Source organism: Thermostichus sp. MS-CIW-34, from assembly GCF_054060435.1.
In genome coordinates this window covers 1-57045 of sequence record NZ_JBSSDE010000019.1, presented here as the reverse complement: position 1 = coordinate 57045, position 57045 = coordinate 1, and the positions used below count along the sequence as shown (strand labels likewise).

Genomic DNA, 57045 nt, shown 5'->3' with positions numbered 1-57045 from the left:
TCTTTGTCTCCGGTGAGCAAGCGGGAGCAGCGCACCCTGGAGGCGATCACCACCTGCAAGCCCAACTCCCGCCTGGCCTGCCAAGCGCGCGTGCTGGGGGAAGGGGTGGTGGTGGAATTGCCTGCCGGGATGTACATCAATGCTTTTCAGGATATCGAGGCGTTGATCGGTCGGCGGGCCGAACAGCCGCTTTTGCACCCTGTAACCGGCGCCATTTTGGTGCAGGAGGGTAAACTGATCACCCGCTCGGTGCTGGAATCGGTGAAAGGGCTGGATCTGGATATCCAAGAAGCGTTGGCTCGGAGCAGCCAGGAGTTTTGAAATTGTGATCGCGACAGCGGGCCGGAGTCCTTTCCCATCCTTTAGGCCAGTTTGAGCCACTTGGCCACCCCATCTATACAGAGAGCATTCTTGGGCCTTGGGCACTCCATCATGACAAGGCATTTTCCTTCCTAATGATGAGCTGATGATGAGATGAGTACCCCTATGCCCCCTGTGTTTCTTGGGATCGATCTGGGCACTTCTGGGATGCGGGTGGTGGCCCTCTCAGAGCAGGGGGAGGTGGTGGCCAAAAGCGAGCGCCAGTGGGATCCCCCAGAGACCAATCCGGGCCGCTGGTTGCGAACCCTGAAAGCCCTTTTGGGACAACTGACCGCGCAACTGGGGGAGCAGTATTCCATTGCAGCTCTGAGTGCTTGCAGCACTTCCGGCACCATTCTGCCGGTGGATGGTCGAGGCATGCCGTTGGAACAGGCGTGGCTGTATTCCGACCCGCGGGGCCAGGCTCAGGCCAAGCAATTGGGGATCCCTGCCAGTTGGGGTCTCAGCCGTTGGCTGTGGTGGGCGGAAGCCTATCCTGATCAGTATCGAGACAGCTACTTGGCCCATCCGGCGGACTTTTTGCTGAGCCAACTGGGGGGGCGCAGGCAGGTGACCGATCACACCCATGCCCTCAAGAGCGGTTTCGACCTGGAGGCCTACACCTGGCCTCAGGAGTGGTTGGCGCGGCAGGGCCTAAACCCCAAGCATTTCCCCGAGGTGGTACCGCCGGGAACGGTTTTAGGAACGGTGCGAGCAGACTGGGGGTTGGGGCCGGAAGTGCTGATCGCGGCAGGGATCACCGATGGCTGTGCCGGGCAACTGGCGGCAGGGGCTATTCGCTTGGGGCAGGTTTCCACCAGCTTGGGCACAACCCTTATTTTTAAGGCCAACAGTCCGGATCCCATACAAACCCCAAGCATCTATTCCCATTTGCACCCGGACAGTGCTCCGCACCGCTGTCACGAACGAATGGTTTGGTGGCCGGGGGCCGCCTCTTTTTGTGGAGGCGGAGTTTTGCCTCATTACTTCCCCGACGGCAACCTGCAAATGCTGGATCAGCAAGCTCAGGCTTATCTGCCCACCGGGCTGGTCAGCTATCCCCTTTGTCAGCCGGGAGAGCGTTTTCCCATTGTCGATCCCCAGTTTGCCGGGTTCTTGCCGGAGGCAGAAGAGGGATCCCCCCGTTTTTACGCTGCTTTGTTGGAGGGGGTAGCGATGGTGGAGCGGCTGGGGCTGGAAACGTTGGCCGCTCAAGGGATCCCAGTGCCAGAGCAGAGCCCGATTTTCACCACCGGTGGAGGCAGCAAAAGCCCTCTCTGGTTGCGCCTACGCGCCAGCATCCTTGCTCGTCCCTTGGCTGTGGTGAAACACCCGGAGCCGGCTGTGGGGGCAGCCATCTTGGCCGCTTCTGCCTATTGGTGCTGCTCTGTCCAACAGGCTGCCGATCGATTGGTACAGGTAGAACGCTATGTTCAACCGGATCCAGAGTGGGTGAAGTCTTACGCAGAGATCTACTCGGTCTTTCACAGCCGCCTGAGCAACCTGCTTTGACATGTTCCCTGCTCTACTGGCTTGCTTCCCCGTAGCGGTAGGGTGAGGATTCTTGTTACTGGTTCCACAACAGCCCTTGCCGCAAAGGATCCCGTCCCGCTTTCGCCAGTAGGTTTCCCCTCTAAAACAGCGATGATGGTTTCCCAGTTGTTCAGGCTACAGACTTATGACTATGTAAGTATTAAGCGGTCACGGGATACAGCTGCCTACCTACGTTTTTTGAGCTTCGTGAATGCTCAGCCGTGGAAACGAGATTCTTTTTAAACGGAAATGAAATATTTTCGTTGCATTGCTTCCTAACTTTCCTTCTCTCCTAACTAAAGAGAAGCTAGGGGTGAGGGTCGGCAGCGAGGTGTCTCAATCTTGTTTGAAGCGACTGTAAAAGCATTCTGACATCGAAAAGCAGGGATCCCCGCTTGGGGATCCCCGATTGGTATGGCCGGAGCCGCAAGCCAAGCTAGGGCTGCCGCTGGAAGCTCTTGACTTCTAAAACCGGCCCTACCTGAGCCACCGTCACCATGTCTTCTCTGATCTGTCCCTGGATGGTGACCTCTAGTCCCTCTTGCAAGAGCTCTTTGGGGGCACGGAAAAGGGCATAGTGCTCGCCGGAAGGCAGCGTCAGCACCCACACTCCCCCTTCGATATCCAGGAACTGGATGGTACCGCTGTACTCTTGCATCACTGCCTCAGCGCCAGCCCGGTTGCCGTGGATTGAGATTCCGTAGCCGCTTGCGCTCCCAAGTAGGCCAGGCCCAGGCAGAGCAAGCCATTGAAGAGCAAGAAGGAGCGACCCAACCAAGCAGAGGATCCAAGCCATAGCACCCCCTCATAAAACAGGGATCCGGACAAGAGCAGATGCGAGGCCATGCCAATGCACAAGCCAATCACCGCCCAGCGCCAGCGCCGATGGCCCAGGAGCAGCAACATCAACAGGCCTGGGATCAACACGCTGGCAAATAGGGGGTTCAAGGCATTGGTCTGGGCAAAGGCGGTGCCCAACTCCGGCAGGGAGCTACCCGCCAATTGGAAGGGCCAACGGGGGCCACCGACAATCGCCAACCCCTGCAAGGGGAAAAGACCGGCACTGCCCAAAAGCATCCCAGCCAGCAAAGGCACCGTCTGCAGCAGCCGCTTGGGAGCCAGCCACCAGCGGATCAGCACCAGGATAATGTAGCCGCCCACCACCATCAGCAGCTTCGGCACCAGAGCAATCGGGCCACCATCGAACCAGAAGCGTGGGTTGAGGTAGCCATTGTTGTTCAGGTACTGCAGGAAGTCCTTCAACCAGAGCACCAAGGGGTTTTCCTCCTGTTGTCCTGTGGCCCTGGCCAGCGCCTTGGCCGCATCCAAACGACCAGCCCCGTAGAAGTTCTGTTTGTCGCCGGGCACTGGGGTAGCCGACATTTTCAGCACTTCCTCCACCTTGTCCGGGTCTTTGATGCCCTGAGCCTGGATCAGAGCTGCCACACCGGCTACGTGGGGAGTGGCCATGCTGGTGCCTTGGAAGTAGGCAAAGACCGGCTCGTTGGGGTTACGACGATTGATGGTTTGCTGCAGAATGCCGTACTCGGGGTGATCAGGCGTTTTGGCTCCGCCGGGAGCAGAGATGTCCACCCCCACCCCATAGTTGGAGTAGGGGGCTTTCTCCCCGTTGGGCCCCGTGGCCGAGACAGCGATCACATGCGGGTAGCGGGCCGGGTAGCTCACCTGGTTGGAGTTTTCGTTGCCAGCGGCTGCGATCACCGTCACCCCCTTACTGTGGGCATAGGCCACCGCCTCCTCCATCAGTTGGGCAGAAGCGCGGCTACCCAGGCTGAGGTTGATGATCGTAGCCCCGTGGTCGGCAGCATAGCGGATCCCTTCCACCACATCCGACAGGGATCCAAAGCCATTGGCATCCAACACCCGTACCGGCATGATCTTGGCCTTGAAGGCAATGCCGGCTACACCCAAGACATTGTTGGTGGATTGGGCGATGGTTCCCGCCACATGGGTGCCGTGGCCGTTGAGGTCTTCCGGATCCTCATCGTCATCCACAAAGTCGTAGCCCTTCACAAATTGGGTTTGGGCTAGATCCGGCACTCGTGTTACTCCCGTGTCCACCACGGCTACCGTCACCCCTTCCCCTTGGGAGATGTCCCAGGCTTCCGGCATGCGGATGGCCCTGAGGTTCCATTGCTGGGGATAGAGGCGGTCGTTGGGCACGAAAGCCGCCTGGAATTGATAGTTGGGGTGAGCATACTCGATCAATGCTTCGTTGGTGAGCCGCTTAACCAGCCGCCGCGTGGATCCCAGGTGGTCGGCATCCACGTCAAACAGATAGATCGCTTCCTGGCGGGCAAAAGCGCTGTCGCTGCTGGGGCGGAGCGTCAAGTGATACTCTTTAGCGATAGCAGCAATCTGACTGGGGGTGGCCGTGTTTACAAAATTGACCACGATGCTGTCGTAGGGGGCGGATCCCTTGCCGCAAGCCGTCAACAGCAAGGCCATCAAGCCGGCGCAGCAAAGACCCAACCAGCGTCTGAATTTCATAATTCACGCCCTCGGGATCCAAAATTGTTGCAACCAGTATGCCCTCTGGATTGACAATTGACGAGATGAGATCCGGCATGGGGGCAAAATTGCCAAAAGGTGCAATCTTCGCCGCGCAAGAAGGGATCCCAGCCCTGCCGAGAAAGTGCTATGACAAGATGAGCGTAAATTGCCGCTTGGAGGGGGGAATCAGGATCGATGGATAGAGTCTTGCAGCTCATGATCCAGGGTTGGTATTACTCCATCCCCCTGTTGACGTTCTCGGTCTTCTCGGTGGCCTGTTGCATTGAGCGGGTGCTGTTTTGGTGGAAGATCACCCATCGGCAGGAGGAGGTGGTGCAGCAAGCCCTGAGCCAGTACCGCCGCAACCCGCGCGCTGCCCAGTATTTGCTGGAGCAAAATGCCGATCTGCCGATTGCCCGCATCTTTTTGGCCGGGTTGGAGCTGAACGAGGCCAGCCCGGAAGATTTTAAGTTGGCCCTGGAAACCGCCTTGGCGGCAGAGGTGCCTCTGCTGAAGCGCTTCAACACTGTCTTCGACACCGTAATCACCGTTGCCCCCTTCTTGGGCTTGTTGGGCACCGTCACCGGCATCATCCAGATCCTCAGCTCCATTCAACTGGGGGATATCGGCGGCACCGATACCCAGGGGGTAGGTCGGGGGATCGCCGAAGCCTTGTACTCGACGGCCTTTGGACTGATTGTGGCTATTCCCACCCTGTTGATTTCCAACGTCTTCCGCTCTTTGTACCTGCGGCAACTCTCTAAAATCCAAGAGTACGGCGGCATGCTGGAGCTGCTGCATCGGCAGCGGCAAGAGATGCAGGCTCAACAGCTTTCCCAGTATTCCTACACCCAATCTAGCCCCAGTGGCAGCTCCACCCTTCCCCCCTACTCCTCGCTTGAGCCCTCCTAACCTATGCGCATCCCCGAAGAGAACTTCCGAGCTGGCGAGATCAACATCGTGCCCCTGATCGATGTCATCTTCTCGATCCTGGTGTTTTTCGTGATTGCCAGCCTGGTGCTCACCCGCTCCGAGGCTCTGGATGTCAACCTGCCGGATGCCACTACAGCTGAAGTTCGTCTGCAGCCGGATGTAACGGTGAGCCTGACGGCGGAAGGACAGATTGCCGTCAATCAGGAGAAAATTGCCGATATTTCTGCCCTGATCCCGGCAGTGGAACGCATCCTGGCCGAGAAGCCGGCTGAAGGGCGGCGCTTGGTGGTGATCAACGCTGATTTGGCCCTCTCCCACGGCAAGGTGGTGGAGGTGATGGATACTCTGCAGCGGGTGCCCAATGTCAGCCTGGCAATTGCCGCCCGCCGCCCCAGCAGTAATCGGTAGCCAGCTTAGGATTTGGGCCAGTTTTGTCAAATATAGTCATTTCAGGTTAGGGTGAGACGCCTAGGCTACTGGTCGCGCCAGCGGGACGGAGTCCTTGAAAAACCTTCTGGCCCTCTGCATTATCGCTCCGCAACGCTATTGCTCTGCAACGCCGACGCGACCAACGTTTGGGGTGTGGGTGCAGTGTCCTGGTTTAAATCGAAATGACCATAGACCCAGTTTTCCGGTAAGCTCATTTGCTAACCCGCTCTCTAGCCTGGGGGTGAGGGGTCATCCTGCGCCCAGCACCTGAATCAGGAGTGCCTTTTGCACATGTAGGCGATTTTCCGCCTGATCCCACACGCGGGACTGGGATCCCTCCAGTACTTCAGTGGTGATTTCCTCTTCCCGGTGGGCCGGCAGGCAGTGCAGCACAATGGCTTGCGGATCTGCCTGTTGCATCAGCTCGGCATTGACCTGGTAGGGCAGAAAGGTGGCCTTGCGGGCCTCGGCCTCAGCTTCTTGACCCATGCTGGCCCACACGTCGGTATAGACCACCTGAGCTCCAGAGACGGCTTCCTGGGGATCCTGCAGCACCAACACCTGGGATCCCTGGGCCAGGGCGCAGGCTTGCTCCACCACTGCCGCATTCGGTTCGTAACCGGGGGGGGTGGCGACGCGGATGTGGATCCCGCTCATGGCACAGCCCAGCAGCAGGGAGTGGGCAACGTTGTTGCCATCGCCGCAATAGGCCAGGGTCAGTCCCGCCAGTTGGCCAAAGTTCTCCTGAATGGTGAGCAGATCGGCCAACACCTGACAGGGGTGAAACTGATCGGTGAGGGCGTTGATCACCGGAACATCGGCATACTCGGCAAAGGTTTCCAGCTCCTTCTGGTCGTAGGTGCGAATGGCGATCACATCCAGGTAGCGGGAGAGGACGCGGGCCGTATCCTGCAGGGGTTCGCCGCGGCTCACCTGCATCACTGTCGGCACCAGATCCAGGGTGCTGCCCCCGCACTGGGCCATGGCTGCCGTAAAACTGGCGCGGGTGCGGGTAGAAGCCTTCTGAAACAACAGCCCCAACACCCGACCCCGCAGCTCCACCCGATAGGGATCCCGCTTTAACTCAGCCGCCTGGGCTAGCAGGGCCGACAGCTCCGCCGGGGTTAGGTCGCTGAGCTTGAGCAGATCCCGTCCGGCCAAGTTTATGGATCCCGCGATCTTCGACCCCGCCATTGTGCTACGCGCCACCTACAGAAACAATAAAAGCATCCCCAGCCCAGCGCTGGTCAACACTCCTCGAATAACTCGAATGAGAAGAGTCTTAATAGTCTTAAATAGCTTGGGCCTCGGCTTAACCCCAGTCTCAGGAGTGCCAGATCTGAGACCCATCAAAACCGCCCCCAACACCGGCTAACGTGAAGAGGAACGAATGACCTCCTGGGCCTGTTGCCGACGGGCAGAGATCTGAGCCTGCAGAGCCTGGATGGCAGCAGCGTACTGTGGGTCGGCTGGGGTGGCCACCAGCTCTCGGTTCTGGCTGAGCCGCTTCAGATCTTCCTCGGACAATTCCACCAAAATGTCGGGGGTAATGCCCTTGTGGTCGATGTCGTTACCGTTGGGAGTGCGATAGCGGGCAATGGTTACCGCCAGCCCAGATCCATCGGACAGGGGATGCACCGACTGCACCAGGCCCTTGCCGAAAGTTTGCGTGCCGACAATCACGGCGCGACGGTTATCCTGCAGAGCCCCCGACAGAATCTCGCTGGCGCTGGCCGAGCCACCATCCACCAAAACGGCCAAAGGTTTATCGGTAAGGGCCGTGTTGTTGGCCGTCAGGCGATCCTGCTCCCCTTGGCGGTTCACCGTCGAGACAATGCTGCCCCGGTTAATCCACATGCGGGCAATCTCGGCGCTGGAGTAGAGCAGGCCCCCTGGGTTGGCGCGCAGATCCAGAACATAGGCGGCTACCCCTTGTTTTTCCAGCTCGCGAATGGCTTGGCGCATCTTCTCGGCGGCGTTGCCGGAAAACTGGGTAATCCGGATATAGCCAATGGGCAGGCCGTTTTCCTCGTGAACCTCGTAGCGCACGGTGGCCAGCTCAATTCTTTCCCGCACCAAATCGAACACCTTTAGCCCTTCCCCCTCGCGGCGAATGGTCAGCCGCACCCGCGTACCCGGCTCGCCCCGAATGAGGTTGACTGCAGCGTTGGTGTCCATGCCTTCGGTGGACTTGTCGTCGATGCGCACGATCACGTCTTTGGATTTGATCCCGGCCCGGTCGGCAGGAGACCCTTCAATGGGGGAGATCACCACCAGCTCGTTTGTCTCCTGATCCATGCCCAGCGTGATCCCCACCCCGGTCAGCTCACCGGATGTATCGATTTGCATGCTGGCAAACTGATCCGGATCCAGAAATCGGGTGTAGGGATCGTTCAGTTTCTTCAGGGCTTCCCGGATGGCCGCGTAGGCATCTTCTCGGGTGGCATACTCTCGGCTGAGCAGATCTCGCCGCACCGCTTCCCAATCCAGGGAATTAAAAGACGGATCCACGTATTCCCGGTTAACAATTTGCCAAACCTCGTCCACCACTTCCTTGGGATCCCGGCGAAACCCCGCCCAACCCGGCATAGATAGCTGCACGCCGACCAGCGATACCGCTGTCATCACTGCAGCCGTTGCACTAACCACAAACCCACGCTTTCTCATTGGCTCTCCTGGAAGGCGCTAAAAGTCAAGGTTGACGAGGTGGATCTCCAGAGGTGGATCTCTAATTGTCAGGGAACCGGGTTTCGAGCAAGGGTCTTCCCCTATGCGAACTTCAGCTTAGAAGCATCGAGAGCGATGAAGGGCTCCCCTGCGGCAGCAAGTGGGATCCGGATTTTGGTAGGCTACAGATACCCCCAAGCGACTGTGCCCAACCTAGCATAGGGATCCCTTCCGGGGGTGCTTCTAGGATCACAGTTCAACACAACTTTGTTACAACCTATCATCGCAACCCTTTTCTTCCAGATGGGCACTTTGCCCCCTTTCTGACCCTATGTCCCTCGCCACCGATTGCCCCAGCTCGCTTGCATCTGCCTCAGAGCGCCCGCTGCTGTCCCAAGTGCAGTTGGCCCGCGCTGCTGCCCAACACACGGCCACCTTGCCCACGGCTATTAAGAATGCCGCTCTGGAGGCCATGGCCACTGCCTTGGTGGAGCACCAAGAGTCTATCTTGGCCGCCAACCGGGCGGATTTGGAGCGGGCAGCAGAGATGGTGAAAGCCGGGGAGTTGTCGGCATCTGCCTATGCTCGCCTGAAGCTGGACGCCCACAAACTGGCAGATATGGTGGCCGGAGTGCGGCAGGTGATCCGGCTGGGGGATCCGGTGGGCCGAGCTTTGCTGATCCGGGAACTGGACGAGGGGCTGATCTTGGAACGGCGCACCTACCCTTTGGGGGTGCTGGGGGTAATCTTCGAGTCGCGGCCCGATGCTTTGGTGCAAATTGCCGCCCTGGCGGTGAAAACCGGCAATAGCGTCTTGCTCAAGGGGGGATCCGAAGCTTTGCTCTCCTGTCAGGCGTTGATGGCGGCCATTCAGGCGGGCCTGCAACAGATCCCGGAGTTCCCCCAGGGATCCCTGCAGTTGCTCACCAGCCGCGCCGAGGTCAAGGCCCTACTGCAACTGGAGGGGCTGGTAGACCTGATCATCCCCCGCGGCTCCAGCAGCTTTGTCCGCTACATCCTGGAGAATACCCGCATCCCGGTATTGGGCCATGCCGATGGCCTGTGTCACCTGTACGTGGATCGGGCAGCGAACGTGGACATGGCAATCAAGCTGACGGTGGACAGCAAAACCCAGTACCCCGCTGCCTGCAATGCCATCGAGACTCTGCTGGTTCACGAGGCCATAGCCCCCCACTTTTTGCCTCTGGCGGTCAAGGCCCTGCGGGAGAGGGGGGTGGAATTGCGGGGGGATCCCCTCTGCCGCGAGCTGGTGCCCGATCTGATCCCGGCCACCGAGGACGACTGGAGCACCGAGTATGCCGATTTGATCCTCTCTATTAAAGTGGTGGGCTCCCTTGACGAGGCCATTGCCCACATCCAGCAGTACGGATCCCGCCATACCGAAGCGATTGTAACCGAGGATGCCGCTGCTGCCCGGCGATTTCTGGATGAAGTAGATGCAGCGGGGGTCTTTCACAACGCTTCCACCCGCTTTGCCGACGGGTTTCGCTACGGCTTTGGGGCAGAAGTGGGCATCAGCACCCAAAAACTGCCGCCGCGCGGGCCGGTGGGCTTAGAAGGCTTGGTGACCTACCGCTACCAACTGCGAGGGCAAGGACATCTTGTAGCCGACTACACAGGCCCCCAGGCGCGACCTTTTCAACATCGGGATCGCCTGAACAACACCGGCTTAGCTTAGCTGCAAAAGCCGGCTGTACAAACCGGCTGTACAAAGCAGTCGTTCACAAAAACCGTTCTCCTCGTCTTCGCGGCTCCAGGTTGAGGTAAATTAAAAAATAGCTTCGTGATTGCCAAGGGTTGCGCTTTGCGGCGCGCTATGGTGTGACAATGGACTACCGGGTTCCGGGTTTGATGTTATGGGCTTGAGCGCCCTAGATGTAGCGCTTTGCATTTTGGCCTTTTGTTATTTCGATTAGGAGCTTCGCTGGATCATGCCTGTGCGTCTGTATGTTGGAAATCTGCCGGAAGAGGTGGATCGTCAGGCACTGGAGAAGCTCTTTCGCTCTGCCGGTGAGGTCATTTCCACCAAGGTGATCCGGGATCGGAAGACAGGCAAATGCCGCGGCTTCGGCTTTGTAACGGTGAACACCGAAGAGCAGGCGCAGCAGTACATTGAAAAGTTCAACGGCCACAGCTTTGGGGATGTCAACTTGCGCATTGAGCTCGCCCAGCCGCGCGACCGAGGGGAAGAAGGCGAATCCAAAACAGCGACCTCTGAGCCTTCATCCAAAGAGTCCAGAGGTTCCAAAGATTCCAGAGCGTCCAGAGATTCTGAGGCCAAGGGCTCTAAAGAGTCGGCAGAAAACCCTGCCCCCAGCAAAAAGCAACGCCAGCGGGGCAATAAGGGTGGGCGCTCCACCGTCGTCGCCGAAAGTGAGGCAGCCTCTGAGCCGGATCCCCGCTGGGCCAGCCAGTTGCAGCGGATCAAGGAGCAGCTTCTGCAGGTCACCAATTCCTAACCCCCCCGAACGAGTGATAGACACTGTTGGGATCTGACGGTAGGCTGGGTGAGTTGCGACGGCTCTAGGCATGTTTGAGAGGGGGGTTGGGATGCATAGGCTGGTGAGGATTTTTCGCGCTTGGGGGCGGAGCTTGGCCCGGGCTGGACTTTTGTTCGGGCTGACGGTTCTGCTGGGAGTGGGAAGTGGAGCTCCGGTTTTCCTACCAGCGGCGGCGGCTGCCCCGGCAGATTTGGAAGAGCAGGTGCTGCAGATCATTCGAAAGAACCCCCAGGTGATTCTGGAGGCCGTACAGGAATACCAGCAGCGACAGTACCAAGAGCAGCAGCAACAACAGCAGCGGCTGGCAGAAGAATTTGGCCGTCAACTGCGGGAGAACCCACGCGCCGTCATCGGAGATTCCCCTCGACTGGGATCCGACGCTCTGCGGTTAGTGTTGGTGGAGTTCTCCGATTTTCAATGCCCCTTCTGCGCCCGCGCCCACAGCACCCTCAAGCAGTTCATGGCCGACCACGGGGATGAGGTGACCTTGGTGTACAAGCACCTGCCCCTGACCAGCATCCACCCAGAAGCGATGTCGGCTGCCCGGGCTGCTTGGGCCGCCCAACGTCAAGGTAAGTTCTGGGAGTTTCACGACGAGCTGTTTGCCAACCAATCCCAGCTTGGGGATGGGTTTTATGTGGCCACTGCTGAGAAGCTGGGCTTGAATGTAGAAAAATTCAATCGGGATCGGCGCAGTCGGGCGGCAGAGCGCGCCATTCAGCGAGATATCGACCTGGCCTCTCAACTGGGCATCGGTGGCACTCCCCATTTCATCTTGAACGGCATTGCCTTCTCCGGTGCGCAGCCGCTGGAGGTGTTTGAGCAGACGCTGCAGCAGGCTAAGCAAGCCCTCTAGGAAAAATGCTCCGCACTGCTATTGAAACAGGTGGTGTATTGCAAACAGGTGGTGCAACGGCTGGCCTCTCCTTCTTACCAGCCTCGCCCAGTTGCCCAAACGCTCCGTCCTTGAGGAGGGCTTTACGGTAGGCTCAGGGCAGTGGCAGGGTAGTCAACCGCTCTATTCGCCCAAGCGGGCTGTAGGCTTTGACAAGCCAGTAGGGTGGGGAGTATGTCAAAAGCAGAAACTCACCCAAGTCGCCATTTGGGCCGAATGGGGATCCCCAACGGCAGGGAAGGAGGAGAGCGTTTATGGCGGAAGTGGCTCTTGGCTACTCCACGGGCAGGATGCGGGCATCGAACCCTGCTTCGGCCAGAGAGCGCCGCGCCTGTTCGGCGTTGGCCCGTTGCCGGTAGGTGCCCACCTGAATCACTGAGCCCCGCAGGAAGGCATCAGGGGCAAACTGTTGCAGCTTGGGTAGGGCCTCTTCCCCAGCCGGCACCACCACCCAAAATCCGCTGCCACCTTCTTCCCCAGGAGGAACAGCCTGGGCAGGCGAGGAGGAGACGGGATCCGCTTGCAAAAGAGGCTGAGAGCGGCGCAGATCGGCGGGGAAGATCCCCGCTTCATAGCCTTGGCCGGCCAAGTAACGCACCTGCTCGGCGGCAGCAGCAGGGTCGGCAAACCCACCCGTGCGCACCACCCGCAGGTCATCGTAGATCAAGGGCAGGGATCCCTCTAGGAGTTGTTTTAGCGCAGGCCATTTCTCCCCGGTGGGATCGGCCACCAACACCCAATAGCGCTCTCCTTGTGCTGGGTTGGAGATGGGATCCTGGCCCGCATTTTCTCCTACCAGCGACACCGCCACTGCCGGTAACCCCTGAGCGGTTAGCCAGCGGGCTTGATCCTGGGCCAACGACAGGCGGGAGAAGGTTCCCGTTTGCAAAGCAACCTGGCCGCGGTACTGCACCACAGTGGCTCCTGGAAAGAAGCGGCGCACCCGTTCTTCCAAACGGGGATCACCGGTGGGGTTGGGCACGTGGGTGGCAAAGGGACGCTGGGGATCCAAGGGCGGAGCGGTTGGCGTCGGCGGCACAGAGGCTTTTGAGCTGGCAGCAGGGCGGCTGGGTGCTGCTTGGGCAGGAAAAGCAGGGGGCAGAGGGGGATCCGTCTCTTGGCGGCTCACCACCCGCACCGATAACCCCAGCCGTTCCAAGTCGGCCTGACGGCGTTGAGCATGGCTACGGTTGATGAACGTCCCCGCCAGAATGAAAACCTGCCCATCCCCTTGCACAAAATAGGCATCCGGCACCTGGGTGCGCACCTGAGCCAACTCCGCCGCCCCATCCGCCAGTACATGCACTTGGTAACGGGTCAGGGCCAAAGCAGCCGGCAGGACGTTCCCATTAACGGCGTGGAGCACAAGGGCAAAGGCCGCCAGGGATCCGGCAAAGAGGGCCGGTTGCGCTGGCAACAGGAGTGCGGAGCACTTTGGCCAGCCGTAGTCCTTACGGGCGTTGCACATGGGATCCATCTCCTCTGGCGGGATTGGCGGCAACTCAAACCTCTGCATCCGGGATGGAGTCTTTGCCTGGGCCTGCGGGGATCCCCCACAGTGCCAGAGCTCGCAGTTCACCCCCTTGCGGGAAGGACAACTCAAAGCTAGCGTAAGCCGAAGTTTGGGCAAGGCTGTGCCAGGGATGGGCTTGCAGATGCCGCCCACCACCGATAGAATGCTCCGCACTGCCACCGCAAAGATGCAGCCCAGTTGGGTTCACGGGAGAAACACAGATCTAGTGCATCTCCAGTATAGACAGGCTGGCAAGACTCTATCGCTATGGCTTGTCGGGGAGTTTGTTTCAGAGGCGACGGCGGCGGGATGGAGTCCTCGCCACAAGGGTGCGGGATCCCCCCAGGGCAAAGCGGATGATCTCCGTCTTGTACTGCTGCGAGCCCTCTGTGTAGCGGGCAAGCTGAATGGCAGATCCCTGGCCGGAAGGAAGCAAGAACCGTTCGCGACAGTGGTGGGCAGCACTCTCTGGAGTTTCCGCTTCGAGGGCAATGAAAAACCGCAGACGCAGCAGCACTTCCAACTTGGACAAGTGCTCGGTTTGCTCTGGCACCAAGCGGCCTAACGAGATTTGTAGGCGCGGCCTGCGTCGCCGAGATCCGGGGCGGCCCCAAAGCTGCTGGGCCAGTGTCCACAGAGAGGTCTGCTCAGAGGACTTGACCAACAGCTTTAAGCCTGTCAGCGGGTTAAGACCATAGGTAAGCAGCAGAGAATACATCGGCGGCAGGAAAGATTCAGAGGAGCGTTTTGAGCTAACGTCAAAAGGATACCCTATAGGCCAACTGTAGCACTGCCTACCCTCTATCCCCATCCAAGCCCCGCCCTTCCCTATGGCCGGGATCCCTGCTCAACGCTGGCTGTTTCATCCTGTGGACAAGTTGGCTGCCCAGAGCTTGGCCGAGGCAGTGGGGATCTCGCCCATATTGGCTCAGATCTTACTCAATCGCGGGCTCTCCAGCCCTGCTGCCGTGCGGCAGTACCTGCAGCCGGATCCCGCCCACCTGCCTCCACCCAGCCAGGATTTTGCCGATTTGCCCCTGGCGGTGGACTTGCTGGACGAGGCGATTCGCCGACAAGAGCCCATCGCCATTTGCGGCGACTACGATGCCGACGGCATGACCAGCACGGCCCTGCTGTTGAGGGCTTTGCGGGGCACTCCTTCCGGTTGCGGAGCACCCGTGCATTACCGCATCCCCAGCCGCATGACCGAGGGCTATGGCCTCAACAGCCGCATGGTACAAGAGCTGCACCGAGAGGGGGTGCGCCTCATTCTCACGGTGGACAACGGCATCTCCGCCCACGAGCCCATCCAACTGGCCAAAGCTCTAGGCTTGACAGTGATCGTGACGGATCACCACGACTTGCCGCCCCAGTTGCCCCCTGCCGATGCCATCCTCAATCCCAAGCAGCTCCCCGTTTCTTCTCCCTATCGGGGGATGGCCGGGGTGGGAGTTGCCTACCTCCTGGCCCAAGCGCTGGCCGAGCGCCGTGGTGATGGCCATCTGCAGCGGGTGGCCCTGGAACTGTTTACTGTGGGCACCATTGCCGATCTGGCGCCGCTGACGGGGGTTAACCGCCTTTGGGTGCGGCAGGGGCTGCACCTCTTGCCCACCTCCCAGGTGGCAGGGATCCGCGCCCTTCTGCAGGTGATGGGCATGCAGGGATCCCTGGAGGGGTTGCGGCCTGAGTGGATTGGGTTTGGCCTGGGGCCGCGCATCAATGCCGTTGGGCGAATTGGCCGGGCGAGAATGGGGATCCAGTTGCTGACCACCGACGATCCCCAGCAGGCAGAGAAACTGGCCCGCCGCTGCGAACGGCTCAACCAGGTACGACAGCAGATGTGCGGGCGCATCGAGGCAGAAGCCCTCGAGCAAATTGCCCAGCAAGGCCGAGATCTGCAACAGGAGCGGGTGTTAACAATTTTGGGATCCCCTCAGCAGAAATGGCATAAAGGGGTGATCGGCATTGTGGCCTCGCGGTTGGCAGAGCGTTTTGGCTGTCCGGTGTTCATCGGCAGCCAGTCGCGGCAAGGGGAGATCAGTGGCTCGGCGCGGCAGGGGATCCCCGAGTTTGACGTGTTTCAGGCGTTGGAGTTTTGCAAGGATCTGTTCACCAAGCACGGCGGCCACCCGGCTGCCGGGGGATTTAGCCTGAGAGCAGAAGACTGGCCTTTTTTTGAAGAACGATTGCGGCAGTTTGCCCAACAGCAGTTGCAGCCGGAGCAGATCCAGCCGCTGGTGCAAATCGATGCCGAAGTGTCGCTGTCAGATCTCACCCTTGACCTTTATCGAGAGCTGCAGCATCTGCAGCCCTGTGGTATCGGCAACCCTGAGCCGGTCTTCTACAGCCGCAACCTGCAGGTTCTGCAACAGCAGCGATTTGGCCCAGTTCCCGGCCACCTGAAGCTGCTGCTCCGGGATCCTGCTCTCCCTACGCAACGCTCCCATGGGTTACGTGCTACTCGGACGGAGTCCTCTTGTCCGGGCAGGAGCGACTCAGCTGTCAAAACCTCCAGTTACGACACTGATGGGTTATCGCTGGGCAACGCTTTGGGCAACACTTTGGCGAACGGGTCAGCAGTGGGGAGCACAAACCCGAGGCCACAGCGCCCCCTCTGGGCCATCCGTTGGCGGGGAGCGGAAACCCATCCGCTGCCAGAGCGAGTTGATGTAGCCTACACCCTCAAGGCCAAAACATGGCAGGGAGAAACCCAACTGGAGCTGGAAATTCTCGGGATCCAACCTGCCCAAGAGGCTGCCACTGCCGGCAACCCCCCTCTCGAGAAAACAGCGCCCCGCACCCCTGATGGGAGCAAGTCTCCCATCTCCCCCGCCTCTCTGGATGCCACTCCTCCCATGCCCAACTCCAAGCCCTCGACTGGCTCCCAGAGGGGGACAGAGCCCTCACCTCTGTTGATCTGGCGCCCCACCCCCCAGCCCACCCAGCTTTTGCGTTGGCAAGCTGTAGACCGATTTTCTGTCCTCTGGCCTCAGGCGCAGGGAACCATCCTGTTCTACGGCTTCCGCCGCCCTTGGCTTGACTTGTCTTCAAGGCCTACGGCCCGCTATCGCGAACGGCGGTACCTGACTCTCCACTATGACCGTCCCCAAGCCGGCCACCGCTATGATCAACTCTGGTTGTGGAGCTGGCCCCCTTCTCTGGATCACCTCAAGTGGCTGCTCTGTTGCACCCCCAGCAGCGAGCTGTTGATTGCCGTCCATCAGCAAGCGGTGCCCCTGCCCTCCGCTGCCAGCTTGCAACGCCAGCTCCGCCAATACCTGCAAACCCACAGCCAGGTGGATCTGCTGCGCTTGGCCCAGCAGTGGTGGCTGTCTCCGGCAGTGTTGGTGGCAGGATTACGCTCTCTGGGGTATGCCTGCCCGGATTTTGGCCCCACGGGATCCCTCGACGAAGAACTGGAAGCCCAGCAAGCTTGGTACAGCAGCTCCTGGCAGCAGGTTGCCGCCCTGCTTCAGGGATCCCACCTGGATTCTTCTGCGGCTGATTCTCATGGGGATTAAGCTGCTGCTCGGCTCCGACTACCACGGCAGCCCTCGGCTGATCCGGCAGGCCCTTGCCCATCTGCCGGAGGTGGATGCTTACATCAACTGCGGGGATTTCTGTTCCAAGGCCGGCAAACCTTCCCGCAAGGCCACCCAGGGCTTTCATCCGGCAGCCCAAGCAGAGGTGGTTCATCTGCGATCTTTCTTGGCGGCGGTGGAGAGCCTGGGCAAGCCCTGGCTCTTTTTACCTGGCAACCACGATCCAGCAGCTTCGGTTTTGAATTCGCTGGTTGGCTGTTGGGGGCGGGCCATCACCCAGTCCTGCTGCTTTGAGTGGCTGGGGTTACAGGTTTTGGCTGTACCCTGGACTCCCCCCTGTGGTTGGAGCTGGTCTCTGACCTCTGCCCATTTGCAGGAGCTGCTCACCCTCTACAGTCAACCCCCCCGGCCCATTGACCTGCTGCTGACCCATGCTCCGCCGCGAGGCTTTTTGGATGAAGGCGGGAAGTGGTATCACCGTCGCACACCCACCTTGCGCCCCCTTTTGGAACAGGTGCAGCCCCGCTACTACATCTGCGGACACATGCACTGGGATGGGGGCAAGGTAGAGCGATGGGGATCCACCCTGGTGATCAACACAGCCCTGCACAACATGGTTCTCGAGATCCATTAGGCAGGAAGCCCTTGGACAGCCTTCCGCCTCCTCAGATTTCCACTCGTAGGAACCTTCCATGACCCGTCCTTTGATCTTGGCCAGCAGTAGCCCCGGCAAATGGCGCGAGTTCAATGCCTTTTTCCAGGCCCATGCCCCTGCTTGGGAGCTGCGCCGCATGCCCTCAGAAATTGAGGTGGAAGAAACCGGCACCACCTTTGCCGAAAATGCCCTTCTCAAAGCCAGAGCCGTGGCCAAGTCTCTGGGGGAGTGGGCCATTGCCGACGATTCCGGCTTAGCGGTAGAAGCCCTTGGCGGTGCCCCTGGGATCCGCTCGGCTCGCTATGCCCCCAACGATGCTGCCCGCATCGAGCGGTTGCTCAGGGAAATGGAAGGGATCCCAAATCGCCGGGCCACCTTTCACTGCGCCATCGCCCTGGTGGATCCCCAAGGTGTAGTGCATGCCCTGGTGGAAGGGGTATGCTCAGGAGAGATCTTGACCCAGCCGCGGGGAGAGGGGGGGTTTGGCTATGACCCCCTGTTTTGGGTGCCCGAAGTGGGGCTAACCTTTGCCGAGATGAGCCCAGCTCAAAAAGAGGCCATCGGCCACCGAGGGCGAGCCTTGCGCGCCTTGAAAGCGCAGCTGCCTCTCCTGGAGAAGCGTATGGGCTGGCTTGGATCCCAGGAATAGCATCCGATGTCCTGGCTGGGGAGCTGCTAGGATACAGTAGTTGCTTCCCTTCGGGGGAGTGAAATTGAAAGCCGTCTTGCCTTGGCAGCTGAGGGGAGCGCTCGAAGAACTATGGGTTTTTCTGAGTTTGAGGATCAAGATCCCATTGCAGCAGCGGAACGGACTGCTGCCCCCGATCCCAGCCGCCATTCCCCGGATTCTGCCGGTGAGGAAGCCGCGGTCTCCTCGGTTGCAAACTCTGGTGAAGGAAGGGAGCGGCAAAGTCGTCGTTCCCCACCCCCTTTGCCGGAAGAGGGCTCAACCTTTGCAGGCGCAGAAGATTGGCTGGACGATCGCGGTAGCGGGACGGAGTCCTTGGAGAATGGGCGGGATAGCTACAGGGAGTCCGCGCAAGGGGCCACTTCTCGCCCTTCCAACCGCTCCCCCCAGACTGGCCGAGACGAGGGGTCTCGTGTTGACAGCGAAAAGGGGGGGCAGAAAGCCGCTGCAGGATCCCCTGGAGCCGGTGAGCGTCCTGGGCAAGCCCTGGTTTCCCGCCGTTCTGTCTCCAGCAACCGCGGCTACGACGGATCCGCCCGTTCCTCTGCCTTTCGCGGTAGCGGGACGGAGTCCTTTGCTGGCCGCTCGCGTAAGCGGGACGGAGTCCTTGGGGAATCCGGCTACCGCAGTGACTACAGCCGTTCCGCGGCTTACGGCTACACCTCCAGCTATGTTGGCGGTGGGGGATATGGCGGTGGTGGGCGAGGCGGCAGCTCCAGCGGGGGGGTCTCCTCCTCCGATCTGACGATCCTGCTGGTGGTGGCCCTGCTGGCCTTCTTCGGGGGATTCGCTATCCGCAACATCTTCGCCGAGTCGGGCGGCTTTGACGATGAGCGCCCCATCCGCGCTGCCAATGTGCCCGCAGCCTTTCGCGATTTTTGCTTTGCCTATAACGGCACTGCCTCCTTTACTGTGGTGCAACTGACCAGCGTTTCTGCTCTGACCATGGCTTCGGTGCCCATCTACAAGATGGATACTTGCACCATCCCCGTCAGCCAAACGGCCAATGCCCTCCAAGCTTTGGGCATCCGCGGCCGGGCCAACACCTTGGGCCCCCAGCTGGGGGGATCCAACCTCACCCTGATCCAGCTCCCCTTGGCCAGCAGCTTGGCGCGCGCCGTGTACAGCCAGTTTCCTGGTTTGGCCGCTCAGGGCAACGAGGCGCAGGTTTTGTCCCAACTGGAAGCCACCATCAACAACGCCCTGCGCTCCAACATCGAAGGGTTAGCCCTGCAAAGCCTGGAGCCCACCAACATCCCCGACGTCTACGTGATGGTGCCGGGGCACTCCTTTAATTTGCAGCCCCAACTCAACCTGCGCTAACCCTCTTGCAGAGGACGACGGTGTGTTCATCACCCTAGAAGGCGGGGAAGGGGTGGGCAAAACCACCCAACAGGCCCTCTTGGTTGAGCGGCTGCGCCAAGAAGGCTACGCTTGCCTGTGTACCCGCGAGCCGGGGGGCACGGCGCTGGGCAAAACGCTGCGGGAGCTGTTGCTGCACGGGGATCCCTTTAGCCCTCTGGCGGAGTTGCTCCTATACGCGGCGGATCGGGCTGAACACGTGAGCAAAGTCATCGCGCCGGCTCTGGCGGCAGGGCAGGTGGTCGTTTGTGACCGCTTTACCGATTCCACCTTGGCCTATCAAGGCTATGGCCGGGGCATAGATCTGGATCTGATCCGGCAGCTCAACCGATGGGTCACCGACGGGCTACAGCCGGATCTCACCCTGTGGCTGGATCTGCCCCCCGAGGTGGGGCTAGAACGAGCTCGCTCTCGTTCTTCTGGCGCAGTTGAGCTAGCGGTGCAGAGCACTAACGAGCAAGAAGGCCTAGAGTTCCACCGGCGGGTTTACTGCGGATTCGAAACCCTGGCCGCCGCAGAACCCCAGCGGATTGTCCGCGTTTCGGCCCAGGGATCCCCGGCAGAGGTGGCTGCCCGCCTCTGGTCAGTGGTCGAACCCCGCCTACCACTTGCGACAGCAGGCCGGGAGCCCTAGACTGATACATTTACGCTGAACATTGCTGAACATCACTGTTCAACTATGCAGCGATAGCATTCTGTTTGTTTCCAACCAGAATGGCGGTATCCCGCAAAGCTTTGAGTAGAATACCCAAAGCGCAGTTTCCGTGTCGTCTTACTACCAATTTTCTGCTTTGCTTTGGCTACCATGTTGGCAGACTCGAAAGTAAACAGAAAGATCAACTGGTAGTAATCCGTACTGAACATATTATACATTATTTTCAGTATAGTTGAGCTTATTATTGACTAGAGTCATGCTCTGTTCCGCTGACGGGAATGGCGCGACAGGCCAAAGCTCGCGACAGTTTCCCTGGCCACAGCCTGCTCGGTTTACCAAGGTTAAGATTAGGTTAAAAGGGAAGAGGCGGGGGTAACCTCAAGCTAGGCTGGATGACCTATGTGAAAAGAGCCTGCTGCCCTCTTGGTTCTCGTTTTGGGTAGAGGAGACTGGCTGTGGACGCTGTTGCTGCTGAGCTGAAAACCGATCGCGTCAGCGGGACGGAGTCCTTTCGCGTCAGCGGGACGGAGTCCTTTCGCGTCAGCGGGACGGAGTCCTTGCACTTGACCTTGCCCTCATCTGCGCCCTTGCCAACCGTGGCCGCCTGGGCCCACCAGCTGTTGAGCCAGCAATGGCAGCGGCTGCAGAAACACGTAAAGCGAGTTCTGACCCAGCATCCAGAAGCGGCAGAGTCTCTTCACCAAATCCGGGTGACCCTGCGCCGTATTGGCACTTGGGTGCAGGTGTTTCAGGGATCCGTCCGGCTGCCCAAGCCTCTCAAGCCCAAACGCCTGCAAAAGCTGGCCAGTGCTTTGGGCAAACAGCGGGATCTGGACGTGCTGCTGGAAATCCTGCAGGAACCTTGCTGGGAAGGGATCCCGGCAGCCCAGCAGGCAGAACTGGAGAAGCTAAAACAAGATCTGCAGCAACGTCGAACCCAAGCCGAGAAACGCTCCCGCCGCATTCTGGAAGATGCTGACTTCCTGGCGTTTCAAGCTGCCTGCGAGCAGTGGCTGGCTCACCCCCGCTATAAGCCCCAGGCGGAGCTGCCTTTGCCGGAAAGCTTGCCCCACTTGCTGACTCCCCTGCTGGCCCAGTGGCTGCTGCAGCCAGGCTGGCGGATCCCTGCTTTCCCCGCAACGGAAGCCCAGGCTGAGCAACTGCACGAGCTGCGCAAGGCCACCAAACGGCTGCGCTATCAGGTGGAGTTTTTTGCGCCCTTTTACGGGGAAACCATGCAAGATTGGATAGCAACCCTGAAGTGCTTGCAGGATCAACTGGGCCGCTTTAACGATTTGCAGGTTTTGCAAGGCGAGCTGCCTGCAGACTCAGACCTACAAACCCTTCTCCAGGAACAACAAAAACTAGCCCTCCAGGAGTGGCCTGAGCACCAACAGCGCTGCCTGGCCTCTGCCGAGCAGCACCGGCTTTACTCTAATCTTTTCTCTGTTTCCAATTTCTTTCCAACTGGGGATCCCTAGGTTTCCAATTCTATAGATCCCCCCGAAGGAAAAACCCCGCCTTATTGGCGGGGGATTTTTTGTGGCTATAGGGTTTCCAATTTCTAGGGATCCCCCCGAAGGGGGAACCAGAAGACCACGCAAGTGGCCCTGGCCATTGTCCTCGACGTTTCCAATTTCTAGGGATCCCCCCGAAGGGGGAACGTGAAGCATATGCATACGACAGTGTCAAACATATGCTTTGGTAGTTTCCAATTTCTAGGGATCCCCCCGAAGGGGGAACCCTAATCTGTAACTTGATTCTGGAGGTGGAAGCCCAGTTTCCAATTTCTAGGGATCCCCCCGAAGGGGGAACACGATTACCAATCGGCAACTCTCGTCCAGGAATACGATGGTTTCCAATTTCTAGGGATCCCCCCGAAGGGGGAACTAGGTCATCTACTCCACAGAATAGCTCTTTTGTGGTGGAGGTTTCCAATTTCTAGGGATCCCCCCGAAGGGGGAACGGCCGCATCAGATCAAGAGGCCAAGGTCGCCCAGGCCGCCCAAGTTTCCAATTTCTAGGGATCCCCCCGAAGGGGGAACATTTATGGATCCCAGTACTGGGATGTTCAAAGAATGGCCCAGGAAAGTTTCCAATTTCTAGGGATCCCCCCGAAGGGGGAACAGGGGTACCTCTCAAAGGGTACCTGGCAGAAGTCCTGTTTCCAATTTCTAGGGATCCCCCCGAAGGGGGAACAAAGCCATTCGGGGGAGTAGCAAGTTCAACGGCCTGGTTGTTTCCAATTTCTAGGGATCCCCCCGAAGGGGGAACGTAAGGCACAACGTGCCGAGCGCAAACGTCGCCGCTTTAAGTTTCCAATTTCTAGGGATCCCCCCGAAGGGGGAACTCTCATTTCTCGTAGAATCCTAGATTTTAAATCCATCAAAGGTTTCCAATTTCTAGGGATCCCCCCGAAGGGGGAACGAGGAAGGCAGCGTGGAAGTCGACTTCCGGCGGATTCTCAGGTTTCCAATTTCTAGGGATCCCCCCGAAGGGGGAACTAGGTCATCTACTCCACAGAATAGCTCTTTTGTGGTGGAGGTTTCCAATTTCTAGGGATCCCCCCGAAGGGGGAACGGCCGCATCAGATCAAGAGGCCAAGGTCGCCCAGGCCGCCCAAGTTTCCAATTTCTAGGGATCCCCCCGAAGGGGGAACACGCATTAGAGCGTGGGATCATCGAGCCGACTGGTTTCCAATTTCTAGGGATCCCCCCGAAGGGGGAACAGTATAGCGAAGAGCGCTGGTACGACTACGTCGACTGCTCAGTTTCCAATTTCTAGGGATCCCCCCGAAGGGGGAACGCACTAATGTCGTCGTATCGGACGGGCATAACCTTGTCCTGGGTTTCCAATTTCTAGGGATCCCCCCGAAGGGGGAACAGTGATTGGGAGGTAACCCAATGAACCTAGACGACATGTTTCCAATTTCTAGGGATCCCCCCGAAGGGGGAACACTATGAGCTTGGGTGGCTCATAGTGAGGGCGGGGTGTTTCCAATTTCTAGGGATCCCCCCGAAGGGGGAACAATCAACCGATCCCGATGGCTGGATCTGTACGAAGGTTTGTTTCCAATTTCTAGGGATCCCCCCGAAGGGGGAACATCGCTAATATCTCCAAGAGGTACTATTAGTACTAAAGGTGTTTCCAATTTCTAGGGATCCCCCCGAAGGGGGAACATAGAATGTTTTTAATTCTCCCCCTGGCTGGTATCTGCGTTTCCAATTTCTAGGGATCCCCCCGAAGGGGGAACATGCATACAATACCAAACTAATCTGGTTCAAACAAAACCGTTTCCAATTTCTAGGGATCCCCCCGAAGGGGGAACTAGTGCGTGTTTAACCACCTCTACGCTATTTATTGACTTTGGGTTTCCAATTTCTAGGGATCCCCCCGAAGGGGGAACTACTTTACCTGCTTGAACGTCACTTTGCGTGACGACTATACAGTTTCCAATTTCTAGGGATCCCCCCGAAGGGGGAACATACTCATACGGCGAGGCTCTGGCTAAAGCACATAAAATGTTTCCAATTTCTAGGGATCCCCCCGAAGGGGGAACTTCACCACTTTGCTAGCCATAAATACCTCCTTCGGTAGTTTCCAATTTCTAGGGATCCCCCCGAAGGGGGAACGGGCACGTTATTGAGTATACATACGTCCCACACTTACCGTTTCCAATTTCTAGGGATCCCCCCGAAGGGGGAACCCCGTTCAGCTGCAAGGCGTAGCCGAAGGTTATGAATACGTTTCCAATTTCTAGGGATCCCCCCGAAGGGGGAACGAGGGGTACAACTGCACGGGTCGTCCTAGTGTAGTGGTTGTTTCCAATTTCTAGGGATCCCCCCGAAGGGGGAACCCGTATGGTCAGTGAAAGACCGGAAAGCCTACTTAGCGTTTCCAATTTCTAGGGATCCCCCCGAAGGGGGAACAATACCGCCTCGTGAACACGCTAATTCGGCCTATCAAGTTTCCAATTTCTAGGGATCCCCCCGAAGGGGGAACACAAAGTTATAGCTGTAGGCCGGTGGGAACTCCACCGTTTCCAATTTCTAGGGATCCCCCCGAAGGGGGAACTACTGTAGGAACAGCTCTCTTCCTGCTCCCCTTCTGAAGGAGTTTCCAATTTCTAGGGATCCCCCCGAAGGGGGAACACCAGAACTAACTTGGTCACCAGTCATTCTTGCTGGCGTTTCCAATTTCTAGGGATCCCCCCGAAGGGGGAACCGCGAAGTACAGTGTACTCCCTTATACAAACTTTAAAAGTTTCCAATTTCTAGGGATCCCCCCGAAGGGGGAACTCGACCCAAATGCTGCCGAACCTATCGAAATCTACGCTGTTTCCAATTTCTAGGGATCCCCCCGAAGGGGGAACAACATAAACAAACTCTACGGCCAAGTCCGGTGTGCCGTTTCCAATTTCTAGGGATCCCCCCGAAGGGGGAACCAGCCTCTAGAAGGGACTTCACCATCAATGCCATGCTGTGGTTTCCAATTTCTAGGGATCCCCCCGAAGGGGGAACGTGAAGGGTAGTGTGGGGCTACGCACATGACCTAGTTTGTTTCCAATTTCTAGGGATCCCCCCGAAGGGGGAACGGGAGTATTGCAGAGTGTCTCCACGAGTGCATGATCTTGTTTCCAATTTCTAGGGATCCCCCCGAAGGGGGAACTCCAATTAACGCCGAGAAAGTCCGGGAACTCCTAACGTTTCCAATTTCTAGGGATCCCCCCGAAGGGGGAACTATAACTATAATGTCCGCTCAATTTAAGAAAATGTGGTTTCCAATTTCTAGGGATCCCCCCGAAGGGGGAACTACTTAACAACTTCGTCGGTCAGCCTTAACGTTCTCCATGTTTCCAATTTCTAGGGATCCCCCCGAAGGGGGAACTCTTACCTTCGAGTACCGTTATGTACCAAACTTCGGCAAGTTTCCAATTTCTAGGGATCCCCCCGAAGGGGGAACTACATCAACAATACCCGCACCGAACTGTTTAAGGGGGACGTTTCCAATTTCTAGGGATCCCCCCGAAGGGGGAACTCCACCCCTATTAAACCCAAGCAGGGCAAGGAATGCAAGACCCATTTGCGAGGGATCCGGAAAAAAGTCGGCAAAAAGGGTGCTGGCGAGGGGGCTTTGGGGCCGGAAAGCCTTGTGGCGCAAGGCGTCGAGGGATCGGACGAAAGAATCGGCCTTTGCGGCTTTTGGCGGATCGCTCGCGCAGGCGTTGATACCGTTTGAGTGTGCTTTTGGAAACACCGAGTGCTTAAGTAGGAAGAGACTTGCCTGAGCTACACAATGACCGAGCTGGGGGGTGCAGTCAGGGCAGGCCCACCCCAGATTTCCACCTGGGCGAGGGCATAGCTAGTGAGCGGATAGAAGCGGACGCTGTCTTCCTCGGGCTTGATCTTCTTGCGGAGCCGCAGTTTGAGCTCCTCGAACTTGTCTTTGTCGAGGACGCACTCAAACACGCTGTATTGCACGCGCTTGCCGTAGCCTTCTAGCAGGTCGGCAATTTTCTTGCGTCGCTTGTCGCAGGGAGTATCGTAGGTAACAACATAAAGAAACATCAGCGAATCCGGTAGGGCTGGTACAAATCTTGAGGATTATAGACGGATTGCTTAAACTTTTTAACTTGCTGCGTTAGCAGATCCCAGCGGGGTTGATCTCCGTCAGGGGTCTGGATGGATCCCTCCATTCTCTGGAGAAAAGCTTTGAGATACTTCTTTCTGCCAGCATCGCTGAGAAAACAGCCCCCATCTCGATACTCGAAGTCTTCTTGGATATCCATAACACCGCTGTTGACCAGCCACAGTACCAGTGAGTCCACAATAGGCGCTCGGAACTCTTCCAGCAAATCGGAAACCAAAGCAGCATGGCGTTCACTGCTAGCGTGCAAGCAACCCTGATAGGGATCCAAATCTTGCAGCTCAATCAGGGTTAATAGATGGTTCCAGAGCACCATGTAGCCAAAGCTGAGCATGGCATTCACTGGATTGGTGGGCGGCTGTCGGGTGCGCTTGATCAAAACAAATCCTTTTTGTTGTAAGCAATTGCCCAATTCGGGAAAATACAAAGCTGCGCCGATCCCTTCAATGCCTCGCAATTGATCCAGCGAAGTAGCCTGCAGAGCTTGAGCGGCCAAGTGTTCCAGGCTGCGCAGGGTTAGATCCCTGGTTTCGCTGGGGCGCTGCCTAAGTTGTCGCATCAACAGCACGCGGCCATTGAGGAGCTTAGCTCGCACTATTTGGGCTGCTGTTTGCAGTCTCCATGCTTCAGGGAGCGCCTGTTGCCAATGGGCCAGGCGGCGGTAGCCCCTTTCAATGGGAATGAGGCGACCGTAGCAATAGCCGAGCCGGGAGAGGTAGGCAATGGGGATATTGCGCTTCAAGCACTCCCTCACAACATCGGTAGTCACCTGAGAGCGGCCAAAGATTAAAATTTGCTCCAGCAAGGGCAGAGGCATCTCTTGCAAGAGCGACTCGCCCAAATGAACCAGCACAAACTCTTGCCTGAGGCTTAGCCTGCACCCTTGCTGGGAAACATACAAGGTTCGCATTATTGATCATCTCGACGCAGACTCTCTGAGCCTCGCCTTGGCTCTATGGAAGTGCTGGTCTTGGATTGGCGCTCTTCTGGCAAAACCTCCACGTCAATTTCAGGGCTTGACAAAAGATCCATGACCATCTCTGTTAAGCTTCCAGAAAAGAAGCTGGCAATGGCAACCAAAATAGTGTTGGTAATCACGGCTGCCAGGCCCAAGGGAGCAATGAGCAAAATGGCCAGTGTAATCGAGCCATTGATTACGGCTGTAACAAGGTTTCTGAGAACTTTGGCATTGATCTTCTTTTTGGGCATTTTGTTACTCCAAAAATTCTTCGAGATTTCTTCTATCTCAAGGGCCAGATTACTTGAAAATCATCAGCATCTTTCTTGAGCTCCTCAAGATACTTTTTCCTAGGATCTGCCGTTGCCCCAAAAACGGTAACCACTTGGTAATCACCCAAATCGGCAATCCAAACCGGAGAGGGCAGAGCACCTCCCTGTACACCCCCGCACAAGAATTTGTCGTACCGGCCTTCATCTTGTCGGCCTAAGCGATGCAAAGTTGCCAGGGCATAGGGTTTGTTGAAATCTTCCTCGCCGCTGCAGACTACGATCCTGCAGTTGGCATCCACCGCTTGCGGCCATTTATCCCTCTGAACCTGGCCAGCACTTCTTGGGCTATCGGGGTTAATGGCCTGCTTGGTTAGAGTCTTGAGAGCGTCAAAGAAGTTGCCCAGGCGCTTTTGGAAAAGCTTCTGAAACCCGGCCACCGACTCCGCCAGCTTCCAAAAGGCATCCTCCGACCTGGGAATTAGGGTAGAGCCGCGCCACCAGGGAGCCCGCTCCCGGTTCTGGCGGGAGTAGCAGGGTCTTCTAGCTCCTTGACCCACACCTCCCAGATGGAACATCATCCAGGTGAGGTTAGTAAAGAGCTTTTCCACCGCCTCTTGATCTTCCTGGGAAGCATAGTTTTGACACTCGCCAGAAAGACTTAAGATGAGGATCCCTTCTTGTCGGCCTGCGGGTCTATTTCTTCCTTCCCGATTGGGCTCTGGCTCCGGCTGAGAGACTTTGCCATTTAGGAGATCTACATGGATCCAGCCGTGTTTTTGCTTAGGGGTAATGGCGCCAAAAAGTTGCCCTTCCCACTCCTGCACCTGATCGACCGGCAAAACTCCCAGGGCAAAGGTGCGGAACCAATAGCGCAGCATATTCTTAAAGGCTACGGGCCGCACTTCGGCGATGGATCGGTTGTCGTAGCGATTCTTATCGGGCCTCCAGTTGACTACCTGCCGCCCGTGAATGAGTTGGCCTTTTAGCTCAAAGGGCAGGCGCAAGAATTCTCCTTGGCTCTTGTCCAGTGATTTCCCTAAGGGGATCAGCCGACCGTAGCCGGTATTCACCTGGGATCCCACCCCTTGCTCCAGCCCTTGGATCAGCCACTCTTTGACTTGATCCAGCATCTCATCGGTGCAGCCGGGGCCTTTGCGCAGGCCAATTAAAAAAGTGGCTTGCTTGAGAGAAAAGAACAAGTTAGGGTTAGGCGAGTAGTCAAGATTTTTTCCATTCCATTTCCAGATACTATTGGCAATATCTACAGCTAGACCCCCCGTTTTAGAATTATCGGGATCCTCTCGCCGTTGGGGCCGATTGGGTACCGGGTAGGCATCCAAAAAGATAACCTTGCCGGCCCTGTCTTTTTCGTCAGCTTGTAGGTGCCCAAACCAAGGAGCTACGGCTTTGTCTGCTTGCTCCCAAGATAAATTGCGCTCCTGCATCAGCTCTCGAATGGCCTGGGAGCGGGCCACGCCGCACAGGGTGGAGCTGGGAATGTAAGGGATCCCTAAGGGATCGAAAGCGGGGAGCAACATGCTCTCTGGACCCTTGGCCCCACCGACTCGAATTCGCCAGGGACAAGTAACCTGAAAGGTGTCGCTGGCAATGCGTTGGGTGCGCTCATTCAAAACTTTCAGGCGGGCTCCAAGGTTGATCGTTGTTTCCACTTGGTGCGCCAGCTCCGCTTTGGTGCCGTCTTTAGAAGCATCAAGCGGCGCTCGCATCCAGCGCAGATATTCAATAAAGCCAGCGGTGGGATCCGGCCTGGGCGTGGGATCCAAGGAGTGACCCAGCCAAGGCGAGGGCGGAGGATTGTTGCCTCCTCCACCGCGCGGCTGGTTTCCCCCTCCATTGCCTCCTCTAGGAGAATTAGGGCCCCGATTTTCCTGAGGCGGCCGGCGGCTGGGATCCCCTGGCCTGGGGGGACGAGGAAGCGGCTGAGGAGCGTTGCCAGGACGAGTAGGGCGATTGCCAGTCATGGGATCTTCTCCAAAAGTGGGAAACAGCGTTAGGAATTGCCAAGGGTTTGCCGAAATTTGCGCAACATAGCGCTGGTGCCAATTTCTAGGGCGCGTCGAATGAGTTGAGGTACAAGATTGGGGATGTCGAAGTCTGGAAAAAGCCAGCTGCAGCTTGATTCTACGTAGTCTTCTCCCTGCAGAATAAAGATCCGCAAACTTCGCTCACCCAAGATCCAAACTTCCGGCACGCCGATGGCTCTATAGGCCTCGATAAAAGTTCGGGAAGTAACGTCGGACTCAATGGCCAGATCAGGCGGGGGCAATAGATCAACATCAATTCTTCCCTCACACCCTCGCATCTGCTCCAGGTTATTGACATAGAAGCAGGTGTCAGGCTCTACCCCAGCACTGCCAGACTTTTTAAGGGTTGTTGAGCCAAAGTCTTCCCAGTCTCTCCCTTGAGAATCAAGGAGAGCTTTCACAATATCTCCGGCAATGCGGTGAGGGCGCTCATGTTTGGACAAGGGAGACATGATCTCTAACGTGCCGTTGTAATAGGCAATGCGAGTGTGGCGGTCTTCCCCTAACTCTTCCAAGATGCTCTCAAAGTCTTGCCAAGTCAGCGAATGGATGACCACTTGGCTTCCTTCACACAGGGAAATAGACTGGATTGGAACAGCTACACTCATTAGTCCCCCCCGCTAACGTCATGGTAAATGGCTGTAGCCCAGAAGCTGAATTCTTGCGCCAAGGCAAGTCCCAGTCCTGTTAAGCCCAGGTACTCTTCAACTCCCAACCCCATGAGACGATCCAGGCCGTTGGATTTGGCAATTTCGTTTTGACCGGAGATCTTTTCTAGGCAATCGAAAAACTCCTTGACCACCTCTTTTTTGCCCTCTTGGCTAAGGGCGTCTTCTTCGGCCTTGAGGCGCAGCAGGCCCCAAGTAGAAAGATAGGTGTAGAGCTCCACAGCCTGGTTTTTTTGCTCTTTTAGCCTTTCTGGATCCCTGGTTTGCGCTCTGAGCTGGCACAGGGATTCGTAAACGGGCTTGGCCAATGTACGCGGGTCAAAGCTATTCATAAAACCTCCCTCCTAGGTTGAGATCTAGTTCAAAGACAGCTCCACAAAGCCTCGGCCCAAGCTTTCCTGGCCGCCAATCTGCATAATCTGGTTGGATTGCAGCAGATCTCGAAACTCTTTCATTGCCTCCTCAGAACTGCCACTTGCTTGGGCGGTAACCCCCCAGGTAAAGTACATCAAGCTGTCAGGAGGAATGGCCTCTTCATAGCGGAAGCCTCCTTCCACAACCTTGTGCTCGCTAAGCTTGACTTTCACCTGCCGCCACAGGCTCATTTGAATGAGGGTGGCACAGTGCTGATCTGGTAAAACAATCACGCGACTGATATTAGGATCTTTGGTGTAGCTCTTCCATTCCGACCATTGTCGAAGACCCTCTTTGAGAATGGCATCTTTGAGGTAGATAGGCTGGTTTGTTTCCAAGTTGGTGCTATAGGGATCCGGCACTGACAGATCCTGGCCTGTTAGCCGCAGCCAGCGCTTAAGCAGAAGCGGGCAGCTTATCCACACCACTCCATGGCTAAGGGAGGGCACGGGGATCCACAGCAAAGAGCCATCCCCAATCCAAATGGATCCCTGGGTCAGCTGATCCCCTTCCCCAATTTCGTTGCCAAAGAGCTCAAATTTTTTGTCTTTATCGGCCACGCTGGCCCGCAACCTGCCCCGGATGGTGCTGGAAGGGATGTAGGGCAAATGGGTGTGGGATTCGCGGGCAATGCCCAAGAGGTTGCCTTCTTGGGTGGTGCCGCCGGTGTGCAGGGGAGTCAATAGATGGAGGTAGGCAATCTGAAAAGTCATGGATGGGCTCCTTTTGCGAGTAAGTATTCAAGGACTGAAAGCAAAACTCAGTTGGCCCAAGGCAGCCATAGGAGCTCGCTATAGCCCAACAGCCGCCAGCGGTGGAACACGTTGAGCCGGCCATCTTCTAGCTCGGGCTCTTCTTGGTTGAGGGGGGCCGGCTGCTCCAGGTAGTAGATACTGCCAGGGGGCGCGGCAAAAACTTGGGGGGCGGGCAGGCTCATCTGCCGCTGCTCTGGGGGGCGATCCACCCGCAGGCGGCCGTTGATGGGAACGGGCTTGCCGGTGGCCACGCTCACCAGGGGGCCGGTGAGGGAGTGAGCAGGATGGGGAGTGGCCAATCGCCATTCCCACGGCCAGGCGCGGCAGAGGGAACGCCCGTCCACCTTTTTGATGAACACACCTGGGGTCACCAAGTAGGCCAAAGCGCGTCGGGCTTGGCAAAAGGCGGCCTGAGAAAGGTCCTGCAACTGCTGCCACTGCTCCTGCAGCTTCGGACAGGGGGCCAGCAAAGCGCAGTGGCCTTCTCCCCCCAGCCGCAGCACTGCTTCCTGAGTAAGGGGTAGGGGATCCCAGGCTTCGCGATCTGGATCCCAGCCCTCGATGGAAAGGGCCAAACTCCAGCCCGGCTGAAGGCGGATGCAGGTCTCCACAAAGTAGCCATCGGCTTCTCGCACTTGCCGCTTGCTCACCTGCAGGGTGTTGTGGGGTCGCACTTCATACTTCAGCGGTGGCTTAACGGCCTGGCTGAGATCCCAGCCTTTGCCTTCCAGCGCCTTTTGCACCGCCTCGAAGGGCAGATAGCCTCCTGTTTTCTTCTTCTTGCTGCTCTGGCTGCCTTCGGGTTCCTCCTCTGCTGGCCTCAGGGACACCAACGGGGCTGGCCGGGTGGGATCCCAGTGGCAATGGAAGTAGGGATCCGTCTTGTCCAACCAAGGAACGGGAACAAGGGGGAATCCGTCTTCCAGATGCAGAGGGGCGGGGAAATAGAGCCTTTCGTCGTGGCAGAGAAAGGGGCCCCGCAGCCGCAGCGTCATCGGCTGGCCCAGGTAGGCTTGAACAGCCCCGGCCAAGGTGTGGCCACTGGGGGGAAAGCTGCTGTTGGCCCAGGCCCGCTCTCCCGGGGCAAAGGGCTTGGCATCCCGAAACATCCACACATCCAAGGGTGATAGGGTAAACCAACTCATCGGCTGTTCCTCCCCAATTTCACGGTGCGGTTGCGCAGCACAAAAGCTGCCAACTTGAACCAGTTTTTGATCTCCAGATCCCACTCCTGGGGCTGGGCGGGCAGGCTGTGCTGCCAAAAATGCTGGATAAACTCCACAAGCTTGTTCTGGAAGTGCTCTTTCTGCTCCGATTCCTGTTTGAAGAGATCCCGGCGGCTGCAAAAGAGCGTGGCCCAGGCTGGCACCGCCTCTGGGCTGGGGGCAGGATGTTGCTCCCACAGTTGGGCTGCCTGCTCAAACAAGGAGCTTTGATCCTGCTGCTGGCCCATGAGCTTCCAGTCAAAATCAAGGAGGTCTTTCCACTTGTCGAACGTGTCGAACTTGCTGGTGCTCACCAGTTGGTTGCCATTGGCAAACAGCACCCGCACCTGCACGCTGTCTTTGGGGCAGCCATGGGCATAGAGGTGGCCCTTGGCTTCTTCTTCCGCCTGCCAAAGGTTTTCCAGAGCAATGGCCAGAGGCACCGAGTGATGGGCAATCACCACGCCGAAGCTGATGGTGGCTGCGGATCCCAGGGTAAAGAGGGGGCGCCGGCTCAAACCTTCGGGAGGCCGCCCTTTTTTCCACTGCCAGTAGTCCCCCAGGTTCTCAAACTCCCGCCAGTCATCCTCTCCCCCCCGGAAACACTGGCGAATATCCCACAGCCAGCCATCCCACTCCCAGAGGTTGGTGTAGGCCAAAACGTCGTCCCCACCGGCGTAGATGAGCTTGCCTGCATAGCGTTGCTCTGTTAGGTAGGGCACCAACTGGCCGGAAAAATCCAGCAGGGCGCGGCTTAGGGCGCTGTGGGTGGCAGGCCCCATGCGCTTGCGGCTGTTTTTGACAAACTTCTGAAAAGCGTCTTTGACTTGCTCCAGCTCCTCCTTGTCCTTGCCAAAGACCTCGCCAATGGCTTCCGTTTGCCCGTTGGCCAGCCGCTGTAGGGGTTGAGGCAGATAGTCGTAGTAGGATTTCATCTTCTCGCCCCTGAGCCATTTGCCCATGTCGTCACCATCCCCAGCAGCCAGCACGTACCAACTGGCGGGGTTAACGCTGGGGTAGTAGCGGCCTAGAAGAGTCTCGATGTCCTGCCGGTAGCTTCTTTGCGTTTCCTCGTCCAGCTCCAGGTCTTCCACCAGCCAACCAGCATTGAGCAGACGGGGATGGTAGCGCAGGTTCTGCCGGTCGGCCCACGGGATCCCCCATTTGCCCCGCATTTCCCGCAGCACCCCTCTGACCTCCGGGTAGCGGGCCTCCACTGCCTGACAGGCCTGCTCGAAGTGCTCTCGTTCCCGTCGCCCTTGGGTTTTGAGGTAGCCGGCTACGCCAGCGGTGAGATCCGGGTAGGAAGCGGCAATCTGGTCTTCATCCAGCTCGCGGAAGAGCTCCGGCAGCACTTTGTACAAGCCCCGCTTGAGGGTTTCGGTGGCATTGAGCTGTTCCCGGCCATCGAAGAGCCCGGCCTGCCGCTGCCAAAGCCGCCGACTCTCCCCTTCTGTTATCCACCCCTGCCGCGGTGAGGGATGCACCACCGGCCCCAAGCCCGAAACGGTGCTGCGCGGCCCAAACGCAACGGGGAGCTGCCAATCGCGGGCCTGCTTACAAGCGGCTTGTAGCCGCCGACTTTGCTCCACTGCGGCTGCCCACCAGGATCCCACGTTGAGTCCGGCCTTGTATTGGCGGCGCTGTTGTCTTTGGGGATCCCAAAAGCTAGCCCGCAGAAACTCCAGCTCCTCATCAGCAAAGAGCTTTTGCTTAGCCCCCAGGTGATAGGTGCGGTTTTGGGCACTGACCCAGGGATCCGCATCAATGGAAACCTGAGGGGGCTTGAGGATGCCGGTATCCTTGAGGGCATGAGCCGGGGATCCCAGGGGCACGGCTGCCCAGTAGTGCTGCCACTGGTGCTCCAGCCATCCCTGCCAGGTGGGGTCCTCTGGGTGCAACTGCCTCAGCCAGCGGCGATCCCCCTGCAGGTAATCCAGCACCTTCTGGGCCAACTGCTTCCATTCTTCCTTGAGGGTCTGCTGGGCAAACTGCATGGCCGCTTGCACCCGGTCTTCCGGCAACAGCAGCAGGAGCACGTTGGGAAAACCGGCGGTGAGCAGGGCGTTGGCAGAAGGTTGAGGGATCCATTCTTCAAATTCGGGGTACTTCTCCCGCAGCCAGTGGTCGATTAACGGCTGGCCGTAGAGGCTGGGGTAGAGCAGACAGTCGGGGCCGTATTTCTCGGCAAGCCGCCAACTCATGCGGGCAGAAAGGTAGTGCAGCAGCCAGGATCCGGCCCAAAAGTCCCGCATCTTGCGGCTGGCTTTGATCAACTCTTGGATGGGGTTGAAGGTAAAGCTCACCAAAAAGGGTCGCGTGGGCTCCTCGTAGCCGGCCAAGCATCCGGCCAAGGCTGCGGTGACGCTGGCGTGGCTCCACAGGGATCCGTCTGGCAGCCGGGTTTCTGCCGGCAATAGCAGCAAGCTCTCATCCCCAAACTCCTGACAAATGGCCTGGGGAAAGCACCGCCAAAACCACCAAAACACTTTTTGGGGATCCTCCTCTTGCCAAACCCAATCGGGGATGGCGCTCTCCTCCCGTTCCATCAGGTAGTCTGCACGGGAGCGGGCATCCTTGAGGGCTTGGTGTTGGTCATCGGCCAATTGCCAAAAGCGCTTGCGCCCGGAGAGCAAGTGGCTCATTTCTAGTCCAAGACCCAAGTTGCGATCCTCAACTTGATAGTTGATGGCTATGGGCAAATGGCCAATGGCCGCGCGGTCGCTGGCCGAGGCGATGAGATCGGCATCGCCTATGGGAGAGGATCCCTCGGCTTTGGGAGAAGACCATCCCTGCATCGCCGCCAGTCTGGTCCACGGCCCTTCCTTGGAGCGGCCAGTCCTGTCGTGTAGGGCTTTGAGGGCGGGATCATGTAACAGACCCCAGAGCTTAGCTTGCCAGTAGTAAGACATGGTGTTTTCGCTGGAGAAACAGAACAGTTAGGAACTCCTCGAACATCGATCTGATCCCGGCCAGCCCTCAGTTTTCTTCAGTATTTCTCAATAGCCGTTGTTTGACCAAAAACCCAGAACCTGAGGGCGAACCGATGTCTTTAGCCTACGGAGAAGTGGAAAGATCCCCTTCCAACTTCCCTTCTGCCCAGGTCAATTTGGGAAACAGCTCTTCCAGGCCAGGCAGCAGGTCTTGCAAAACAAAGCTTTCTAGAGCTTCGCTGTTCAAAGGGTCTAGATTCATCTGCACATGGGCAACATCGTTGCGGTACTGGCTGAGGCGAGACCAGAGATCGGCAAGCTGCTTGGCGTCGGGCACATGGGTGGTAATAGGAGGAAGCGCCTGGGGCTGGTCTTCCCGTGGGATGAGGGATCGGCCCGATTCGCCAGTCGCAGGGGGATCTCCAAGGGGCTGGTCTTTCCGCGGAATGAGGGATCCCAGTTGGTGTTCGATCTCCTGCCGCGCTTCCCGCTGGCGGTAGTTGGGCAGCCCCTCACACAAGCAGAGGGCCGAGATCACCCACTCCCGAGCTAAGAGAATTGCCTGCGTGGTGAAGCGTTTCTCCACATACCAGCGCAGCAGTTGAAATTGCTTTTGAACTTGAGCCTTGGCATCCGTAGCTCTGTCTGCTGGCAAAGCCAGTTGGCTGTAGCTATCCTGAATGCTTCGCAGCAGCAGACCAAAAGGCTTGGCAAATTGGCCCACCTCTTCTGCCAACTCCTGGGTGGAGTGCCTTTGCAACCTAAGCAAGTCATCCTCCAAAAGGCTGACCGGTCTTACCAGCTCCAGGGAACGAGAGATATTGCGGATGGCTTGGCCAAAGTTCTGCAGCCGGATGGGCTTGGGATCCCTTTTGCCGAGCTTTGGTTGGCGGTAAAAGTCCCGTTGAACTGTATCCAAAAGTTGGCCCAACTCCAAGGCCGAGCCGGTGCTGATGAATTTGTCGGTAGCTGTCAGCCAATCCAAAAGACGAAGGGCGGGGGTGAGATCGATAATGGGGGTTTCCGCTTGGCCAGAGCGGTACAGACCATAGTAGAGACCCTGAATCTCTACATTTTTGGCCTTGCGCAAAAGGGCAGCTCCCAAGAGCACCAGTAGGGGGATGGAGCGAAAGGCGTGGGTGATATCGAAAACCAGCCGCGTATGGGGCTTGATGCTATCGACCAGCACATCGAAGATCTCCCAGGTCTCTGCCTCGGTTTTCCCTTCAGGAATGGCCTTGGCAATTTTCTCCACGTGGGGGGGTAGGCAGTCCTGTAGATGCTTCCAATGGGTGTCATGTGCTTCTTGGGTTAGCAGCACAATCACCCTCTCGATGTCAAAGAGCTGACAGAGGGCTTTGGCAACATAACGGGTTCTATCGGCTTTCCGCTCCCCAAAAACATACACCGTCTCGCTGTAGGGGCTGGTGCCTAGAGTGGTCAAAAGGGTATTAGCCATAGGGATCCTCTCGATGACGGCTTTCAAGCATTGAAGCACGGGCATCTTCAAGCTACTGCAGCTTGGAAGCCCCCCCTTCTCAAGTTGCCTGGAGAGGGTTCTGGGTTGAATGTTGCTCTATCCTCTCCCGAAAAGTGGCATCCTCTGCTCAGCCGGTGCCAGAAAGATGGGGATCTCTACCCCCAAAATTGAGTGGAGCCATCTTGCCGCTGGATTTGGATCCCTGCTCGACAACTGTTTCAAAACGGTGAAGGTGGGGGATGTCAGAGCTAGCCTAGACAGAGATTCGGCCATCCTAAACAACGGGGATCCTGTGATGCTATCGACTCCAGAGTTGTCCATTTCAGGTCAAAAGCTAACTCCCGAACAGTTTCTGGCCTTGCCGGAGGGGGATATTGTCTATGAGCTAGTCGATGGGCGGGCCGTCTCCAAAAACGAACCCATGTCGCCAAAGCGCTTCCATGCTCGTCTCCAACCGGTGTTGTGGCAAATTTTGGAGGACTGGTGCTCTAGCCCTGAGTGTCCTAAGCCTGGGTCAGCACATACTGAGTGGGCAGTTGTTTTAACACGAAAGGCAGAGCCCTGGATCCCAGTTCCTGATGTTACTTACATCTCTAACGAGCGGTTGCCGGTTGAGGCCATGACCGATGAACCTTGTTTTGCCATTCCCGAGTTGGTGATCGAGATCCTTTCTCCTGGCCAGAGTTTTGGAGCCATAGCCCAGAAGGCAACCGATTATCTAGAAGCTGGGATCCCCAGGGTTTGGGTTGTGGATCCCCAAGCCAAGAGCATCACGGTCTTCTATCCCGATGCCCCGCCGCGCACCTTTACGGGATCCCAAGCCATTCAAGATGATTTCCTGCCGGGTCTAAAGGTGATCCCTCAAGATGTATTCGCTCAAGCCCGGATCCCTTAGGGGGTACCTAGCGAGCCCACGATAATCAGAGTTAGTTCCAGAAAGAGAGCATCCGGCAGAGGTGGCCACCCGCTCGGGTCTGGAGCTGATTGGCTCAGGAATGCCGAAGGGATCCGGCAGCGATATTCCCTGCTATGGGCTAATGGCGAGACGGAAAAGCTTCTCATCGGCTAGTTGAAGAACTTCCTGCCCTGCAGTCGCCAGTTGTTCCGGGGGCAAGTTCCGGTATTTGTCAATAAACTCGGGCAAAACTTGAAACTCCACCCGCTTGCCGGTCTCTCGGTGGATGACCACGCTGCGCATTTTTTCAAGAGATTCGACCTCCACCAGCTTCAAGTTCAACTTGCCCAAACTGGCCCCTGTTGCAGCATGCAAGCCATCCACAATGCACACGAACGGGATCTCTGCCGGCGACTCGTGAATGACCTCCACCAGAAAACGGTTCCTAGAAGTGTGGGGAGTTGGACTCATCAAGCCCAGCTCCTGCAGAGCGCGCATCCCCATGCGATAGCCGACCACGGCCCAAGGCCCAGCTCCGCCATGAATTTCCGTTACTCGCTGAATGGCCGCCGCCGTCGAGTCCGTTGCAGAACTGGTGACCGGATGAGCTGTCGCCGGCGCTCCCAGAGTTAGCTGAAGTGCAATCAGCAAAAGAGAAAGCTGCTGTGGCTTGGCAATGGATGACAGGTTCATAGGCAGCGAGAGAGCTGATAAAGAGGAGATGGGTCAAGCCATCCTAAGCTCTACCCTTCGAGGTTGCCTATGCGGGGGTAGGGGATCCAGCCCTCTTCTGGGAACTCTTCCGAAAATCACCTCCTGGCTGAAGAGGGCTAAGACCAATGGTATTGTCAGAGGTAAGCCCCTGGGCGTTGAGCACTTTCACGTGGCTGCTGTGGTCGAAAGTGCCTTGCTGCTGGCAGCAGGCCTTAGCACCCCTGACTGCCCTTTCCACTGATCGCCCTGGGGCGCCGCGCGCTGCTTGACAGAAGCGGGCTGTGTTCACTAGCATTTCTTACATATGTTTCAGGTGGCAGCTGTGTGATGAGCCACTCAATGACTGCTGAAGCTTCAATGGCAAACCCAACACATGTCCCTTACGAAGCTCCCGTAGTGGACCTATGCCTGCCCGTGCGAGGAACTACCCTCCCAGCAGATCACGGGTACGCTCTACTCGCGGCGCTATGCCACCAAGTACCAACACTGCACCGAAACCCTCACATCGGGATTTTGACAACAGCGGGAATTGGAGACAGACGAGGCAAAATCTTACTGACTCCGCACTCCCACATTAGAATTCGGCTGCCCATGGAAGCAGTGCCGGAGGTGTACAAGCTAGCCGGCAAGCAATTGAAGATTGGATCTCACGAAGTACAGCTAGGAATCCCCAGGATTTTTACTCTCAAACCAAGCACTTCCCTAAAAGCCCGAATTGTTACAATCAAGGGCTACACCGAGCCAGATCCATTTGTGCAAGCTGCCCAAGACCAGTTAGAGAAGCTTAATATCTCAGGCCGGGTATCAGTACTGCAAGATAAAACTGGGAAACCCTTGCGCAAGACCTTGAGAATTAAAGGGCATACGATTGTAGGTTTCTCAACCTTAGTAGAGAACCTACAGGAAGAAGACTCAATTCGCCTCCAGCAGGTAGGGCTAGGTGGCCGGCGGCGCATGGGTTGTGGATTCTTTTTGCCGTGCAGGTGAGGATGACTCTACAATGTTTAAGTTTTTGCTAGCAAAATCGCTGGGAAAATGGGATCCCAGCTACCAATCTAAAGAAGAGTATGCTCAGGCAAGGGGCGCTGCTAAACTTGCAGGCCATGTTGCGGCTGTCTTGTCAGCGGCTGAAGTCTTCTCAGATCGTCTAGGACAGACTATTTGCAAGCAGTTAGGGTTAAGTGACTCAAATCGTTTGGGAGCTGTTGTCAAATTAGGAGCTTATCTGCACGACTGGGGTAAAGCCAATCAACATTTCCAGGAGATGGTTTATCTCAAGTCATCGATCCTAGACACTAACTCGAAAGCAGAGCTTGAAAAGAGTTGGGGAAGTCATAACAGAAGGCAACTTATCCGACACGAGTTTTTAAGTGGCATACTTGCTTTACAGGTCAGTGCATTTCGAGAGTGGCTACAGAAAGCATTTACTGAAGAGGAGCTCCTCTTAGCTGCCTGGACAGCAATTGGACATCACCTCAAAGCGGGAGTGAATTCTCAGGGCAAAGAATCTCACAAAATTACGGAGTTGTCTGATGGCTCAGGATCTGAGATTTACGTTTATACTGGCCATCCAGACTTTCAATCTGTGTTGAGGCTCGGATCGCAGAGACTAGGGCTACCATCAGAGATTCCAAGTGTACCCTCAGCAAGTTGGGAAAGAGACCAACTGGAACAGCACTTGCGTGCATTGGTAGATCAGTTTCGAGACTTTGCTCAAAATTTTAGCTTTGAGAGACAGATATTAATAGCGGCTGCTAAGGCAACAGTAATTGCTGCAGATTTAGCAGGATCGGTCTTGCCAGTGGAGGGAGAAAACTTGCAAAGCTGGGTTTCTAATACCTTGAGTTTAGCTCTCCAAGAAAGTGAATTAGAGCAACTGATTACCCAGAAACTAGGAAAAAACTCCCTGCGTCCCTTCCAAGAGCAAATGGCTGCTGCCACTCATCGAGTAACACTGGTCAAGGCAGGCTGTGGTACAGGCAAGACCTTGGGAGCCTACGCTTGGGCGAAAAAGTGGGCATCGGGAAGGCGACTGTTTTTTGGCTATCCGACCACCGGAACGGCTACTCAGGGCTACTTGGACTACGCCGAGGGATCCCCAATAGAAAAGGCACTGATGCACTCACGAGCAGATTTGGATCGAGAACTTTTATTGACCGGCGAAGGCGAAGAGGATGAGGGTGCTTCGTTTCGTTTGGCAGCGTTGCAAGTATGGAGAAAGAAACTGGTTATCTGCACTGTAGACTCTATTTTAGGGTTAATCCAGAACAATAGAAGACCACTATTTTCTTGGCCAGCTCTAGTTCAATCTGCCTTCGTTTTTGACGAGGTACATGCCTATGACAATCAGTTGTTTGGCTCTTTGCTGAGATTTTTACAGGCTTTTCGAGGCGCACCTATCCTACTGATGAGCGCCAGCTTCACCCCAGGGCGACTTGAGGCGATTAAACGGGTGATGAGTGAGTTGGGTGAACCTATTGGGGATCCCATTGAAGGGCCTCAAGAGCTAGAAGAGCTGAAGCGCTATCAAATACGAGAAATTCAACCAAAGGAGGATCCCATCAATTCCGAATCCATTTGGTCGGAAGTTACTAAAGCAGTTCAAGAGAACCAAAAGGTATTGTGGGTAACCAATTCAGTTGCCAGTTGCATTAACATTTATCGAGAGGCTCAGAAGAAGCTAAAAGACATTGAAGCCAAAGTTTTAATTTATCACAGTCGATTTCGTTATAAAGATAGACTTAGAAAGCATGAGCAGATTATTAACGCTTTTGGTCAACCAGGGCCTGTTCTCGCTGTTACTACACAGGTTTGTGAAATGTCCTTAGATTTAAGTGCAGACTTGCTTATCTCTGCTATGGCTCCAGCGACATCTTTAATTCAGCGACTAGGTCGCCTCAATCGAAGAATGAAAAGCGAGCAGGAGGGATCCCGTGTAGCTCTTTTCTACGAATGGAACGAACACCTCCCCTATGGCGCAGCAGAATTAGAAACTGGCCGGCAGCTGCTTGAACAGCTTAGAGAACTTGAGTATATTTCCCAGCGAGACCTGGCTGATATCATCTCTCAGCTCAGCCGGGAAGAGCCTGCCAGGGTGAAGTCAGCATGGCTTGATCAAAACTGGTGCACTTATCCAAGTTCCCTGCGAGAGGCCGGCTACACGATAACAGTGCTTCTGGCAGAAGATCAAGACGCTATTTGGAAGGCTGCTGAAGTCAGACAGAAGAAAGCTCTAGATAAGGGCCAAAAGCTATCGAGAATGCAAGCTTTTCTACAAGAAGCTCAAGCCTGGTCAATTCCAATTCGGATCCCAGATAAAAAGACGGAGTGGTGGAACTGGAGGCGACGCGGATTCTACTTCGTCACAGAGCCTGGATATATCAACTACAGCGAGGAATTTGGTACGCCATGACCGAATTAAAGTTGCATCTGGGACACCCCGGATTAACCCTGCTACATCGAGCGGGCTTAGCCGGACTATGGATGACCCTCAAGCAGCTAGAGCAGGAAATTCCACCAGAAAAGCGCCCAGGGTCACTAAGTTGGGAGTTGACGCCACGACAAGTTCAACTGTTCTGGGAAGGGAATGACTTTGAAGTGATTGATTGGTTGCTCAAAGAGTCCTTCCAGCTTGACAATGGGTTAATCGCACTGCGAGGGATCGACAGTAAGTCGATGCGAAAAGACTCCCAGGTAGTCATCCATCAAGGAATCCTGGGAACATTTCTACAACATGCCAAAACCCGTAAAGTTATTGGCGAGCAAACTCAATCTTTAGAGATTGATGAGGATCATCCGCCTGTCATTATCAAGTATAAAGCTTTAGAAAGCTACGTCCATCAGGAATTTGCCAAAAATCTATGTGATAAAAACGGTAATTGGCTTAAGCAGCCAATTAGCATTGCTGGCTGGCTTAATCCTGGTGCAGTTGTTCGCCACAATGCATTTCCCTCGGATACAAGCTTTGAAGAATCTCCAGAGATGGCCTTTATACTTCTCTACGCTCCTGTTTCTTGCTGCTACTACATACTTCGCTCGCGGCTGCGAGATCAGAAAGCTCAATATGCCCTGGTAGTTCCCGAGATTACCGATATGGAGGTCTATGCAAGCTACCGGCAAGATCCCCAGCTTCGTTATGCAGCCTACCAGGATTTTCATGCTTCGAGTTTGGGAGATGCTGGGCTTAGGTTTTTGACGTACCAAGGGATTGCAGAATCTGCTAGGGAATTTAAGGTAAAACGATGTCAGGTTCTAACTCTAGGTGTTGTTCCGTGGTCGAGCCAACAAAAATCTCGCACAGATCTACTTACTGTAGAAGCAGAATATCGCGTCTGTAAAAACTACCAGATCTGCAAAGCAGTGTTACCAGATCGAGTTGTCGTCAAGGCAAAAGCAGAGGAAGGCAGTTTCATTGCAACAAGTTTTACTCGTGAGATGATTGCTGAAAATCTGGCAAGGGGTTACTCTTGGTATGCCGGATTTGCAGAGCAGGTTAATAGCAACGAGCAGTTTAAGCAGCTATGTTACGAGCGCGGAGGTCTAAAAGAAATGGTCATGAAAACGGAAATGGATGACAGAGAGCGCTGGTTTGTTCAGGCTTGTCATGAAGCCATTCGCTTTACCTATGGTCGGTTATCTCAGAAAACCCAGGATAGGGGAGAGTTTACTAACTTCGACAGAGAAAATATACGTATTCGCACTGGTCTGACTCGATGCAAAAATGCGGAAAGCTTCCGCGAGTTTATTACTAGCTTTTGGGCGCGGGCTGGAAGAATACCGACACTGCAAGAGCATTGGGATGACTTGATGGATTTAGTTATGGATCCCAAGGAATGGAAAAAAGCGCGAGACTTAGCTCTTCTAGCGTTGGCCAGCTACAAAGGCAAAGAGCGGCAGGAAGAATCTCAGGATGAGCTTGATGAGGATGATGTTGACTTGATTGCACCCGCCGAGCTGGAGGAGGACTAAAAGTGTAAAGCAAGAGTCAGCAAGTCAAGTGAAAAGTTGACGTAGCAACAACTTAACGCTTCAGTTTGAAGGACTAGCCTGGAGGAAGACTATGACTTTGCACCTGTTTGGCAACATCTTGACCAGCTACGGCACCGCTGCCAACAACCGCGGTGAGAATGACGGCAACATCACTACCCTGCAAAAGATCCTCTGGAAAAATGAGGTGCACACTACCGTCTCTGCTGAAGCAATCCGTTGGGCCCTGCGTTACTATTGGCAGGTCTCAGGGAATGGCTGCGAAGTTAACCGACGTTGGAATGATCAAACCAACGACAACGAGTGGCAAGCGCCTAACTTTGATCCCGAGCGGTATATCGATGATGATGTTCTAGGCTTTATGCGTGCGGAAGGGGCTAAAGTAGATGCCTCAGACGAAAACTCATCCAGGAAGAAGGGAGAGAAGTTACCAAAGGGCACTACCACTGCTCGGCGAGGTGTTTTGGAAGTAACTCGGGCAGTTTCTACTCGACCCTACAGCGGAGATGTAACCTTCAACGCGAAAAGTGGCCAGAAGGGATCCACTTCTCTCTACGGAACGGAGGTTCATGCTACTCGCTATCAGTACGGCTTTGCAATGACTCCTGCTCGACTCCACCGGCAAGACCGAGTAATCGAAGTGTTAAACGGACTGGTTTCGTTGGGGGAAGTAGCCGGCAATCACTCTCGCTTTCTCTATGACTTTTCACCGGATAGCATAGTCCTGCGCTGGACACACGACTTTTCGCCACGCCTGCTCTACTGTTTTGAAGAAAACTCTGATGGAGAAATCAGCATGCCGGACTTAGTGCGTCGAGTGCAAGTGGGGGATATAGATCCTCAAGAGCTATGGCTGGCAGGAGCCGCTGCCGAAACTGAGGACGGGGAGAAGCTAGCCCAGTTGGGTGCTCATGTAAGCTCAGGCATTAAATCAACAGTTGATCAACTTATCAGCTTGATTAGGCAGCAAATTTCTTGTGAGGAGGCAGCATGATTCAGCTCCACGTTGAGGTGCCTATTACCTGTTTTCGTCAATCTTGGGCCAGGGAGTTTGCCGAAACTTATCCGGTGCCGCCACCGGCTACTGTTTATGGAATGTTGCTTTCCCTGCTGGGAGAATGGGATCGGCATCGATATTGCGGATCCCAACTGGCAATTGCTCTCCTGAGCCAACCCCAGCTTTCTACAGTGATCCGTACCTTTCGTCGTTTTAAGACAAAAGATATTCAGCATCCAAACAATGCCCGTCCTGACTACCAACAATTGCTGACCGATGTGCAAATCGCAGTTTTGGTCAAGGGATCCCTTGCTCATGACCTAGAAAGAGCCTTTGAAAACCCTGAATTAATTGACCGATCTGGAGGACTAAGCCTAGGAGAGAGTCGTGACTTAGTTAACTCGGTAAGACCAATTCAGAAAGTCCCTTCAGGGGGAAGATGGCTAATTCAAGATGAGGATGGGATCCTGACCTTGCCGTATTGGGTTGATCACGTGGGATCGCGGGATACTCGCTGGCGAAGATACTCACTCCGAACTCTTGAAGGTGATGATGTGCCGGAGTTAGCCTGGACGGAAATTTGCCCAAACTAAGCCGTGAGAATTCCAAGCTGTTGGTTCTAGACTTATCAACCTTAGGTCGAAGGCTTATTTCCGAACAGCCTATTAACCCTGCCAGGAGAAGATCTTGCGTGGAGCCTGAGTTTTGTCTCTGCTCAAAGAGAAAGCTGTTCTAAGATTGCTGAAGAACTCTATATTTTCATATTTCGGAGTATCAGATTATGCCGGCATCACTAATCAATTTCCCCGCACAGATAGATTCAGATTTGATTCGTGTTTCAGCACTGCACGCATTGGCCTACTGCCCACGACTATTTTATCTAGAGGAGGTCGAGGAGCTCTATACGGAAAACGCAGCTATTTTTGCCGGTCGGCGGTTACACACAGAGCTGGAAAAGCAAGAGGGAGAGGAGTGGGAGGATCTATTTCTAGAAAGCGAAGAACTGGGCTTGCGGGGAAGAGTGGATGCTTTGCGTACTCGCGATGGACAGATCATTCCCTACGAACATAAAAGGGGTCGGTCAGCACGGGATCCAGACAATCAGCCTCAAGCCTGGGAGAGTGACCGGTTGCAGATTTTGGCCTACGCCTATCTCGTGGAAACAGCTTTGGGGATCCCAATTCCCGAAGGACGAATTCGGTACCATGCTGACAATGTGCTCGTACACGTACCCCTTGATGATGCTGGGCGCCAAGCTGTACGTCAGGCAATTGAACAAGCGAGGCTGCTGCGTCAATCTCCTCTGCGGCCCCCAATTACCAGTAATGAGCGGCTGTGTGCGGGTTGCTCCTTGGCCCCCGTGTGTTTGCCCGAAGAAGCACGGCTAGCTCATGACAGAGAATGGCAACCTATTCGCCTGTTCCCGGAAGATGACGAACGGCAATGTGTCCACATTCTGGAGCCAGGGGCACGGGTAGGGCGCAGTGGATCCCGTCTCAAAGTCACCTACCGAAACCAAAGCGAAGAGTTTATCTCCGCTCAGCAAACTGGACAAATTGTGCTGCATGGTTTCTCTCAAATTTCAACTCAAGCCATTCATTTCTGCGCCGAACAATACATTGGAATTCACTTAATTTCGGGAGGTGGACGCTATGTCGGTAGCCTGGATCCCCGATATGGGAGCATCCAGCGCCGCATTCGACAGTATCAGGCCCTGAGCAATCCTGAAATGTGCCTGAGACTAGCCCGAAAGTTGGTGAGGTGTCGAGGCCAGAGCCAGCGCAAGTTCTTAATGCGCTTGGGATCCCAGCGTTCGCCAGAGGTAGAACAAGCTATCGAACAAATGAAGCGATTGCTCAAGCAAGTCGATCAGGCAGACTCTTTGTCAAGTCTATTGGGACTGGAAGGAAACTTAGCAGCGCTCTACTTTTCTGCCTTGCCTCATCTGCTGTCTGATGCAGTACCTGAGGAAATGCGATTTTCAGGACGAAATCGAAGACCTCCCAAGGATCGCTTTAACGCCTTACTTGGGTTTGGTTATGCTCTTTTGCTTAAAGATGTAATGAATGCTATTTTGACAGTTGGATTAGAGCCCGCCCTGGGTTTTTATCACCAGCCTCGCTCCCAAGCGCATCCTCTGGCTCTTGACTTGATGGAGATCTTCCGTGTTCCTCTTGTAGATATGCCAGTCGTAGCCTCAGTTAACCGACGGCAATGGGATCCAGACGCAGATTTTACAGTACGGGGCCAACAAGTTTGGCTCAGCGAAGAGGGACGTAAGAAGATGATTCGGATTTACGAAGAGCGCAAGCGAGAAAAGTGGAAGCACCCAGTTACTCATTACTCTCTTACCTACTGCCGTTTAATAGAGCTAGAGGTTCGTCTTTTGGAAAAAGAGTGGAACGGCGAAGCAGACTTGTTTGGAAACTTAGTTGTGAGATAGATTATGGCCGAGCATAAGGTTTGTTACTTGGTGTGCTACGATATTCGCTGTCAGAAGCGATGGCGAAAAGCATTCAAGTTATTGGAGGGATATGGAGAACGAATTCAGTACTCAATTTTTCGTGCCTGGCTAACATTGCGAGAACGAGAGAAACTGCGTTGGGAGCTAGAGAAAATTCTAAAACCAGAGGATGGCCTCTTGCTTGTGGGGATCTGCAACCGCTGCTTAGAGCGGGTGCTCGCCTCGAACCGACCAGAAAGTTGGCCAGAACGACAGGATGGCTACAGGATCTGTTAAAAAGCAAGGATCTATCGTTGTGAAAGACGCTTTAGCCCCCAAAAGACCTGAAAGTCTTGTCGGAAGCGGGTTCCAGAGATTTTTGACCACCTGGAGTTGCTTGCAAAATCCCGGCTCCCTTACGAGAAAACCTTTTGCCGGGCCCAGTGCGTTAGGAGACCTGTCTTCTAGCCGACAGTTGGTGTATAGAATAAGGGTACATGCTTGCAAAGGCTCCATCCGAGCCTTGCAGAGTAAGAATCCTGGGGTGCGCCGTGATTTTCCTCTGATTGCCGTAAGGCGTTGAGCACGATCCTGTGGGATCTTTCGGGAGAGCCAGGGCCAGTGATTTTCCTCTGATTGCCGTAAGGCGTTGAGCACCGGCCCAGCTACTTCACCCACAACTACGTCAAACAAGCGTGATTTTCCTCTGATTGCCGTAAGGCGTTGAGCACCTCAAATACTCGGTGAAGCCGTCGGATCTGACCCTTAGCGTGATTTTCCTCTGATTGCCGTAAGGCGTTGAGCACACTGACTGGGTGGTTCGAGCAATACAGAGGGAGGGTGATTTTCCTCTGATTGCCGTAAGGCGTTGAGCACTCTTATGCGCGCGTTACCACTACAGCAGCAGCTTATGTGATTTTCCTCTGATTGCCGTAAGGCGTTGAGCACGATCTGCTCGGTCGCCCGTCGCGCCTCTTCTGCCGGTGATTTTCCTCTGATTGCCGTAAGGCGTTGAGCACCAGTGGAATTGCGCGCCAATCCGACCGCGGCTGCCCGTGATTTTCCTCTGATTGCCGTAAGGCGTTGAGCACTGGATAGATGACTCATCTGATGTGACCATAGGCGTGTGATTTTCCTCTGATTGCCGTAAGGCGTTGAGCACCTAAGCTGCGCCCAAGAGTGACGCCGCCGTAGCCGCTGTGTGATTTTCCTCTGATTGCCGTAAGGCGTTGAGCACTCGGGAAGACCTGAAGGAGAAGGCGCTTGATTAGGAGTGATTTTCCTCTGATTGCCGTAAGGCGTTGAGCACCTCAGATCCACGGCGATTCTTGACGGCTTGGACGTGGAGTGATTTTCCTCTGATTGCCGTAAGGCGTTGAGCACTGCCACCAGAGCCACCCCCAATCCATGACGGGAGGGTGTGATTTTCCTCTGATTGCCGTAAGGCGTTGAGCACTCACCCGTGCCTCTAGTCCTTGCGCTGCAAGGGTTTGTGATTTTCCTCTGATTGCCGTAAGGCGTTGAGCACCCATCTTCGCGGTGGCAGCCATTTATGTCCGTTCCAGTGATTTTCCTCTGATTGCCGTAAGGCGTTGAGCACACGCGTTTACAGCTAGCTTGCTAGCCTAGTGCCAAGGTGATTTTCCTCTGATTGCCGTAAGGCGTTGAGCACGAAGATAGAGCTATACTAAATTAACCGATTATCCATCGTGATTTTCCTCTGATTGCCGTAAGGCGTTGAGCACTTTATTCTCCAATTTGGTTTTCGGTGGGGGCCCATGTGATTTTCCTCTGATTGCCGTAAGGCGTTGAGCACTACCGTCTTCCGGCGACTGCCACCAAGGTGCCACGTGATTTTCCTCTAATTGCCGTAAGGCGTTGAGCACAATCTGGGATCGAAAAGGATCCCTGTGTCTCTACGTGATTTTCCTCTGATTGCCGTAAGGCGTTGAGCACATAATTGCATTCGGCGCCAACGCGTAACTGAAACGGTGATTTTCCTCTGATTGCCGTAAGGCGTTGAGCACGTAGACTGAGAGTCTCAGCCCGTGTCAGGATATTGGAGTGATTTTCCTCTGATTGCCGTAAGGCGTTGAGCACGGTAGGTATGGCCGGTTCCAGGTCCTGACCTACCAGGTGATTTTCCTCTGATTGCCGTAAGGCGTTGAGCACGGCCAGAGAGAGAGGCATTCTTGCGGGTAGGAAAGTGATTTTCCTCTGATTGCCGTAAGGCGTTGAGCACGTCGGTAGCTTTTCTTTGCTCTGGTCGATGTCTCATGTGATTTTCCTCTGATTGCCGTAAGGCGTTGAGCACTCGTTTGCGGTTCTCGTTCTTTCAGCGATTTTGCTCTGCGTGATTTTCCTCTGATTGCCGTAAGGCGTTGAGCACGAGATTTTGGCCTGGGGTGTATTTGAGGAAGAACTGTTTGTGATTTTCCTCTGATTGCCGTAAGGCGTTGAGCACTAGGAAACGTGGCAGATAAACTCCAGCCTGCTACCGACGTGATTTTCCTCTGATTGCCGTAAGGCGTCTTGCTTTCCCTCTGCAGGTTTTGCATCCGAACTCGAGGCAGAGATGGGATCAGATGACTTGGCCGTCGGATGTTATTCTCCCCTTGAGTTTACCGGCCCGCTCTTCGGCCTCCTCCATAACCCTGTCCAGCTGCTCCAGCACCTCGCCCGGATGCTTTTCCAGCACCCGCAGGGAGAGGGCCATCCGTCCCTTGGCCTCATCCACATCGATGACAACAGCTTTGATGCGTTGGCCTGGTTTGAACAAATCCGGTAGCGAGGCTACAAAACTTTGGCTGACCTGCTTGATGTGCAACAGCCCGGTTACCCCTTCTTCCAAGTCCACAAACACACCGAAGGGTTTTAGTCCGCTGACTTTGCCTTCCACCACTTGGCCACTGGTGTAGCGGCTCAGGTTCTCGGACTTTACAGCCGCCCTTTGGGAGAGCACCAGCTTGTTGGCTTCTGGGTTCACCTCGATAAAGCTTGCTGTCAAGGATTGCCCCACCAACTCCTCCAGACTTTCCCGTTGGCTGAGGTGGGAGCGGGGAATGAAGCCGCGCAGCCCCTGCACATCCACCACCACCCCCCCTTTGTTGGTGGCGATCACCGGAACGGTTACCGTCTGGCCGTTGGCTTGCTTCTGGGCCAGCTCTTCCCAAAGCCGCTTCAGCCTCAGCCGCCGCGCCGAGAGCACAATTTGTCCTTCTGCATCTTCCCGCAGGATGAGAAACTCGGCTTCTGTCTTTAAAGGAAAGAGCGCACTCAAATCTTCCCCTGGGCGGATCCCTGCTTCCTTGAGGGGCAAAAAGGCCGGGGATTTGCCGCCAATATCCACCAGAGCGCCATCGTTCTGATGTTGGAAGATGCGGCCTTGCACCACCTGCCCCGGTTGAAAGCTGAGGTTTTGCTTGTCTAAAGCCTGGGCAAAATCTTCCGCAGAAAACGTATCGGCAGCCTGAGAGCGAGAAGAGCGAACGGTCATGGAAAGGGCTCAATTCGAAAAGCAATGTGTTTCAGGATAACCCAAAACTTGCCAGGGATCCCAGCTCCAGCCTCTGGCCTAGATGTAGTACATGAGCCGAGCTTGTTGCTGTTGTGCCTGCCGGTCGCAGAGGTCTTGTAGGGTGGTCTTCTGGAGAATGGCTACCGCCGCAGCTTGGGCATCTTGCCAGGCCTTCAGGAGCACTTCCCGCTCTGGGGTGAGATCGCCCGAGGGCAAGTCGCGGGAGCGGCTGAGATCTTCCCCCTCGATGGCCTGGATAACATCCAGCAGCGAGATCTGCCAGGGTGCTCGGGCCAGGAAGTAGCCTCCCTTGGATCCCCGTTGGCTGCGCACCAACCCCTGTCTGCGCAAGGTGGCCAGCAATTGCTCCAAGTAGCGGTCGGGTATGGACTGATGGGCCGCAATTTCTTTGATCTGCAGCACCTGGCCATCGCTGTAGTGCTGGGCCAATTCCAGAAGGGCCAGGAGAGCATATTCACTTTTGCAAGACAGTTCCAAGATATCCATCCTTGTGGAGGGCTTAGGTCTATGATACTCCGGTTTTTCACTGGGGTTTAGCGGGATCCCGCCCTGAGCTGGCAATGGGATCCAGCCTGTAAGGTGGAATAGGCCCCTTTGGGAATGGTTTATGGCGAGTGTCAGCACCCGGTCTGGTTCAGCACGGATCCCAGCGGAGCGATTACAAACCTTGCACCAACAGATTGGCAAGCTGATTGCCAATATCGAATCCGTGTTTCAGGGCAAATCGCAGGTGGTGCAGGCGGTGGTCACGGCCTTGGTTGCGGAAGGTCATGTTTTGCTTGAAGATGTACCCGGTGTAGGCAAGACCACTTTGGCGCGGGCCATCGCCCACAGTTTGGGAGCCAAGTTTCAGCGGATTCAATTTACCAGCGACCTATTGCCGACAGATATCCTTGGCCTCACCCTTTTCAACAAAGAAAAAGGGGATTTTGAATTTCGTCCCGGCCCCATTTTTGCCCACGTGGTCTTGGCGGATGAAATCAATCGCACCTCGCCCCGCACCCAAAGTGCCCTGCTGGAGGCAATGGCGGAAAAGCAGGTTTCGCTGGACGATCGCACCTACCCGCTGCCCAGCCCATTTATGGTGTTGGCCACCCAAAATCCTTTGGAGTACCACGGCACCTATCCCCTCCCAGAAAGCCAGTTGGATCGGTTTTTGGTGCGGCTGTCGATTGGCTACCCCAGCCCTGAGGTAGAGCGAGCTTTACTCTTGCAACGGCAACAGGCCGAGCCGGTGGATGATCTGCAGCCGGTTCTCTCCCTGATGGAGTTGCGGGAGATTCAGTCGGCGGTGGATCAAGTGTATTTGGATGGATCCCTGGCGGACTATCTTCTGCAGGTGGTGCAGGCCACTCGCGTGTCCAAGCTGCTGCGGGCGGGGGTATCCACCCGTGGAGCCCTGGCCTTGGCGCGGGCAGCACGGGCTCAGGCGCTGGTGAAAGGGCGCAGCTTTTGTCTACCAGAAGATCTGCAAGCACTGTTCGTGCCGGTACTGACCCATCGGGTTTCTCTGGCCGGGTCGGGAGAGATGGCCGGCAACCGACGGCAAGAGGCTGAGGCGGTGATTCGGGATATTGTCTCCACAATTGAGCCGCCTGTTTGAGGGATCCGTAGCAGCAATGGTTAACTACAGCAGTGAGTCGGGTCGGATCCGGGGATCCACCCACATCAGGAGCAAATCGGCCAACAAATTGCCCAGAATGAGCATCACGGCCCCCAGCAGAAGCCCCGCCATCACCACATTGATGTCGAAACTTTGAACAGCCTCCAAGAGCAGCTTGCCCAGCCCCGGCCAATTGAAGAAAAACTCGGCAATAAAAGAGCCGCTGAGCAGATTGGCAAACTCAAAGCCCAAGATCGTGATCAAGGGGTTGACGGCGTTGCGCAGCGCGTGCAACCAGATCACCCGCCACTCTGGGATCCCACGGGCCCGCGCCGCCTGGATGTATTCCTGCCGCAGCACATCCAAGAAATTGCCGCGCGTAATCCGCTGCAGCCCGGCAAAGCTGGTGATGCTCAGGGCCAGCGTGGGCAGGAGCAGGTGGCGGCCCAGATCCAGCAACTTTTCCCCCAAACTAAGCTCGGCAAAATAAACACTGGTCATCCCCCCTACCGGCAGCCAGCTCACGTTTTGGGCCACAATTAGCAGCAAAATGGCCAGCACGAAGCTGGGCATGGCCTGGCCCAGGTAGCTGAGCAACTGCAACGCCCGATCCAGGGGGGTGTTCTGCCGCAGCGCCCCCAGGATCCCAAGGGGAATGGCGATCAGCCAAGTCAGCAGAACAGAGGACACCGCCAACAGCAAGGTAGCGCCGGCGCGGGAGAGGATGAGCTGTGCTACCGGCACGCGATAGGTGTAGCTCACCCCGAAATCCCCTTGCAGCAGGTTGCCCAGCCAGGTCAAGTACTGCCAAACCAAGGGCTTATCCAACCCCAGCCGCGCTTCCTCTTGGGCAATAAACTCCTGGCTGACACTGGGATCCGCCCGCAAGGGATCCAAAAAATCTCCGGGGGCCAGCTGCAAGAGCAAAAAGCTGAGCAGCGTGATCAACAGCAGCACCGGCACCGCTTGGGTCAGCCGCTGCAAAACCAAGGCCAGCGGCGGCCAAAGGCCAAAAGCGCGGGAACGGGAAGGCGGAGAAGAGGTTACAGCCACAGATGCAGATGGATATTCGGATATGCTCTTTGAGTTGGATTCTTGTCGAACTATGCTGACATCCTTGCGGGCAAATTTCCAGTGTGGGGTTTGCCCAGTCGAGCGGCTCTCCTACAGGGGAATTCCGGCAGACGGAAGCTGAGGCGGTACACTAGTCAGAAGCTTTTTTCATCGAGTCCCGTTGGGAAGACCTCTTGCGAAACCTGTTTCTTACCGGCGCTAGCGGCTGCCTAGGGCACTATGTGTTGGAGCGCCTGGCCCAGCAAAGGGATCCCGAGTTTCCTGAGCAGCCGGCCTACCACCTGTACGTGCTCATCCGCAACACCAGCCGCTTGCGTTTACCCCTGGAACGACTCCCTGCCCCCATCACCCTGGTGCCCGGGGATCTCCTGCGCATCCGGGAACAGGCTGCCCTGCTGCGGCAGATGGATGGGCTGATCCACATGGCGGCAGCCTGGGGGGATCCCACCCTGGCTTGGGCCGTGAATGTTACCCACACCCTGGAGCTCTTTCAGTTGTTGGATCCGGAGCGCTGTCAGCAGGTGATCTACTTTTCCACAGCCAGCCTTTTAAACCAGGCCCTGGAGCCTTTGGCCATCGCCGGACGGGCCGGCACCGACTACATCCGCAGCAAGTACGAGATGCTGCTGCGGCGGCAGGAAAGCGGCTTCTGGCCGGAGCGCCTGCTCACCCTTTATCCCACCCTGCTCTTTGGCGGCAGCCCCCACCACCCCTACTCCCACATCACTGCCGGCCTCAAGGACGTTCTCCGCTGGCTGGATCTGATCCGCTTTTTGCGGGTGGATGCCAGCTTCCACTTTATCCACGCTGCCGATGTGGCCGAGATGGTGGCCTATTGGGTGGCCCATCTGCCTGGTGGCGGCGATTGGGTGTTGGGCAATCCCCCCCTCTCCTGGGATGAATGTGTGGAACAGATGTGTGCTTATTTCAAAAAACGGATCTATTTCCGAGTGCCTCTGCCCCCGGCTCTCGTTCGCGCCCTGGCCTTCCTCTTTCGGGTGCAGCTTTCTGAGTGGGACGAGTTCTGTCTGCGCCACCGCCACTTTGTTTACCCGGCCCTTTCCCCAGAAACGCTGGGTTTGCGCTGCCGATTTCCCACCCTAGCTTCCCTTCTGGACGTCTACCTTTGAGGTACCTGCGCCCCTCCCTCTTTGGGAAAGGGGCTGGGGGTGAGGGCCTGTAGCCTGCCTGCGCGAGCGCGTCAATGCCCAGAAGCAACCACAACTTGAGACAGGGATCAGCCGGTGGGGGCCACCGTTTCTCTGATGGCCAAGGCCTGGAGCTGGGCGGCAATGCGCTCGCGGTTGAGGTTTTGCCCAATCAGCACCAGTCGGGTCAAGCGCGGCTCCTGGGGTCGCCAGGGGCGGTCGTAGTAGGTTTCAAATCGGGATCCCACCCCCTGCAGCACCAGGCGCATCGGCTTGTGGGGAACGGCCACAAACCCTTTTATCCGGTAAAGACATTCCTCTTGGGCCAACTGGCGTAGCTGAGCCACCAGGGATCCCGGCTCATAACCTCCCTCCAAGCTGAGGTAGAAAGACTCAAAAGCTTCGTGCTCATGCTCCTCCCCGTGATCGTGGTGGCTGGGGCGGCGCTCGAGCTGGTCTTCCACCGCTGCATTAAAGCCCAAGAGCACTTCTGGGGAGACCTGGCCCCGCTCACAGGGGAGAATTTGGATCCCAGGGGGCAACCGCCGGCGCAGCCAGCTTTCCACTTGCGCCTGTTGCTCAGAAGAGATCTGATCCACCTTGGTGAGCACCACCAAATCGGCACAACTCAACTGATCCTCAAACAATTCCTCAAGCGGAGTCTCATGGTCCAAACTTTCGTCAGCCTGCCGCTGCGCCTCCAGGGCCGCCGGATCCCCCACCAGTTGCCCGGAGGCCAGAGCCTGACCATCCACCACCGTAATCACCGCATCCACCGTGGCGCCTGTACGAATGGTGGGCCAGCGGAAAGCTTGCACCAGGGGCTTGGGCAAGGCCAGTCCTGAGGTTTCAATCAAAATGCAGTCTAGCTCCGCCCGCCGCTGCAACAGAGCTTCCATGGTGGGCAAAAACTCCTCCTGCACCGTGCAACAGAGGCAGCCGTTGGCCAGCTCCAAAATGGGGATGGATCCCTCTCCCTCGCAAAGTTGGCAATCCCGCAGCAACTCGCCGTCGATGCCCACTTCGCCAAACTCATTCACCAACACGGCAATGCGGCGGCCCTGGTTGTTGAGCAAAAGGTGACGGATCACCGTGGTCTTGCCGGATCCCAGAAATCCGGTGATGACGGTAACAGGGATCTTGTGCATCTGCTCTGATGACTCAGCGCTCTTCAGTTTCCACCCCAAACTTTCTTTCTGCCAATCCTTCAGGGGGGGATGCCCAAAAAAAAGGCCCCCGGTATGGGGGCCAAGCCAAACCATTGAGACCGTTGTGCTAACCCAAAGTTAGCGGATCGGCTTCATCCGGTAAACCGGCTCGTTCTCGCGGCTGATCCCTTTCTCAAAGCCAGCAGCGGCAGCGCGAGCGCGACCGGCATGCCACAGGTGGCCAACAAAGAACAGGAAGCCGAAGATGAAGTTGTGAGCAGCCAACCAGGTGCGGGGGCTGGTGAAGTTCACCGTGTTGATCTCGGTAGCCACACCACCCACCGAGTTCAGGGATCCCAGCGGCGCGTGGGTCATGTACTCCACCGCACGGCGAGCTTGCCAAGGTTGGATGTCGTTCTTCAGCTTATCCAAGTCCAGGCCATTGGGGCCCAGCAGCGGCTCTTTCCAGGGAGCCCGCACATCCCAGAAGCGCATCGTCTCGCCGCCGAAGATGATCTCGCCCGTGGGGGAGCGCATCAGGTATTTACCCAGACCGGTGGGACCTTGGGCTTGGCCAATGTTCGCCCCCAGGCGCTGGTCGCGCACGATGAAGGTGAGGGCTTGCGCTTGCGAGGCTTCTGGGCCAGTGGGGCCGTAGAACTCGCTGGGGTAGACGGTGTTGTTGAACCAGATGTAGCAGGTGGCAATGAAGCTCATCAGGGAAACCGCCGCCAAGCTGTAGGAGAGATAGGCCTCCCCAGACCAGATGAAGGCGCGGCGGGCCCAACCGAAGGGCTTGGTGAGGATGTGCCAGATCCCACCGGCAATGCAGATAATGCCGATGTAAATGTGGCCGCCGATCACATCCTCCATGTTGTCAACGCTGATGATCCAGCCTTCCCCACCAAAGGGAGATTTGAACAAGTAGCCGAAGATCACGGCGGGGTTCAAGGTGGGGTTGGTGATCACCCGCACATCGCCACCTCCTGGAGCCCAGGTGTCATAGACACCGCCAAACCACATGGCCTTGGCCACCAACAAGAAAGCCCCCAACCCCAACAGGATCAGGTGGATCCCCAGGATGGTGGTCATCTTGTTCTTGTCTTTCCAGTCGTAGCCGAAGAAGGGGAAAGACTGCTCCAGAGTTTCTGGGCCGCGAATGGCGTGATAAATGCCCCCCAACCCCAGCACGGCGCTGGAGATCAGGTGCAGCACCCCGATGACAAAGTAGGGGTAGGTGTCAATCACCTCGCCCCCCGGGCCAACCCCCCAGCCCAGAGTGGCCACGTGGGGCATCAGGATCAGGCCCTGCTCATACATAGGCCGATCCGGCGTGAAGTGAGCCACCTCAAACAGCAGCATCGCTCCCGCCCAGAAGACGATCAGGCCAGCGTGGGCCACATGGGCGCCCAAAAGCCGACCGGAGAGATTAATCAAGCGGGCATTCCCAGCCCACCAGGCAAATCCGCCTTGGGTGCGATCTTGCACCACTGCAGAACCAAATGTTGTCGAGGTCACAGAGACCAACCTCCAATGATAGTCAGGAACAAGAGACACCAAAAAAAGTTTAGTTAACGCGAGCGCCTGCCGTTGGGCTCCCTGTCCACTGGGATCCGCGGCAGGGGATCCCTTGGGCAAGCGCTCATCCTCACAGAGCAGATCTCTAGGGATCTACCGCAGCTAAAGTCGAGCGAGCTCAGTGGGTTTAGAGCGCATTGCCGCGGGGGAGGACTTCTTCAGGGAACTCAAAGCGCTCATGCGGCTGGTCCTGCGGCGCCATCCACGCCCGAATCCCCTCGTTCAGCAAAATGTTCTTCGTGTAAAACGTCTCAAACTCCGGGTCTTCCGCTGCCCG

Annotated in this window: 45 protein-coding genes, 2 pseudogenes and 2 CRISPR repeat arrays (1 of these 49 only partly in view); of the genes and pseudogenes, 23 read left to right on the top strand and 24 right to left on the bottom strand. The window is 56.3% G+C overall.

The features are described from left to right. A protein-coding gene (locus ACVWYY_RS08335; RefSeq protein WP_414358164.1) for a 2Fe-2S iron-sulfur cluster-binding protein crosses the window boundary here: on the top strand, window positions 1-321 show its 3' portion. 165 nt of this gene lie to the left of the window's left edge; only the last 321 of its 486 coding nucleotides appear in the window; the start codon falls outside the window, past its left edge; its stop codon occupies window positions 319-321. Between the two features lie 165 nt (window positions 322-486). Continuing rightward, window positions 487-1872: an FGGY-family carbohydrate kinase gene (locus tag ACVWYY_RS08330; protein WP_457403853.1), complete on the top strand. Its 1386-nt coding sequence runs from the start codon at window positions 487-489 to the stop codon at window positions 1870-1872. A 457-nt stretch (window positions 1873-2329) separates the two neighbouring features. Here ACVWYY_RS08330 and ACVWYY_RS08325 read toward each other — a convergent pair whose 3' ends face one another. Both ACVWYY_RS08325 and ACVWYY_RS08320 read right to left on the bottom strand, forming a co-directional pair. Then, window positions 2330-2551 carry a hypothetical protein gene (locus tag ACVWYY_RS08325; RefSeq protein WP_414342539.1) on the bottom strand — a complete coding sequence of 74 codons (222 nt, stop codon included), beginning with the start codon at window positions 2549-2551 and terminating at the stop codon, window positions 2330-2332. Beyond that, window positions 2551-4404 (bottom strand): S8 family serine peptidase, encoded by a 1854-nt coding sequence (locus ACVWYY_RS08320; RefSeq protein ID WP_457403851.1) that lies wholly within the window; start codon window positions 4402-4404, stop codon window positions 2551-2553. The genes ACVWYY_RS08325 and ACVWYY_RS08320 overlap by 1 nt, the downstream gene beginning before the upstream one ends. A 198-nt stretch (window positions 4405-4602) precedes the next feature. Between ACVWYY_RS08320 and ACVWYY_RS08315 the strand changes: the two genes are divergently transcribed. Next, the gene (locus tag ACVWYY_RS08315; protein ID WP_049749560.1) at window positions 4603-5319 is read left to right on the top strand and encodes a MotA/TolQ/ExbB proton channel family protein; all 717 of its coding nucleotides are present in this window, start codon (window positions 4603-4605) and stop codon (window positions 5317-5319) included. Between the two features lie 3 nt (window positions 5320-5322). After that, window positions 5323-5748 (top strand): ExbD/TolR family protein, encoded by a 426-nt coding sequence (locus tag ACVWYY_RS08310; RefSeq protein ID WP_011432458.1) that lies wholly within the window; start codon window positions 5323-5325, stop codon window positions 5746-5748. 270 nt (window positions 5749-6018) lie between these two features. Here the strand turns inward: ACVWYY_RS08310 and argF are convergent, their stop codons facing one another. Further along, window positions 6019-6963 (bottom strand): ornithine carbamoyltransferase, encoded by a 945-nt coding sequence (gene argF, locus ACVWYY_RS08305; protein ID WP_457403850.1) that lies wholly within the window; start codon window positions 6961-6963, stop codon window positions 6019-6021. 177 nt (window positions 6964-7140) lie between these two features. Further along, window positions 7141-8436: a carboxyl-terminal processing protease CtpC gene (gene ctpC / locus ACVWYY_RS08300; protein ID WP_011432460.1), complete on the bottom strand. Its 1296-nt coding sequence runs from the start codon at window positions 8434-8436 to the stop codon at window positions 7141-7143. 331 nt (window positions 8437-8767) lie between these two features. Here ctpC and ACVWYY_RS08295 point away from each other — a divergent pair, with 331 nt between their 5' ends. The 3 genes from ACVWYY_RS08295 to ACVWYY_RS08285 all read left to right on the top strand — a co-directional run bounded on the left by ACVWYY_RS08295 (window position 8768) and on the right by ACVWYY_RS08285 (window position 11814). Next, window positions 8768-10135 carry a glutamate-5-semialdehyde dehydrogenase gene (locus ACVWYY_RS08295; protein WP_457440209.1) on the top strand — a complete coding sequence of 456 codons (1368 nt, stop codon included), beginning with the start codon at window positions 8768-8770 and terminating at the stop codon, window positions 10133-10135. A 253-nt stretch (window positions 10136-10388) separates the two neighbouring features. Next, on the top strand, window positions 10389-10916 hold the full coding sequence (locus tag ACVWYY_RS08290) for an RNA recognition motif domain-containing protein (RefSeq protein ID WP_011432462.1): 528 nt from the start codon (window positions 10389-10391) through the stop codon (window positions 10914-10916). A gap of 91 nt (window positions 10917-11007) precedes the next feature. Further along, on the top strand, window positions 11008-11814 hold the full coding sequence (locus tag ACVWYY_RS08285) for a DsbA family protein (RefSeq protein ID WP_457440207.1): 807 nt from the start codon (window positions 11008-11010) through the stop codon (window positions 11812-11814). 313 nt (window positions 11815-12127) lie between these two features. Here the strand turns inward: ACVWYY_RS08285 and ACVWYY_RS08280 are convergent, their stop codons facing one another. Both ACVWYY_RS08280 and ACVWYY_RS08275 read right to left on the bottom strand, forming a co-directional pair. Then, the gene (locus ACVWYY_RS08280) at window positions 12128-13546 is read right to left on the bottom strand and encodes an SPOR domain-containing protein (protein ID WP_414418345.1); all 1419 of its coding nucleotides are present in this window, start codon (window positions 13544-13546) and stop codon (window positions 12128-12130) included. 109 nt (window positions 13547-13655) lie between these two features. Next, on the bottom strand, window positions 13656-14084 hold the full coding sequence (locus tag ACVWYY_RS08275) for a hypothetical protein (protein ID WP_414331038.1): 429 nt from the start codon (window positions 14082-14084) through the stop codon (window positions 13656-13658). A gap of 112 nt (window positions 14085-14196) precedes the next feature. Between ACVWYY_RS08275 and recJ the strand changes: the two genes are divergently transcribed. The 5 genes from recJ (at window position 14197) to tmk (ending at window position 20247) form a co-directional block, all read left to right on the top strand. Then, on the top strand, window positions 14197-16887 hold the full coding sequence (gene recJ, locus ACVWYY_RS08270) for a single-stranded-DNA-specific exonuclease RecJ (protein ID WP_457440204.1): 2691 nt from the start codon (window positions 14197-14199) through the stop codon (window positions 16885-16887). Then, the gene (locus tag ACVWYY_RS08265; RefSeq protein WP_457403843.1) at window positions 16877-17542 is read left to right on the top strand and encodes a metallophosphoesterase family protein; all 666 of its coding nucleotides are present in this window, start codon (window positions 16877-16879) and stop codon (window positions 17540-17542) included. Before recJ ends, ACVWYY_RS08265 begins: the two co-directional genes overlap by 11 nt. 58 nt (window positions 17543-17600) lie before the next feature. Beyond that, a complete protein-coding gene (rdgB, locus tag ACVWYY_RS08260; RefSeq protein ID WP_414357613.1) occupies window positions 17601-18212 on the top strand; it encodes an RdgB/HAM1 family non-canonical purine NTP pyrophosphatase in 612 nt (203 codons plus the stop codon). A gap of 111 nt (window positions 18213-18323) precedes the next feature. Next, entirely contained in the window at window positions 18324-19574 is a 1251-nt protein-coding gene (locus ACVWYY_RS08255; RefSeq protein ID WP_457403841.1) for a hypothetical protein, read from the top strand. A gap of 22 nt (window positions 19575-19596) precedes the next feature. Continuing rightward, complete coding sequence (gene tmk / locus ACVWYY_RS08250; protein WP_414413780.1) at window positions 19597-20247, top strand: dTMP kinase; 651 nt, start codon at window positions 19597-19599, stop codon at window positions 20245-20247. 43 nt (window positions 20248-20290) lie between these two features. Here the strand turns inward: tmk and ACVWYY_RS08245 are convergent. Next, a pseudogene (locus ACVWYY_RS08245) lies at window positions 20291-20474 on the bottom strand (hypothetical protein); the annotation flags it as partial. Window positions 20475-20723: 249 nt separating this feature from the next. On the opposite strand from ACVWYY_RS08245, the gene ACVWYY_RS08240 reads away from it, so the two are divergent. Next, a complete protein-coding gene (locus tag ACVWYY_RS08240) occupies window positions 20724-21749 on the top strand; it encodes a CHAD domain-containing protein (RefSeq protein WP_457403840.1) in 1026 nt (341 codons plus the stop codon). Between the two features lie 72 nt (window positions 21750-21821). After that, a CRISPR array of direct repeats spans window positions 21822-25305; the repeat unit is 36 nt; unit sequence GTTTCCAATTTCTAGGGATCCCCCCGAAGGGGGAAC. 251 nt (window positions 25306-25556) lie between these two features. On the opposite strand, the gene cas2 (ACVWYY_RS08235) is transcribed toward ACVWYY_RS08240, so the two are convergent. The 10 genes from cas2 (ACVWYY_RS08235) to csx2 all read right to left on the bottom strand — a co-directional run bounded on the left by cas2 (ACVWYY_RS08235) (window position 25557) and on the right by csx2 (window position 36623). Next, window positions 25557-25835, bottom strand: coding sequence for a CRISPR-associated endonuclease Cas2 (cas2, locus tag ACVWYY_RS08235; protein WP_414389456.1), 279 nt, complete (start codon window positions 25833-25835; stop codon window positions 25557-25559). Next, window positions 25835-26824, bottom strand: coding sequence for a CRISPR-associated endonuclease Cas1 (cas1, locus tag ACVWYY_RS08230; RefSeq protein WP_457403839.1), 990 nt, complete (start codon window positions 26822-26824; stop codon window positions 25835-25837). The genes cas2 (ACVWYY_RS08235) and cas1 (ACVWYY_RS08230) overlap by 1 nt, the downstream gene beginning before the upstream one ends. Continuing rightward, window positions 26824-27123 carry a CRISPR-associated protein Csx18 gene (csx18, locus tag ACVWYY_RS08225; protein ID WP_099812781.1) on the bottom strand — a complete coding sequence of 100 codons (300 nt, stop codon included), beginning with the start codon at window positions 27121-27123 and terminating at the stop codon, window positions 26824-26826. Before csx18 ends, cas1 (ACVWYY_RS08230) begins: the two co-directional genes overlap by 1 nt. Before the next feature lie 32 nt (window positions 27124-27155). Beyond that, window positions 27156-29126 (bottom strand): RAMP superfamily CRISPR-associated protein, encoded by a 1971-nt coding sequence (locus ACVWYY_RS08220; protein ID WP_457403838.1) that lies wholly within the window; start codon window positions 29124-29126, stop codon window positions 27156-27158. Window positions 29127-29155: 29 nt separating this feature from the next. Next, entirely contained in the window at window positions 29156-29797 is a 642-nt protein-coding gene (locus tag ACVWYY_RS08215; protein WP_457403836.1) for a Uma2 family endonuclease, read from the bottom strand. Continuing rightward, window positions 29797-30189 (bottom strand): hypothetical protein, encoded by a 393-nt coding sequence (locus ACVWYY_RS08210; RefSeq protein ID WP_414357349.1) that lies wholly within the window; start codon window positions 30187-30189, stop codon window positions 29797-29799. The genes ACVWYY_RS08215 and ACVWYY_RS08210 overlap by 1 nt, the downstream gene beginning before the upstream one ends. A 24-nt stretch (window positions 30190-30213) precedes the next feature. After that, window positions 30214-30984 carry a type III-B CRISPR module RAMP protein Cmr4 gene (cmr4, locus tag ACVWYY_RS08205; protein ID WP_457403835.1) on the bottom strand — a complete coding sequence of 257 codons (771 nt, stop codon included), beginning with the start codon at window positions 30982-30984 and terminating at the stop codon, window positions 30214-30216. Between the two features lie 47 nt (window positions 30985-31031). Next, window positions 31032-32171, bottom strand: coding sequence for a type III-B CRISPR module-associated protein Cmr3 (locus ACVWYY_RS08200; RefSeq protein ID WP_457440201.1), 1140 nt, complete (start codon window positions 32169-32171; stop codon window positions 31032-31034). After that, entirely contained in the window at window positions 32168-35143 is a 2976-nt protein-coding gene (cas10, locus tag ACVWYY_RS08195; protein ID WP_457403833.1) for a type III-B CRISPR-associated protein Cas10/Cmr2, read from the bottom strand. The genes ACVWYY_RS08200 and cas10 overlap by 4 nt, the downstream gene beginning before the upstream one ends. Window positions 35144-35288: 145 nt before the next feature. Further along, window positions 35289-36623 carry a TIGR02221 family CRISPR-associated protein gene (gene csx2 / locus ACVWYY_RS08190; protein ID WP_457403832.1) on the bottom strand — a complete coding sequence of 445 codons (1335 nt, stop codon included), beginning with the start codon at window positions 36621-36623 and terminating at the stop codon, window positions 35289-35291. A 316-nt stretch (window positions 36624-36939) separates the two neighbouring features. Here csx2 and ACVWYY_RS08185 point away from each other — a divergent pair, with 316 nt between their 5' ends. Then, window positions 36940-37539 carry a Uma2 family endonuclease gene (locus ACVWYY_RS08185; RefSeq protein WP_414399424.1) on the top strand — a complete coding sequence of 200 codons (600 nt, stop codon included), beginning with the start codon at window positions 36940-36942 and terminating at the stop codon, window positions 37537-37539. A gap of 132 nt (window positions 37540-37671) precedes the next feature. Here ACVWYY_RS08185 and ACVWYY_RS08180 read toward each other — a convergent pair whose 3' ends face one another. Then, complete coding sequence (locus tag ACVWYY_RS08180) at window positions 37672-38232, bottom strand: formylmethanofuran dehydrogenase subunit E family protein (RefSeq protein ID WP_457403830.1); 561 nt, start codon at window positions 38230-38232, stop codon at window positions 37672-37674. A gap of 378 nt (window positions 38233-38610) precedes the next feature. Between ACVWYY_RS08180 and cas6 the strand changes: the two genes are divergently transcribed. From cas6 to cas2 (ACVWYY_RS08145), 7 genes are all read left to right on the top strand, one after another. Beyond that, window positions 38611-39240, top strand: coding sequence for a type I-MYXAN CRISPR-associated protein Cas6/Cmx6 (gene cas6, locus ACVWYY_RS08175; RefSeq protein WP_457403854.1), 630 nt, complete (start codon window positions 38611-38613; stop codon window positions 39238-39240). 13 nt (window positions 39241-39253) lie between these two features. Beyond that, complete coding sequence (cas3, locus tag ACVWYY_RS08170; protein ID WP_457403829.1) at window positions 39254-41665, top strand: CRISPR-associated helicase Cas3'; 2412 nt, start codon at window positions 39254-39256, stop codon at window positions 41663-41665. Beyond that, window positions 41662-43221, top strand: a complete 1560-nt coding sequence (cas8a1, locus tag ACVWYY_RS08165) for a type I-MYXAN CRISPR-associated Cas8a1/Cmx1 (RefSeq protein ID WP_457440199.1) — start codon at window positions 41662-41664, stop codon at window positions 43219-43221. Before cas3 ends, cas8a1 begins: the two co-directional genes overlap by 4 nt. Before the next feature lie 91 nt (window positions 43222-43312). Then, window positions 43313-44233: a type I-B CRISPR-associated protein Cas7/Cst2/DevR gene (gene cas7i / locus ACVWYY_RS08160; protein WP_457440197.1), complete on the top strand. Its 921-nt coding sequence runs from the start codon at window positions 43313-43315 to the stop codon at window positions 44231-44233. Continuing rightward, on the top strand, window positions 44230-44829 hold the full coding sequence (gene cas5 / locus ACVWYY_RS08155) for a type I-MYXAN CRISPR-associated protein Cas5/Cmx5/DevS (protein ID WP_457440195.1): 600 nt from the start codon (window positions 44230-44232) through the stop codon (window positions 44827-44829). The genes cas7i and cas5 overlap by 4 nt, the downstream gene beginning before the upstream one ends. 188 nt (window positions 44830-45017) lie before the next feature. Continuing rightward, window positions 45018-46679, top strand: a complete 1662-nt coding sequence (gene cas1, locus ACVWYY_RS08150; protein WP_457440192.1) for a type I-MYXAN CRISPR-associated endonuclease Cas1 — start codon at window positions 45018-45020, stop codon at window positions 46677-46679. Between the two features lie 3 nt (window positions 46680-46682). Further along, window positions 46683-46976 (top strand): CRISPR-associated endonuclease Cas2, encoded by a 294-nt coding sequence (cas2, locus tag ACVWYY_RS08145; protein ID WP_457440190.1) that lies wholly within the window; start codon window positions 46683-46685, stop codon window positions 46974-46976. A gap of 254 nt (window positions 46977-47230) precedes the next feature. Further along, window positions 47231-49217: a CRISPR direct-repeat array (repeat unit 36 nt; unit sequence GTGATTTTCCTCTGATTGCCGTAAGGCGTTGAGCAC). Between the two features lie 43 nt (window positions 49218-49260). On the opposite strand, the gene ACVWYY_RS08140 is transcribed toward cas2 (ACVWYY_RS08145), so the two are convergent. After that, window positions 49261-50175: a S1 RNA-binding domain-containing protein gene (locus ACVWYY_RS08140; RefSeq protein ID WP_414351627.1), complete on the bottom strand. Its 915-nt coding sequence runs from the start codon at window positions 50173-50175 to the stop codon at window positions 49261-49263. Window positions 50176-50253: 78 nt separating this feature from the next. Beyond that, on the bottom strand, window positions 50254-50694 hold the full coding sequence (locus ACVWYY_RS08135) for an RrF2 family transcriptional regulator (RefSeq protein WP_011432485.1): 441 nt from the start codon (window positions 50692-50694) through the stop codon (window positions 50254-50256). 130 nt (window positions 50695-50824) lie between these two features. Between ACVWYY_RS08135 and ACVWYY_RS08130 the strand changes: the two genes are divergently transcribed. Further along, the gene (locus tag ACVWYY_RS08130; protein WP_414351630.1) at window positions 50825-51820 is read left to right on the top strand and encodes an AAA family ATPase; all 996 of its coding nucleotides are present in this window, start codon (window positions 50825-50827) and stop codon (window positions 51818-51820) included. A 24-nt stretch (window positions 51821-51844) separates the two neighbouring features. Here the strand turns inward: ACVWYY_RS08130 and ACVWYY_RS08125 are convergent, their stop codons facing one another. Further along, a complete protein-coding gene (locus tag ACVWYY_RS08125) occupies window positions 51845-52873 on the bottom strand; it encodes an ABC transporter permease (protein ID WP_457402072.1) in 1029 nt (342 codons plus the stop codon). Between the two features lie 194 nt (window positions 52874-53067). On the opposite strand from ACVWYY_RS08125, the gene ACVWYY_RS08120 reads away from it, so the two are divergent. Then, the gene (locus ACVWYY_RS08120; RefSeq protein WP_457402074.1) at window positions 53068-54024 is read left to right on the top strand and encodes an NAD-dependent epimerase/dehydratase family protein; all 957 of its coding nucleotides are present in this window, start codon (window positions 53068-53070) and stop codon (window positions 54022-54024) included. A 107-nt stretch (window positions 54025-54131) separates the two neighbouring features. Here ACVWYY_RS08120 and cobW read toward each other — a convergent pair whose 3' ends face one another. The 3 genes and pseudogenes from cobW to ACVWYY_RS08105 all read right to left on the bottom strand — a co-directional run. Next, window positions 54132-55190 (bottom strand): cobalamin biosynthesis protein CobW, encoded by a 1059-nt coding sequence (gene cobW, locus ACVWYY_RS08115; protein WP_414522466.1) that lies wholly within the window; start codon window positions 55188-55190, stop codon window positions 54132-54134. Between the two features lie 138 nt (window positions 55191-55328). After that, complete coding sequence (gene psbC / locus ACVWYY_RS08110) at window positions 55329-56708, bottom strand: photosystem II reaction center protein CP43 (protein WP_369791763.1); 1380 nt, start codon at window positions 56706-56708, stop codon at window positions 55329-55331. Between the two features lie 187 nt (window positions 56709-56895). Then, window positions 56896-57045 (bottom strand): annotated as a pseudogene (locus tag ACVWYY_RS08105) (photosystem II D2 protein (photosystem q(a) protein)); the annotation flags it as partial.

What these genes read in the sequence shown, in the direction of transcription:
- ACVWYY_RS08330 (WP_457403853.1), top strand. Translation starts at nt 487, where the DNA reads ATGCCCCCTGTGTTTCTTGGGATCGATCTGGGCACTTCTGGGATGCGG.
- ACVWYY_RS08325 (WP_414342539.1), bottom strand. Translation starts at nt 2,551, where the DNA reads ATGCAAGAGTACAGCGGTACCATCCAGTTCCTGGATATCGAAGGGGGA.
- ACVWYY_RS08320 (WP_457403851.1), bottom strand. Translation starts at nt 4,404, where the DNA reads ATGAAATTCAGACGCTGGTTGGGTCTTTGCTGCGCCGGCTTGATGGCC.
- ACVWYY_RS08315 (WP_049749560.1), top strand. Translation starts at nt 4,603, where the DNA reads ATGGATAGAGTCTTGCAGCTCATGATCCAGGGTTGGTATTACTCCATC.
- ACVWYY_RS08310 (WP_011432458.1), top strand. Translation starts at nt 5,323, where the DNA reads ATGCGCATCCCCGAAGAGAACTTCCGAGCTGGCGAGATCAACATCGTG.
- argF (WP_457403850.1), bottom strand. Translation starts at nt 6,963, where the DNA reads ATGGCGGGGTCGAAGATCGCGGGATCCATAAACTTGGCCGGACGGGAT.
- ctpC (WP_011432460.1), bottom strand. Translation starts at nt 8,436, where the DNA reads ATGAGAAAGCGTGGGTTTGTGGTTAGTGCAACGGCTGCAGTGATGACA.
- ACVWYY_RS08295 (WP_457440209.1), top strand. Translation starts at nt 8,768, where the DNA reads ATGTCCCTCGCCACCGATTGCCCCAGCTCGCTTGCATCTGCCTCAGAG.
- ACVWYY_RS08290 (WP_011432462.1), top strand. Translation starts at nt 10,389, where the DNA reads ATGCCTGTGCGTCTGTATGTTGGAAATCTGCCGGAAGAGGTGGATCGT.
- ACVWYY_RS08285 (WP_457440207.1), top strand. Translation starts at nt 11,008, where the DNA reads ATGCATAGGCTGGTGAGGATTTTTCGCGCTTGGGGGCGGAGCTTGGCC.
- ACVWYY_RS08275 (WP_414331038.1), bottom strand. Translation starts at nt 14,084, where the DNA reads ATGTATTCTCTGCTGCTTACCTATGGTCTTAACCCGCTGACAGGCTTA.
- recJ (WP_457440204.1), top strand. Translation starts at nt 14,197, where the DNA reads ATGGCCGGGATCCCTGCTCAACGCTGGCTGTTTCATCCTGTGGACAAG.
- ACVWYY_RS08265 (WP_457403843.1), top strand. Translation starts at nt 16,877, where the DNA reads ATGGGGATTAAGCTGCTGCTCGGCTCCGACTACCACGGCAGCCCTCGG.
- rdgB (WP_414357613.1), top strand. Translation starts at nt 17,601, where the DNA reads ATGACCCGTCCTTTGATCTTGGCCAGCAGTAGCCCCGGCAAATGGCGC.
- ACVWYY_RS08255 (WP_457403841.1), top strand. Translation starts at nt 18,324, where the DNA reads ATGGGTTTTTCTGAGTTTGAGGATCAAGATCCCATTGCAGCAGCGGAA.
- cas2 (WP_414389456.1), bottom strand. Translation starts at nt 25,835, where the DNA reads ATGTTTCTTTATGTTGTTACCTACGATACTCCCTGCGACAAGCGACGC.
- cas1 (WP_457403839.1), bottom strand. Translation starts at nt 26,824, where the DNA reads ATGCGAACCTTGTATGTTTCCCAGCAAGGGTGCAGGCTAAGCCTCAGG.
- csx18 (WP_099812781.1), bottom strand. Translation starts at nt 27,123, where the DNA reads ATGCCCAAAAAGAAGATCAATGCCAAAGTTCTCAGAAACCTTGTTACA.
- ACVWYY_RS08220 (WP_457403838.1), bottom strand. Translation starts at nt 29,126, where the DNA reads ATGACTGGCAATCGCCCTACTCGTCCTGGCAACGCTCCTCAGCCGCTT.
- ACVWYY_RS08215 (WP_457403836.1), bottom strand. Translation starts at nt 29,797, where the DNA reads ATGAGTGTAGCTGTTCCAATCCAGTCTATTTCCCTGTGTGAAGGAAGC.
- ACVWYY_RS08210 (WP_414357349.1), bottom strand. Translation starts at nt 30,189, where the DNA reads ATGAATAGCTTTGACCCGCGTACATTGGCCAAGCCCGTTTACGAATCC.
- cmr4 (WP_457403835.1), bottom strand. Translation starts at nt 30,984, where the DNA reads ATGACTTTTCAGATTGCCTACCTCCATCTATTGACTCCCCTGCACACC.
- ACVWYY_RS08200 (WP_457440201.1), bottom strand. Translation starts at nt 32,171, where the DNA reads ATGAGTTGGTTTACCCTATCACCCTTGGATGTGTGGATGTTTCGGGAT.
- cas10 (WP_457403833.1), bottom strand. Translation starts at nt 35,143, where the DNA reads ATGTCTTACTACTGGCAAGCTAAGCTCTGGGGTCTGTTACATGATCCC.
- csx2 (WP_457403832.1), bottom strand. Translation starts at nt 36,623, where the DNA reads ATGGCTAATACCCTTTTGACCACTCTAGGCACCAGCCCCTACAGCGAG.
- ACVWYY_RS08185 (WP_414399424.1), top strand. Translation starts at nt 36,940, where the DNA reads ATGCTATCGACTCCAGAGTTGTCCATTTCAGGTCAAAAGCTAACTCCC.
- ACVWYY_RS08180 (WP_457403830.1), bottom strand. Translation starts at nt 38,232, where the DNA reads ATGAACCTGTCATCCATTGCCAAGCCACAGCAGCTTTCTCTTTTGCTG.
- cas6 (WP_457403854.1), top strand. Translation starts at nt 38,611, where the DNA reads ATGGCAAACCCAACACATGTCCCTTACGAAGCTCCCGTAGTGGACCTA.
- cas3 (WP_457403829.1), top strand. Translation starts at nt 39,254, where the DNA reads ATGTTTAAGTTTTTGCTAGCAAAATCGCTGGGAAAATGGGATCCCAGC.
- cas8a1 (WP_457440199.1), top strand. Translation starts at nt 41,662, where the DNA reads ATGACCGAATTAAAGTTGCATCTGGGACACCCCGGATTAACCCTGCTA.
- cas7i (WP_457440197.1), top strand. Translation starts at nt 43,313, where the DNA reads ATGACTTTGCACCTGTTTGGCAACATCTTGACCAGCTACGGCACCGCT.
- cas5 (WP_457440195.1), top strand. Translation starts at nt 44,230, where the DNA reads ATGATTCAGCTCCACGTTGAGGTGCCTATTACCTGTTTTCGTCAATCT.
- cas1 (WP_457440192.1), top strand. Translation starts at nt 45,018, where the DNA reads ATGCCGGCATCACTAATCAATTTCCCCGCACAGATAGATTCAGATTTG.
- cas2 (WP_457440190.1), top strand. Translation starts at nt 46,683, where the DNA reads ATGGCCGAGCATAAGGTTTGTTACTTGGTGTGCTACGATATTCGCTGT.
- ACVWYY_RS08140 (WP_414351627.1), bottom strand. Translation starts at nt 50,175, where the DNA reads ATGACCGTTCGCTCTTCTCGCTCTCAGGCTGCCGATACGTTTTCTGCG.
- ACVWYY_RS08130 (WP_414351630.1), top strand. Translation starts at nt 50,825, where the DNA reads ATGGCGAGTGTCAGCACCCGGTCTGGTTCAGCACGGATCCCAGCGGAG.
- cobW (WP_414522466.1), bottom strand. Translation starts at nt 55,190, where the DNA reads ATGCACAAGATCCCTGTTACCGTCATCACCGGATTTCTGGGATCCGGC.